Genomic DNA, 43,054 nt, shown 5'->3' with positions numbered 1-43,054 from the left:
TTGGTGGGGGGTGGTTTGGCGGGGTCCTCCCCCCCCCCCCCCCCCCAGGCCGCGGAGGCGCACGGGGTGCGGTTCTCCGGGGGCGCGGCCGGGTTCCATCGCACCGGTGCGGCGCTCGACCAGGCCCTCGCGTTGCATCGGCGCGGCACGCTGACCGTGCCGCTGCGTGAGCCGTTGCCGCTTGCCGAAGCGGCGCGGGCCCACGCAGTCGGCGAAGCCGGTGGCCTCGACGCCAAATTGGTGCTCACCACTGCTGGGTAGGGGGTGCCCCTGCCCGGCTCCCGCAGGCTGCGGCAGCGTCGTGGCTTGTCGCGCAGTTCCCCGCGCCCCTGACGGGGCGCGTCTCTCATGCGGCTTGAGCCCGGAGGTCAGGCAGCCTTGTGGGCGATGACCAGGGTGACGTCATGCCCAAGGGAGCGGTGTTCGACGGAGTCGAACCCCGCATCGCGCATCCACGCCGCACACTGCGCGAGGGTGTAGCCCTTTCCGTGCGGGGTCATCAATTGGAGGTTGAGGCTGCGCAGCAAGTTGCGGAGGTAGCTCTCCTCGTCGGGGACGATCACCGGGTCCCACACAAGGAAGGCGCCGCCGGGCCGCACTCCGGCGAAGGCGTTCTTGACCAACTGGGCGCGCTGGTCGTCGTTCCAGTCGACCAGCGCGTGCCCCAGCATCAGCACGTCGGCCTCGGGCAGCGGCCCGGCGAAGAAGTCGCCGCCGTGGAAGCCGAGCTTGCCGGTCATCCCCAGCGCGGCCATGTGCGCTTCGAAGTCGCCCTCCAGCTGCGGCAGGTCGAAGACCCGTGCGTCCAGGTGCGGATGGGCAGCCACCAGCCCGGCAAGTACGTTGCCCCGGCAGCCGCCGAGCTCCAGTACGGAGCCGTACGACGCCCAGTCGAAGACCTCGGTCAGCGCCGGGATCAGCGGCCGGCTGGCGTCCTCGGCCATACCGACCAGTCCGTCCTTCTTCTCCTCGCTGTCGTAGAGCTGGTCGAACATGTCCTCGCCGGAGTACGTCGCCGCCTGCGGCTCGCCGGTCCGCAGCCCCTCGGCCAGCCGCTCCCACGCCGGGTACATCACCCGGTCGGCGAGCTGCAGGAAGCCGCTGAGCGAGGCCGGGTCGCCGGGCACCAACAGCTGTGCCGAGACCGGCGAGTTGGCCCAGGCGCCGTCCGCAGCGCGCTCCAGGAAGCCGAGTTCGGCCAGCGCGGCGAGGAAGTGGTCGCAGCCGCGCGGGTGCAGACCCAGCAGCTCCCGCAGCCGCTCCTCGGACTGCGGGCCCTCGGCCAGCGTGGCGAAGAGGCCGAGCCGCACTCCGGCCAGCACCAGCTTCGCCGGCTGGAAGGCCATGGCCTGACCGAGTACCTGCCCGGCCCGGGCCGTCACATCGTCACCCACGAAGCCACCTCCCGGTCACGAGCCGGCCGTCGAGGGGGCCGCGGCCGAGGCGCGCGCCACCACGTCGTCGAGCACGGCGTCGGGGTCCGCGACGGACGAGGCGTCGGCCGCGGAGCGCCACGAGACGAACGCGTCGGGCCGCACCAGCACGGCGCCGCCGGCGCTCACCCCGTACGCCGTCGCCCAGTCCCGGTCCTGGGGCCGCAGCTCCTCGTCCGGACCGACCGCGTGGGTGCGCAGCGGTACGCCCAGCCGCTCGGCGGCCTTGACCGCCGCCTTCGCCCAGGCGCCGCCGTCGGGGCCGTGCAGCAGGACGAAGTCGTCCCAGAACAGGTCGATGGTGGAGATCGTCTCCGTACCCCCCTTGCCCGAACGGTTCAGCCATACGTGCGGGGCCCGGGTGCCCGGCTCGCCGGTCAGCTCCAGATCGGGGGTGAGGACCTTGGAGCCCTCGGCGCCGACGATGGAGGAGGAGCGGTAGCGGTAGCCGAGCGTGATGATCACGTCGTCGACGAAGTCCTGCCGGTCCTGCTCGGTGGCGTACCCGTGCCGGATCCGGTTGCGCACCAGCGCCTGCTCGGACATCGCGGTGCCCAGCGGACGGCGTTCCGCGTCGTAGGTGTCCAGCAGCGCGTCGGTGCCCCAGCCGGCCTGCACGGCGGCCAGCTTCCAGGACAGGTTGTGCGCGTCGTGGATACCGGTGTTGGCGCCGAAGCCGCCCGCGGGCGGGTGCACATGCGCGGCGTCGCCCGCGAGGAAGACCCGGCCGGCGCGGAACGTCTCGGAGACCAGCTGGGCGCCCTGCCACGGCACCTTGTCCATGATCTCGACGTCGATGTCCTTGCCCGCCGCGCGGCGGACGATCTCCACGCACCGCTCGTCGGTGTAGTCCTCGGGCGTCTCGCCCTTCTCCGGGTAGTAGATCGGCGCCGCCAGCCACGGGTCGCAGCCGTGCAGCCGGGAGAGCCCCATCAGCGAGCCGCCGGCCGAGGCGTAGCACAGGATGAACTTGCGGTCCTTGAGCAGCGTTTCCAGCTCGGGCGCGCGGAAGTAGATGCTCAGCGCGTTGAAGACGGTGCCGCGGCCCACCCTCTCGACGCCCAGCGCCTGCCGGATGCGGCTGCCCGCGCCGTCGGCACCCACCAGATAGTCGGCGCGGATGGTCAGCCGGTTGCCCGTCGCGGCCTCCTCGGCGATGGCGGTGACGCCCTCGTCGTCCGCCTCGAAGGAGATCAGCCGGGTGTTGAAGCGTACGTCGGCGCCGTACTCCTGGGCCTTGGCGACCAGCACCTTTTCGTAGCGGTCCTGGCCGCAGCCCATCACCCGCTCGGGGCTGACGGTGGGGCCGTCCAGCGACGGGGACTCCAGCAGTTCGGCGTTGTCGATGTCGGAGAAGGTGTCGACCTTGATGATCCCGCCCTCGAAGTAGGCGTGTGAGTTGCCCTTCTCCAGCGCGCGGATGTCCTTCCCGAGCCCCGCGGCGCGGAACAGCTCCATCGTGCGGGCCTGCAGGCCGGGGGCGCGGGGAAGCATGGAGGTGCTGTCCCGCTTCTCCAGCAGCATCGTGCGGACCCCACGCCGGCCGCTGAACAGCGCGGTGGAGAGTCCGACGGGACCACCGCCGACGATCAGCACCGGGATCTTCACGTCATACATGCATGTCCCCTCTGAACGGCTGGGCTTGGCCGGTTTCGGCACCCCTGATGAGTAGCCACGGCCCCTTGAGGGCTGCTGGAGATACGGCGGGGGCCGGGGCACCCGGAGCGGTCCGCAGCCGCCCCCACCGCCGTTCGAGGGGCGCTCAACTTCGCGGTGTGACCCTCCCGGGGCGGCCCTGGCGCCAGGCCATGTGCCGTTTCGGAAGGAGTCCTGCGCATGACGCACACCAGCCTGGATGTCAGCACCCCGGCCGGAATCATCCGGCTGAGCAACGCGTTCTGCGACGCGAAGGCGCTGCTGACCGCCGTCGAACTGGGCCTGTTCACCACCCTCGCCGAGAAGGGCCCCTCGACCCAGGAGGAGATCCGCAAGGAGCTGGGTCTGCACGGCCGCGGGCTGAGCGACTGGCTCAACCTGCTGGCGGCGCTGGGTCTGCTCACCCGCGAGGAGGGCGGCAGGTTCGGCAACGCCGAGGGGGCCGGCACCTATCTGGTGCGCGGCCGGAAGACCTACGTCGGCGGTTTCCTGGAGCGCTCCAACCGCAACCTCTACCCCGCCTGGGGAAAGCTGTCCGAGGCACTGCGTACCGGTCAGCAGCAGTCCGGCAGCGACTTCGAGGCAGTCACCAAGAACCCGCAGATCCTGCGGCAGTTCGTCGGCATGATGGACGCCCTCACCCACGTCGTCGGGCCCGAGCTGGTGGGCAAGTTCGACTGGAGCGGCCACAGTTCCGTCCTCGACATCGGCGGCGCCCGCGGCAATCTGTGCTCCCTCATCGTCAAGGCACAGCCGCATCTGCAGGGGCACGTCTTCGACCTGCCGCCCATGGAGCCGCTGTTCGACGAGAAGGTCGCCGAGTACGGGCTGACCGGAAAGGTCACCTTCCACGGCGGCAGCTTCTTCACCGACCCGCTGCCCAGCGCCGACGTCGTCACCCTCGGGCATGTGCTGCACGACTGGGACGAGAAGCAGCGCGGAGAGCTGGTCACCAAGGCGTTCGGTTCCGTCAACCCCGGCGGCGCGCTGCTGATCTACGACCGGATGCTGGACGACGAGCCCGACCACGTCGAGAACCTCGTCATCAGCCTGGACATGCTGCTGGTCACCGACGGTGGCTCCGAGTACCCGGTCTCCGAGGCCGTCGCACACGCCGAGCGCGCCGGGTTCGCCTCCACCGAGGTGCTGCCGCTGAGTGACTACGACACGCTCGTGATCTGCCGCAAGGCCGGCTGAGCGGGCCGCCCGAGGAGAGGAGTCCGTATCCCATGAGCGACCCCAAGGCCGACACTCAGCAGGCCCCCGAGCAGGTGCCGGTGCTCGTCGTCGGAGGCGCGGTGACCGGGCTGTCCACCGCGGTCTTCCTCGGCTGGCACGGCATCCGCTCCCTCGTCGTCGAACGCCACCCCGACACCCTCAGCCACCCGCGCTCGCGCGGCGTCAACCCGCGCACGGTGGAGCTGTACCGGCAGGTCGGGCTGGAGGGCCCGATCTGGTCCGAGGCGAGCCTGGCCACCGACTTCAGCAAGCTGCTGATGATCCGCGCCGAGACCCTCGCGGGCCCCGAGATGTTCAGCGGCCCCACCGACCAGCCCGACCCCACCGGCGGCGTCAGCCCCTGCGAGTGGGCACCGATCGACCAGGACCGGCTCGAACACCTGCTGCGCGGCCGCGCCACCGAGCTGGGCGCCGAGCTGGCCTTCGGTACCGAACTGGTCTCCTTCACCCAGGATGACGACGGAGTCACCGCCGTCCTCCGCAACGTCGCGAGCGGCCAGGAGCGCACCGTGCGCGCCGCGTACCTCGTCGCGGCCGACGGCAGCCGCAGCCCCATCCGTCAGGAGCTGGGCATCGTCGCGGACGGGCCCGGCGAGTTCGCCACCACCCTCTCGGTGCTCTTCGAGGCCGATCTGAGCCAGGCGGCGCGGGGCCGCGACGTCGGCGTCTGCTACCTCGACAAACCCGCGCCCTCCACCATCCTGTTCGCGCACGACGGCAAACAGCGGTGGATCTTCGCCACCGCCATGCCCGAGGGCGAGACGCTGGAGACCATCACCGAGGACGGGGCCGTCGGCCTGGTCCGCGCCGCCATCGGCCAGCCCGACCTGGACGTACGGATCGTTCCCCAGCTGCCCGCGGGCGGCGCCAAGTGGCTGAGCTTCATCATCGGCGCCCAGGTCGCCCGTGAGTACCGCAGGGGGCGGGTCTTCCTCGTCGGCGACGCGGCCCATCTGGTGCCGCCCACCGGCGGGTTCGGAGCCAGCCTCGGCATCCAGGACGCCAACAACCTCGCCTGGAAGCTGGCCGCCGTCCTCGACGGCGAGTCCGGGCCCGAACTGCTGGACACCTACCAGGCGGAGCGCCACCCGGTCGCCTGGATGACGCTCCAGCAGGCCCTCGGCATGATGCAGGAGCGCACCGGCCCCGACGGCGAAGGGGAAGGAGAGGGCCCCGACCCCGCGGAGGCGTACAGCACCACCGTCTTCGGCTACCGCTACGGCGACGGTCCGCCGGTCCCGCCGCACGCCCTGCGCGGCGAGCCGGGCACGCGGGCCCCGCACCTGGAGCTGGACCGCGCCGGCGAGCGGATCTCAGCGCTGGACCTGTACGGCCGCGCGCCCGTGCTCCTCACCGCGGAGGGCGGCGGGCCGTGGGCCGACGCCGCTGCAGCCGTCGCCGCGGAGACCGGAGTGCGGGTGGACGCCCACCGGGTGGGCGGTCCCGGCGCCACGCTGACGGCCTCCGGCGGCCGGACCGTCACCGAGGCGTACGGCATCGGTGCCGACGGCGCCGTCCTCGTCCGCCCGGACGGATTTGTCGCCTGGCGCTCCGAGGGCGCCGCCGCCGACCCGAAGGCGGCCCTGCGGGAGGCGGTGCGCTCGCTGTACCCGCGTACCTGAGCGCCCCCGGCCCGGTTGCGGACAGGGTCCGGCAGCATCCGCGATGCTGCCGGACCCGTTCGCGTGCGGTGAGGTGCGCCGCGGGCGAAGATGATCCCCATGGATATGGCCGAGCTCGTTCTCAAGTATGTCGAGGCCGTGATCTGGCCGTTGGTGACCCTCACGGTGGCCTGGTACCTGCGGGCGTATCTGCGGGAGGCATTCGCCCGTATGACGCGGATCGAAACCCCGGCGGGAGCCATCGAGTTCGAAGCGGAGGCACGGCAACTGCGCGAGCGGGCCGAGGAGATGGGCTCCACCGCCCCGTACGGCTGGACCCAGCAGCCCTGGCCGGCCCCGCCGCCCCAGCAGCAGCCCGTACCGCCCCCGACCGCCCCGGAGCCGACGCCGTTTCCTGGACAGGCCCAGCAGCCCGGACCGGCCCAGCAGCCCGTGCCGCCCCCGGCGACCACGCGGCCCCCGGCGCCCGCGCCGGCTCCCGAGGCCGAACCGGGGCCCGCCTTCGAGCTGGAGCCCGACTTCGACTCGGAGCCCGGGCAGCCGTGGTCGACAGTGGAGCGCGAACCCGGCACGGAGACGCAGCCGAACCCTCCGGCGCCCAAGCCCCTCGCGCCGGCGCCCGGGCCCTTCGCGGCTGCCGCGGTCTTCGGGGAGGCGTGGGAGATTGTCGACTCCTCACCCGTCGGGGCGCTGGCCACCGCATGGGCCACGCTGACGGAACGGCTGCACGCAGCCCTGCCGCCCCTGGCCGACCCGCGCCCCGGCAAGGAGGCACCGGTGCTGCGCCGACGGCTGCTGCTGATCGGCGCGCCGCCGGACACCGTCACCGTCTTCGACGGGCTGCGCCGCCTCCGCGAGACGGCGGTGCGGGACCGGACTCCCGTCACCGCGGGGGCGGCCAGGAACTACATCACCGGCTGCGAACGTCTGATCGAGAAGATCGCCGTCACCCACTAGGGTGTCCGCGTCAGTTGAATCTTCGTCGTACGCAGGGGGCCACCGCATGACCGTCACACCGAAGCCGGACAGCACCGACAAGGCAGCCGTACGGAGCCCGCGGCGCAAGCTGCGCTCCTCGACCGTCGTGCTCGGCAGCATGGGCGCCCTCGCAGTGGCGCTGTCCGGGTATTCGTCCGAGCCGGACCGGCGGTGCGTGGACCCCGACAGCTATGACGCGGTACGCGGTTACCGGGTCCTGCCGCCGAGCCAGTGCGAGACCGGCGGCGGCACCGGGGCCACGGCAGGGACCGCGGCCTTCCCCGCGGCTGCCACCGGGGCCCGTTCCAAGGACGCCCGGAGCGCCGAGGAGCAGGACAAGATCTGGTACTACGGCGGCCACGAGGCGAAGGGCAGGGCCAAGGGCGGCACGTTCATCCACACGGCGGCCGTCGAACGGGCCGGCTTCGGCTGCGACGACGATGACGACGGCGGCAGCAGCGGTGGCGGGTACGGCGGCTGAGGCGGCACGGCGGCGGACGAGAGGAAGAGGAAGCCCCGAGTGGAACGCCGGACCATCGCTCCCCGTCCCAACTGGCAGGAGATCGTCGAGGAGCAGGGCTGCATCTACCCGCTGACGCGGTACCCCGACGGTTCGCTGCGCCCGTACTGGGACGAGAGCGCCTACTACACCTTCACCCTTCCCGAGGTGGAAGCACTGGAAGAGGTCGTGGAGGAGCTGCATGGCATGTGTCTGCGGGCCGCCGCGCACATCGTGGAGGCGGGCCGGTTCGCGGACCTGGGCATCACCGACCCGGCCCTGGTGGACCGCGTCGCGGAGAGCTGGCGGCGGCGTGCCGAACTGCCCAGCCTCTACGGCAGGTTCGACCTGCGCTACGACGGGAGCGGCGGCCCGGCGAAGCTGCTGGAGTACAACGCGGACACTCCCACCTCGCTGGTGGAGGCGGCCTCCCCGCAGTGGTTCTGGATGGAAGAGTGCTTTCCCGGCGCCGACCAGTGGAACTCCCTGCACGAGCGGCTGGTCGACGTATGGAAGAAGCAGGCGGCGCTGCTGCCGCCGGGCGCGCCCGTGCACTTCGCCCACTCGGCGCGCGACGAGCTGGGCGAGGACCTGATGACCGTCGCCTACCTCCAGGAGACGGCCGAGCAGGCGGGTCTGGAGACCGTCGCCATACCGATGGAGCAGATCGGCTGGGACCGGCTGTCGGGCCGGTTCGTCGACCAGCGGCTGAAGTTCGTCCGCGCCTGCTTCAAGCTCTACCCGTGGGAGTGGCTGGCCTCGGACCGGTTCGGCCCTCACGTGCTGGAGACCCTCGACAACGGGGGCGGCACCGGCACCACGCTGTGGATAGAACCGGCGTGGAAGATGCTGCTGTCCAACAAGGCGCTGCTGGCCATCCTGTGGGAGCTGTTCCCCGGCCACCCCAACCTGCTGCCCGCCTATCTGGACGGGCCGCGCGAGCTGGCGCGGACGACCGGGTGGGCGGCCAAGCCGCTGCTGGGCCGCGAGGGCGCGGGCGTCACCCTGCACGAACCGGGCGCCGAGCCGGCGGTACGGGACGAGCCGTGCTGCTACCAGGCCCTGTGCCCGCTGCCGGACTTCGACGGCAACCGGACGGTGCTCGGCACCTGGGTCGTGGACGGTGAGGCGGCAGGGCTGGGCATCCGCGAGTCCGCGGGCCTCGTCACGGACGAGTACGCACGGTTCCTGCCGCACGTCATCTTGTAGCGGGCAACCCAAGCGAAACGAAACCGTTTCGCTTGGGGTATGCTCGCGAGTAGTACGAAACCGTTTCGTACCGCTGGGAGGTGCCAGAATGGTGTCTGTGGCAACGACGCGGCGTAGCAGAATCACACCCGAGCGCGAGGCGGAGCTCTACGAGACCGTGCTCCGGCTGCTGCGTGAGGTGGGCTACGACGCGCTGACGATGGACGCCGTCGCCGCCGGTACGCACTCCAGCAAAGCCACCCTCTACCGCCAGTGGGGCAGCAAGCCGGAGCTGGTCGCGCGGGCGCTCAAGCACAACAAGCCCGGGCCCGAGCCCGCCGTCGTCGACACCGGATCCCTGCGCGGCGATCTCATGGAGATCGTCGTGGGCGGGTTCGACGACTGCCGGATCGAGCAGGACACCGCGCTCATGCGCGGGATCGGCCGCGCGGCGCACGACAACCCCGATCTGCTCCGCGCCCTGCGGGAGTTGCTGATCGAGCCGGCCTTGGCAGATACGCGCATCCTGCTGGACCGTGCCGTGGAACGAGATGAGATCCGCGCGGACAACCCCGCGGTCGACTTCGTGCTGCACATGTTCCTCGGGGCGCTGATCACCGGCGAGCTGATCGAGGAGAAGCCGGTTACCCAGGCGTTCCTGGTCAACTACCTCGACGCTGTCGTGCTGCCCGCTCTGCGCGCCTGACACCGGCACCCTCTTCCGTCTCCACCTTCCACGGGACCCGTGCGTCCACTGGTGTGCGCCGGCGCCCGTCCGTGTTCCCTCACCACGACTGGAGTCCGACCTCGTGGCCACATACCTGTACAAGCTGGGCCGGTTCGCCTTCCGGCGGCGCGGCCTGGTCGCCCTGCTGTGGGTGGTGCTGCTCGGCATAGCCGGGGCGGCCGCCGCCGGCGCTCCGACGGCGACCGCCACCTCGTTCTCGATCCCCGGCACGGAGGCACAGAAGGCGTTCGACCTGCTGGAGGACCGCTTCCCCGGGGCGAAGGCCGACGGCGCCACCGCCCGGGTCGTCTTCAAGGCCCCGGGCAACGAGAAGATCACCGACCCGGAGAACAAGGCGGACATCAACCGGGTCGTCGGCGATCTCAAGTCCGGCTCGGATCAAGTGGCGCGCGTCGCCGACCCGTTCACCGCCAAGGCCGTCAGCAAGGACGGCTCGACCGCCTATGTGTCGGTCTCCTACGACGTCAGCTCGATGGAGCTGACCGACGACACCCGTACGGCGCTGGAGAAGACCGGTGAGAAGGCCCGCGACAGCGGGATGACGGTGGAGATCGGCGGCGATGCGCTGACCGCCGTCCCCAAGACCGGCTCCGGCGAGGTGATCGGCGTGGCCGTTGCCGCCGTCGTGCTGGTCATCACCTTCGGCTCGCTCGTCGCCGCGGGGCTGCCGCTGCTGACCGCGCTGATCGGGGTGGGCATCGGTGTCTCCGCCATCACCGCGCTCGCCAGTGTGCTGGACCTGGGCAGCACCACCTCCATCCTGGCGATGATGATCGGCCTGGCGGTCGGTATCGACTACGCCCTGTTCGTCCTCTCCCGCTACCGCGCCGAGCTTGCCGAGGGACGCGCGCGGGAGGAGGCCGCGGGCCGAGCCGTGGGCACGGCCGGCTCCGCCGTGGTCTTCGCCGGGCTGACCGTCATCATCGCGCTGGTCGGGCTGGCCGTCGTCAACATCCCGATGCTCACCAAGATGGGCGTCGCCGCGGCCGGGACCGTCGCGATCGCGGTGCTGGTCGCGCTCACCCTCGTCCCCGCGCTGATGGGTTTCGCGGGCAAGCGGGTGCTGGGCCGCAAGGCACGCAAGGCGGCGGCCGAAGAGAGCCCGGACGGCGGCGGCAAGGAGAACGCCGGAACCCGGTGGGCGCGGTTCGTGCAGCGGCGTCCGGTCGCGGTGCTGCTGGCGGGCGTGATCGGCCTCGGCGTCATCGCCGTCCCCGCCACCTCGCTCGAACTGGGCCTGCCCGACGACGGCTCGCAGCCCACGAGCACCACCCAGCGCAAGGCGTACGACCTCCTGTCGGACGGCTTCGGGCCCGGGTTCAACGGCCCGCTGATGCTCGCCGTCGACGCACAGGGCAGCGACGATCCGCAGTCCGCCGTGAACCGCACCGTGCGGGAGATCTCCCGGCTGGACGGTGTTGCAGCCAGCACGCCGCCGAAGTTCAACAAGGCGGGCGACACCGCCATGGTGACCGTCGTCCCGGACTCCGAGCCGTCCTCGGCGCGGACCGAGGAGCTGGTGCACTCCATCCGGGACACCGGCGCCGACCTGCGCACCGACACCGGAGCCCACGTCCTGGTCACCGGCACGACGGCGATGAACATCGACGTGTCGCAGAAGCTCAACGACGCGCTGCTGCCCTACCTCGCACTGGTCGTGGGCCTGGCGTTCCTGCTGCTGATGGTCGTCTTCCGCTCGGTGCTGGTGCCGCTGAAGGCTGCGCTCGGCTTCCTGCTGTCGGTCGTCGCGGCACTCGGCGCGGTGGTCGCGGTCTTCCAATGGGGCTGGCTCGGCGGCCCGTTCGGGGTCGAGGAGACCGGGCCCGTGATGTCGATGATGCCCATCTTCATGGTGGGCGTGGTCTTCGGCCTCGCCATGGACTACGAGGTCTTCCTCGTGACCCGGATGCGCGAGGCGTATGTCCACGGGGAGCCGGCGCGCGAGGCCGTCGTCACCGGGTTCCGGCACGGGGCACGCGTGGTCACCGCCGCCGCCGTCATCATGATAGCCGTCTTCGCCGGGTTCATCGGCTCCAGCGAGGCCATGGTCAAGATGATCGGGTTCGGCCTGGCCGTCGCCGTCGTCTTCGACGCCTTCGTGGTGCGGATGACCCTCGTGCCCGCCGTGCTCAGCCTGCTGGGCAAGCGCGCCTGGTGGCTGCCGCGATGGCTCGCCCGGGTCCTGCCCGACGTCGACATCGAGGGCGACAAGCTGCGCGACGCCGGGCCCGGGGCAGCCGTGCCGGCCCAGCTCGCGGAGCCCGACGCCGACCGGGACCCCCGGGTGACCACCGGAAGCTGACCCCGGGGGAGGGGGCCGAGGCCGCGGCCAGGTGGGCGGCAAGGCGTCCGGCCCTCTGGCCCGGACCGGTGCCGGGTCAGAGGGCCGGATCAGGGAGAACGACCGGCTAGCGGATGCTCGGCGTGCCCTTGAGCTCCTTGGTCATGGCGCCCTTCCCGTCATTGTTGATGTTGTAGGAGATGATTCCGTCGGTGGTCCAGCCGCCCTTGAAAGAGGAGGACGTGTTGAAGCCGGCCGAGGTCGTGTGGACCCGGCCGCCGTTCGGGATGTCCCACGGCTTCGTCCGGGACTTGACGGTCGAACCGTTCCGCTCCAGGTGGTAGATGATCTTGAAGGAGTCGAACCGCTTACCGCCCGATATGTGGACCCCTTCAAGCTGGACCTGGACCTTCGAGTTGAGGGTGGTCGAGTTGATGCGGCTCACGCACAGCTCGGCGTAGCCCTCCATGTCCGGGTTGCCGGGCAGGTTGAAGGAGAGGCTCGTCCGGTTGCACTCGGTGGACGCGGCCTGGGCCGTCCCGGACCCTGTCACCGTGACGAGCGCGGCAGCGACTGCCGCGATCGCGAGCGCGGACGTTCCCTTGCGCATGTGGATCTCCGTGTGGTCGAAAGAGGTGGTCGGTCAAAAGGTGAGACGCGGCCATACATGCGGAGTTGGTCTGGATCCCCCGTATATGCCGCTGGCGTATCTTCTTCGAGTGCCGTGCTCACTGGCGTTGTTCTGCGCAGACCGTTACCCACCTGCGATACTCGCGCCGTCGGCCCTGCCCCTGCACCAGCCGCGGCAATCCGGACCGCCGGGTAACCACCAGCTGACACGCGGGGCACCCGGGCACCACGAAAGGGCCCCCGTCCGGGGGCCCTTCATCGTCGCGGCCGGTCCGTGGGCGCGGGGAGGCGGACGACGGACCGGCCGTGGGCTACTCCTCCGTGACGCGGATGGACTTGGTGGGGCAGCCGCGCGCCGCGCGCCGAACCTCTTCGTGGAGCTCCCCCGAAGGGGTCTCGTCGAGGACGACGACCAACCCGTCCTCGTCCTGGTCGAAAACGCCGGGCAGCCGGTACACGCACAGGCTGCTGACCGCACAGGTCTCGGAGTTCGCCGTCACTCGGAGCATGTCACCACTCCACGGGGATCTCGGTGAAGCCTTCCATGAATCCGCCCAGCGCCCGCGGCAGTTCCTCGGCTGGCGCCGCCAGCCGGATGCCGGGGAAGCGCCGCAGCAGCGACTCCGTGGCCACCTGGAGCTCCATCCGGGCCAGCGCGGCGCCCACGCAGTAGTGGATGCCGGCGCCGAACGTCATGTGGTGGTTCTCCTGGCGGCGGATGTCCAGCTCGAAGGGCTCGTCGAAGACCTCGGGGTCCATGTTGGCCCCCTCCTCCGACAGCAGCACGCTGGTCCCCTTCTTGATGACCGAGCCGTCGGAGAGGGGGATGTCCTCGACGGCGTACCGCATGGTGCCGACCGAGGAACCCATGATCTGGGTGCGCAGCAGCTCCTCCACCGTGGAGGGCACCAGCGACCAGTCCGCCTGGATCTCCCGCACCAGCTCCGGGTGGTGCAGCAGCACAGCGGTGCCGGTGCCGATCTGGCTGGCGGTGGTCACATAGCCGGCGATGAGCAGCCCCTGGCACCAGAAGTGCAGCTCGTGGTCGTTGAGCCGGTTGTCCTCCTCGTCGCGGACCCGGATCAGCTCGCTGACCAGGTCGTCACCGGGCTCGGCCCGCTTGGCGTCGATCAGGTCGCCCAGGTACTTCCACAGGTTCTGCCGGCACTGTCCGACCTCCTCGGGCTGCAGCTTGGTGACGGACAGGAACCCGTCCACATAGGTGCGGAACTGGTCCCGGTCCTCTGCCGGGACGCCCAGCAGCTTGCAGATCACCTTGATCGGCAGCGGGAAGGCCAGCGCCTCGTTCAGCTCCACCGGCTGCGGCCCGGCCGCCATCTCGTCCAGCAGCTCGTCGGCGACCTGCTGAACGTACGGCCGCAGGGCCTCGATCCGGCGGGCGGTGAACGCCTTGGTCACCAGCGAGCGCACCTGGGTGTGCTTGGGCGGGTCCGGGTCGATCTCCGGGTCCATGAACAGGTCGTTGTCCTTGGAGATCCGCGCGCAGTCGGGCCGCGCGATGTTCCGGGACAGACGCTTGTCGGCGAACAGGGCGCGCACGTCCTTGTAACGGGTCACGAGCGTCGCCACGTCCCCGCTCGGCAGCGTCACCTCCATCGCGGAGCTGCCGTGCACGTGCCGCAGCGCTTCGGGCACCTGCATGGGCGGGGTCCAGGCGAACGGATACCTGGGCGGGGTCTGAGTGCTCACGGTTGTCCCTTCGGGTTGCGGTGATCAGGTGCGGGAGACGGGCGTGCTGTACGGGGCGAGCCGCAGGGAGCGCGTCATACGGGCCACTCCGGGCGCTCCCAGGCCGCTTCGGCGAACGCCCACTCGTGCCGGATGCCGATACGGAAGTGCTCGACCAGCCGCGCTTCTTCGGCCGGTGACGCGGTCTTGCCCAGCTCGTCGGCCAGCCCCATGAAGGCCCGCACCGCGTAGCCGTAGCCCTCGCCCGGGTGGTAGACCTCGATCCACTTCGCGTACCGGGAGCCTGCCGAGCGGCGCTCCAGCAGATCGTTGGAGACCTGGAAGTTGAACCACACCATCGGCAGCAGCGCCCCGACGCCCGCGGCGTACGAGGCCGCGCTGGAGGCGTTGAAGAACGCACAGTGCGCATGGGTGACCGGGCCCGCGGGCGGCATCCCGCCGGCCGGCGCCGGCAGCCCCAGCCCGTCCGCCAGTTCCGCGTACTTCTCCCGCAGCCGGTCGCGGGCCTCCAGCGTGCCGGTGATCGAGCGGCCCAGCAGCGCTGTGTGCGCGTCCCGTTCGGCAGCTGCCGCCGTACGGGCCAGCGCCCGCGCGTACGCGGGCAGCAGATGCCCCGTGTCCTGTTCCACGAAGTACGTCAGTGACTCGCCCGGCAGGGAGCCGTCCCGCAGCCCCGACCAGAACGGGTGGGCCAGCACCTTCTCCAGCACCGGCGCGGCCAGCTCCTTCAGCTGATCACTCAGCGGCATCGATCTCGCCCCTCTCCGTTCGCTCTCACAGATCCAGCCGGACGCGGTAGTGGCGCAGCCACGCGTCGAGCTGGAGGACCATCTCGACGTTGCGGCGCTCTCCCCACCCGTCCACGGCGATCGGCCGGTCCTCGGCGGCCAGCTCGGCGCAGGCGGGCCCGTCCAGCAGCGGCCGTACGGGGCTGGCCGGATCGGCGACGACCGCGTTGAAGCGCCGCCGCAGCACCTGCCCGTAGTGCGGGTCCTGGGTGATCGGGAAGGGGCTCTTACGGCGCTGGGTCACCGACTCGGGCAGCAGGTCGGCAACGGCCGAGCGCAGCACGCTCTTCTCGCGGCCGTCCGCCGTCTTCATCGCCCAGGGGATGTTGTAGACGTACTCCACCAGCCGGTGGTCGCAGTAGGGCACCCGCAGCTCCAGTCCGACGGCCATGCTCAGCCGGTCGTCGCGGGAGAGCAGCAGCGGCAGCCAGCGCGTCAGATGCGCGTGGCCGACCCGCCGCATGACCCGCTCGGTCCCCGACTCGCCGGGCACGTCGGGCACTTCGGCAACCGTCTCCGACCAGCGCTGTGCCGAGTAGCCGGGAACGTCGATCTTGCGCAGCAGCCCCGGGTCCAGCAGCCCGGTGCTCATCCCGTGCGGTGCCACCCGCAGCCCCATCGTCACCCAGGGGAAGTTGGCGGTGTCCACCAGCGTCGGGTCGCGGAAGGACTGGTAGCCGCCGAAGAGTTCGTCGGCGACCTCGCCCATCAGCGCCACCGTGGAGCGCTGCCGTACCGCGCGCAGCAGCAGATACAGCGAGCGGTCCATGTCGGGGATCGGCCGGGGCAGATCCTGGGCGCGCAGCGCTGCCGCGTCCACCACATCGTCGGCCAGATCGGCGGTACGCAGTACGACAGGCTCGTGGTCGGTGCCCACATGCCGGGCGACCTCGGCCGCGTACGGGGCGTCCGGGTCCTCGTGCCAGAAGTCCTTGCGGAACCGCTCCGTGTGCCCCTCGAAGTCCACGGCGAAGGTACGCGGCCGTCCGGCGCCCGCGCTGGCCGCGAAGGCGGCCAGCGCGCTGGAGTCGACACCGCCCGACAGCAGCGTGCACAGCGGTACGTCGGCGACCAGGTGATCGCTGACCGACTCCTGGAGCAGCCCACGCACCGTCTCGACAGTGCGCTCCAGCGTGTCCGGGTGCTCGTGGTCGGGCAGCGACCAGTACCGCGACTCGCTCAGCACCGCACCGCCGGCACCCTCCCTGAGCACCGCCGTATGCCCGGCCGGCAGCTCCCGGATGCCGCGGTAGACGGCATGCCCCGGGGTGGCGATGTAGGCCAGCAGCTCGGCCAGCCCCTCCGCGTCGACCACGCACTCCAGCCACGGGTGTGCCAGCAGCGCCTTGGGCTCGGAGCCGAAGAGGAGACCGTGCGCCGTGCGCGCGTAGTACAGCGGCTTGATGCCGAGCCGGTCGCGGGCCAGCAGCAGGCGGCGGGCGCGCGGGTCCCAGACGGCGAACGCGAACATACCATCCAGTCGGTCTGCGCACCCCTCCCCCCACTCCAGATAGGCCCGCAGCACCACTTCGGTGTCCCCGGCGGTGCGGAACCGGTGCCCGAGAGCCATCAACCGGTCCCGCACCTCGCGGTAGTTGTAGATCTCACCGTTGTGCACCAGTACCGCGAGGGTGCGCCCGTCGTGCTCTGCGGTCATCGGCTGGGTGGAGTCGTCGACGTCGATGACGGCGAGCCTGCGGTGCCCCAGCGCGGCGTCCGCGTCCGTCCACACCGCCTCGTCGTCCGGGCCGCGGTTGGCGAGGGTGCCCGCCATCGCCCGTACGGTGCTGCCCTCCTCGCTCATCTCCCGCGCGAAGTCGATCCAGCCCGCTATGCCGCACATGCGACCACCCGCTCCGCCAACTCGCCGACGACCGTGGCGGGTGCGGGCTGCTCCAGCATTCCGTCGCGCAGCGTCCGCGCCGCCTCGCGCCGCCCGGCGCCCTGTTCGCGGTCCAGCAGCCCGGCCGCCTCCGCGCGGAGCCGCTCGGCGCTCGCCTCGTCCCTGGTGAGCACCTCACCCGCGCCGGTCGCCAGCACCCGCGCCGCGTGCCCGGCGTGGTCCGGCAACTGGGGTACGAGCAGCAGCGGCAGGCCCGCGCGCAGCGCGGTGAGCACGGTGCCGGCGCCGCCGTGCGCGACCACCAGATCCGCGCTGCCCAGCAGCGTGTGCAGCGGCGCGTCGAGCACCACCCGTACCCCGTCGGGCACCTCGCCCAGCAGTGGCCGCTGCGCCGCGGTGACGGCCAGTACGACCTCCGTGCCCGGCAGTGCGGCCAGCGCCCGCGCGGCGTGCCCGGCCAGGAACAGCGCGGGATCCAGCCGCGCCATCGTGTGCCCCCAGGTGATCACGACCCTGCGGTGGCCGCTGCGCGGCAGGGGCAGCGGCGGATCGGGCGGGGTGCCGGGCCCGTTGAACGGCACGTACCGCATGGGCACCCGGGGGTGCTCCGCCGGGGCGGGGGCCTGGAACCCCGGCGGGCAAGGGTCGATGGTGAAGTCCCCGAACGGGTGGTAGCCCTCCGGGTCCACGCCCACCCGCTCGGCCAGCGGCGCCAGCGCGCCCGGCAGCAGCGGGCGGGCCCGCGCCATCAGATCGGCGCCGTACAGCAGCCGCACGGCCGGAATCCCCGCGGCGGCGGCAGCCAGCGGGCCCGCCAGCGCCGTCGGCTCGGACACCACCACATCGGCGCCCCACCCACGGGCCGTCTCCGTCACCCCGTCGACCATGGAGTCGGCGTGCGCGGTGAACATCTGCAGCGCCCGCGGCCCCTTGCCGCCACGCGGCGCCCGCTGGTCGCCGGTGGGGTCGTCCTTGCTGGGCAGCACATAGCCGCGCACCATGCCGACCCCGTCGACGTCCTTGCCGACGGCGGTGCCCGGCAGCCCGGTCCGCTCGATGAGGGGCAGCAGTTCCGGCTGGCTGACGACCAGCACCTCGTGCCCCGCACTGCGGCAGGCCCACGCCAGCGGCACCAGTGCGTACAGATGAGAGGGCCAGGCCCAGGTGGTGAAAAGTACCCGCATCGCAGCCCCAAACCCTTCCGCCGCCGACTCCTGACGATCCAGACGGTGACCCAGCGCCCTAGGGGAGGGGTCGGCGCTCGCTAGAGCCCGCGGTGCTCTTCTTGCGGAGCAGTGCCCTCTTCGCGGAGCAGTGCTCTCATCCCGGAGCGGGGCTCGATCGGATGTCGAGCGCCGATGGCGACCGTGGAGCACGTACGCGGCCCGCGCTGCGGGCCCCACGCGTTTTGGAGGCGGGCACCATGGAAGCTGACTCCCGGCCACCGTTCCGCGTCATGCTGCGGATGGAGATCCACCCGGGCAGGCGGCAGGAGTTCGAGCGCACCTGGCGACAGGTGGCGGCCGGCATCGCGCGCGAGCCCGCCAACCGGGGCCAGACGCTGGTGCGTTCGGCGGAGGACGAGAACGTCTACTACGTCCTCACCGACTGGGCCGACGAGCTCTCCTTCCGTACGTTCGAGCTGAGCGAGGCCCACGTCGAGAACCGGCGCAGGCTGCAGCCGTTCCGCAGTGGCGGCGAGATGGTCGTCACCGAGACGGTGTACGAGGTACCGCCGGCGCCCGCCGCCTCCCGGGACGAGGCGCCCACCGCCGCCGCTCCCGGCGACGACGCCGCAGCCGCCCCCGCCACCGAGCCGCTGGCCTTCGTCGGCCTGGGCAACATGGGCGGGGGCATGGCGCACCGGCTCCTGGAGGCGGGACACGCGCTCACCGTCCACAACCGCACGGCCGCCAAGGCCGCACCGCTGGCCGAAGCGGGCGCCACCGTCGCCGCGAGCCTCGCCGAGGCCGCCAAGGGCCGCTCGGTCGTGCTGCTCAGCCTGGCCGACGAGGCGGCGGTCGAGGAGGTGCTGTTCGGTCAGGTGGCCGACGTGCTGGCGCCGGGCGCGGTCGTCATCGACACCTCCACCGTCTCGCCCGCGTACGCCCGCGAGTGCGCCGCTCGGCTCGCCGGGCGCGGGCTGCGCCGGGTGGAGGCGTGCGTCGTCGGCAACCCCTTCCAGGCCCGCGAGGGCAAGCTCCGCGTCTACACCAGCGGCGACGAGGGGGACATCGCCCGGGTCGGCGGCATCCTGGACACCCTCGGGGCGCAGGTCGTCCACCTCGGAGCGCCCGGCACGGCCGCCACCCTCAAGCTCATCTTCAACCTGCTGCTCGGCGCGCAGGTGGCCTCTCTCGCCGAGGCGGTGGCCTACGGCGTCGCCGCCGGGCTGGACCGCGACCGGCTGCTGACCTCCGTCGCGGAGAGCGGCTTCAGCTCGGTGGTGCTGCGCTTCCGCGCCGAACTGATGCGCAAGGGCGCCTACGAGCCCGCGTTCTTCCGCTCGACGCTGATGGAGAAGGACCTCCGCCTCGCCCTCGGCGACGCGGCGGTGGCCGGAGTGCCGCTGCCCGTCCTCGACTCCGTACGCGAGCGCTTCGCCGGCGTCAACGAGGCGGGGGACGGCGACAAGGACGCGTCCGTACTGCTCGAACACACGGTGCACAGCGGCCGTTCGGAGGCGGCGTCGTGACCGCGCCGGAAGCGATGTTCCACCAGCTGCGCAACATCGCCCGCTCCAGCGCGGCCGCCACCCCCTCGCCGCCGCCCGACGAGGTGGAGGCGCTGCTGGACCTGGTCTTCGAGTGGTTCCGTACCCGGTTCAGCCCGGAGCGCGCCGCACGCGCGTCCGGTGTCTTCCACTACGAGATCGACACCCCGCTCGGCGTCCGCCACCGGTACGTCGCCGTCGGCGAGGGCGCCTGCACCACGTCCGCCACGCTGGACGGCGCGCCCGACGCCACCATCGGCCTGGCGCTGCCCGACCTGGTGGCGCTGGCGGTGGGGGAGTTGAAGGGCACCGACGCGTTCGTCGGCGGCCGGCTGAAGATCTCGGGCGATGTGTTCTTCGCGATGAACTGGATCGAGTGGTTCGGCGCCCGCAGCGGCCATCCGCCCGGCTCCGGCACGGACACGGCCTGATCCCCTTCCGCAGTGCTCCCATCCGAGCAAGGAGAATTCCCGTGCGCATAGCCGTGACAGGTTCGATCGCCACGGACCATCTGATGACGTTCCCCGGCCGCTTCAGCGACCAACTCCTGCCCGACAGCCTGCATACGGTCTCGCTCTCCTTCCTGGTCGAGGAGCTGGAGATCCGGCGCGGCGGGGTCGCGGCCAACATCGCCTTCGGCCTCGGCGGGCTCGGACTGACCCCCGTGCTGGTCGGCGCCGCGGGCAGCGACTGGGCGGACTATCAGCTGTGGCTCAAGGAACACGGCGTCGACACCGACTCCGTGCACGTCAGCACCAGCCGGCACACCGCCCGCTTCGTGTGCACCACCGACGCGGACCACAACCAGATCGGCTCCTTCTACCCGGGCGCCATGAGCGAGGCCCGCGACATCTCGCTGCGCGAGGTGGCCCGGCGTACCGGCGGGCTCGATCTGGTCGTGGTCGCCCCCGACGACCCGGAGGCGATGCTGCGTCACACCCGCGAATGCGCCGAGATGGGCATCCCGTTCGCCGCCGACATCTCCCAGCAGCTGGCCGTGCTGGACCGGGAGGGCGTACGGGCGCTGCTGGCCGGGCCCGCCTATCTGTTCACCAACGCCTACGAGGCGGTGCTGCTCCAGGAGCGCACCGGCTGGACCGAGCAGCAGATCCTCGGCCGCGTCGGCACGTGGGTCACCACGCGCGGCGCCGAGGGGGTGCACATCGAACAGGCAGGCGTCTGCCCCGTCGACGTACCCGCCGTGCCCCTCCGGCCGTCCGCCACCGTCGATCCCACCGGCGCCGGTGACGCCTTCCGCGCGGGCTTCCTGGCCGGCCTCGCCCGGCATCTCGGCCACGCACGCGCGGCCCAGTTGGGCAGCGCCCTGGCCACCACAGCGCTGGAGGTGACCGGCACCCAGACCTACACCCTGTCCCGGATCCCGTTCCTGGCGCGGCTGCGCGACGCCTACGGCGTTGAGGCCGCGCAAGAGTTGGCCCCGCATCTCACGGCGCTGGGCAAGCCCTAGACGGGGGTCAGGAGGCCAGCCGGGACGGGAAGCCGCCGGTGGCGATGGGGCCCCAGCGGCGCGGGGTGACCCGGATCAGCGACTTGCCCTGCTTCAGCATGGCCGCCCGGTACTCGTCCCAGTCCGGGTGTTCGCCGGAGATGACCCGGTAGTACTCGACCAGCGGCTCCACCGCCTCGGGCACGTCCAGCACCTCGGCCGCCCCGTCGATCTGCACCCAGGGCCCGTTCCACTCGTCGGACAGCACCAGCACGCTCACCTCGGCCTCGCGGCGCGCGTTGTGCGTCTTGGCGCGCTCCGGATAGGTCGAGATGACGATCCGGCCGGCGGAGTCGACCCCGCATGTCAGCGGCGACGCCTGCGGCGTGCCGTCCTCCCGCCGCGTCAGCAGGATGGCCCGGTGCCGGGGCCGTACGAACTCCAGCAGTTCATCGAGTCCGACCCGGGTGTTGGTAGCGATCGAAGGAGCCATGCCGTCGAACCTACGCCATGACCTCCCTCCGCTGCCCCGTACTACGTGTCGCACGGCCAAATCGATCCGCACAGCCCGCACCGCGCCCGCACATGACCCCGCACAGGCACCCGTACCCGCACCCGGCAGGTGGGGCACGGGAACGACACCCGCAGCCCCGCCCCGTCACCGGGCTCGAAGGCATACGCGGCGCCGCCGGGACCGGCACCGTGCCGCCGGTCCCGCGCATAGCGGCGCCGCTCCAGCCACGGCGCCCCGGCCAGCGGCGGCACCTCCTCGTCCCGGGCGGCCATCTCGCGGCCCCGCACATACGCCTCGTACGCCTGCGGGCTGGTGAACCAGATCGCCGGGTCCTCCCCGAAGAGGCGGGCGCGCTTGGCCAGTACGTAGCCGAACTCCTCCGGGGTGAGGTAGCCGAGCTTCTGCGAGGTGAGCGCGTCCTGCCGGAACGCGTCCAGCAACAGCCAGCCGGCGCCGAGGTAGGTGCTGGCGGTGTCGGTGAGGATCTCGTTGGCCGGGGTGCCGTCGAAGGCCAGCCCGAGGCGGTGCAGCCACACATGGGTCACCTCGTGGGCGAGCGCTGCGCCGATGTCGTTGCGGTGCTCCTTGAAGCGGGCGTTCAGCTCGACGAAATACTCGGGGCCCGCCGTCAGTTCGACGTTCGCCGCGTGTGTCATCTCGCGGAAGCTGACGATGACCCGCGCCTCCGGAAGCCGCAGGTGCCGCACCATCACTCCCGCGACGCGCTGGGCACCCAGATACAGATCGTCGGCGTCCGCGAAGGCGATGTCGCCGGGGGCGACGCTGGTGTCGAAGCCGCGCACGGACTCCGCCGACATCCGCCGGTAGAGCGCTGTGATCGCCTCGCGCACCGTCTCCAGGTGCGGAAAGCCCCGCTCCACGGGGTCAGCAACCGAACCACCCATCCCACACCCCCAGCGCACGGCCTACCGCCACGATAACGCCGCCCCGGGCGCCTGCCGGGAAAGCTGCGGCCGGTGGGGTTTGCGGCCGGTGCTGCCGGTAATACGAAACGCCAGGTGCTTGGGAGGACAGGCACATCCGCGGGAGGCGACCGCGCACGGTCACCCCGGGTGTCACCCGAGCCGCCTCTCGCGGTTGTCGGCACAGATGAAACCGGGAGGAGCGAGTTCCTATGTGCGCCGCACGGTACCGTCACGTTCGCGACCGCGCCCTGGACGTACACACGTCCCACCAGGTGCGGGAACTGCGTGAGAAGGTGCGCGCCGCTGTCCGAGAACTGAGCAGTACCACCCGATCCCACTCCGCACCTCCCACCGTCGAGCTGATCGCCCAGCACACCGGGCTGGCCGGGGACGAGGTTCGGACAGGGCTGGAAGCGACGGAGAACTGCTGCACAATGGGTCGGCGCCGTGCTGCCGAGCCCGGGCACCGCACCGTCCGCCCGCACGCGACGGGGCGCGTGCTCACCGTCTGACGGCCATGGCCGCGGGGCACGAGTCCCGCGGCCCCCGTGCGTCCGCGGGCCCTACGGCCTACGGTTGCCCGGGCAGGGAGGGGAGGAGTGGTCGTCGGTGGGAGGTTCGGCGTGCGCGTGGGGGTTCTGGATATCGGCTCGAACACCGTGCGGCTGGAGATAGCGGACGCCGACGGGGCGGTTCCGCTCCCCGTGCACACCGTCAAGTACCGGCTGCGGCTGGCCGACGACGTGGACAGCGAGGGCCGGCTGCCCGAGTACGCGGTGGAGCGGCTGGCCGAGGCGGCAGCGGCGGCCGACGAGGAGGCCCGGTCCTGGGGAGTGGTCCGGCTGACGGCCTTCGCGACGGCGATCGTACGGGAGGCACCCAACCGCAGCCAGATCGTGGAAGCCGTACGCAAGCGGGCCGGGCTGGAGCTGCGGATCATGTCCGGGCGCCGGGAGGCCGAGCTGACGTTCCTCGCCGCGCGGCGCTGGATGGGCTGGCGGGCCGGGCCGATGGTGCTGCTCGACATCGGCGGCGGCTCCGTGGAAGTGGCCTTCGGTCGCTCCGGAGTGCCCGACCTCGCGGTTTCGGTCCCGCTGGGAGCGGGCCGGCTCACCCGGGAGCACTTCGGCCCCCAGGACCCGCCCCCGCCCGAGCAACTGCGCGCTGTGCGCCGTCAGATACGGCATCAGCTGCGCGATGTCACCGCCCGCATCCGCTGGGAGAGGCCGCACACCGCGGTGGCCACCTCCCGCACGCTGCACCAGCTCGCCCGGCTGTGCGGGGCTGCGCCGGGTCGGGAGGGCCCGTTCACGCCCCGGTACTTGGAGCGCGGCCGGCTGCGCACGGAGCTGACCAGGCTGGCGCGGCTCCCGGCGGCCGAACGCGCCGAGCTGCCCGGTATCTCGCCGGCCCGGGCAGGCCAGGCACTGGCCGGGGCCCTCGTCGCGCACACCACCATGACGCTGCTGGACGTGACGTCGCTGGAGCTGTGCCCCTGGGCGCTGCGCGAAGGGGTGCTGATCCACGAGCTCGAACAGAAGGCCCCGGGCGCGTCCGGAAGTCCAACAGCCCCGCACACTTGTCCATAGGCAGCCGCCTACCCCCTCGCGAAGGCTGGGCGTCCAACCGAAGGGCGACGGCCGAGCGGAGGCGGACATGGCGAGCGGCGAGGCGGGCGACGACCGGACGAGCGCGGACGCGGCCCGGACCGCCACCCGTGGCGTGACCCGCAGATCGGTGGTGGCGGCAGGCGCAGCGGCGGGGGCCGGCACCGTACTCACCCCCCTCGCTTTTCCGGCGCCGGCGAGCGCAGCACCCCGCACCCACACCCTGCGCACCCCGGCCCTCGACGTCACCGTCGATACGGCCTTCCCCCGCATCGTCGGCTACACCGACCGCGAGACGGGCAAGACCCTGCACGCCCAGCAGGACCCGGTCCGCACCCTCCGCGTCGACGGCGAGGAACACACCCCCGAGGTCAGCAGCGTGCCGGGCGGCGACAGCCGCAGCATCACCTACACCCTCACCCTCGGCACCGGCACCGAACTCACCGTCGAGATCGAGGCCGAGGACCACCAGGTGCACTGGCGCGTCACCCGTATCAAGGAGAGCGCCTCCGGCCGGGTCGGCACCCTTCAGCTCCCCGGACTGGCCTTCCTCTCCGTCCGCTCCGACCAGCGGCCCGAGCCCGTGCTGTACGCCGCCCGCGTGGAGCTGGACAAGGACAGCAGCGGCGACACCCTGCTCGAGCTCACCGACAGCACCGAGCCCGATCCCGAACCGGTCGGCTGCGCATACGCGGTCGTCGCCACCGGCGAGCTCGCCGCGGCGATCGAGACCAACACCAGCTACGACAAGCCCGCCGGAACCAAGGGCGCCGCCTGGGACAACGGCCGGCTGTGGCGGCAGACCGTGACCGCGGGCGACGGGGCCCGCTCCGCGCGGCTGACCTGCGGCCAGTGGACCTACCGCGCCGCCACCGCCGGACCGGACCAGACCGAGCCGCTGCCCTACGTCACGGTCGTCATCACCCGGGACCGCAACGGGGACGGGACCGCTGACTGGCAGGACGCGGCGACAGCGATGCGCGACATCATGGTCGACCCGCACGGCGCCGACGAGCAGCATCTGCGGGTGGTGCCGCACATCCCGTTCAACTTCGCCAGCCAGGCCACCAACCCGTTCCTGACCACCCTCGACCAGGTCAAGCGCATTCACCTGGCGACCGACGGACTGCGCCAGTTCACCCTGCTCAAGGGCTACCAGTCCGAGGGCCACGACTCCGCGCACCCCGACTACGCGGGCAACTACAACGCGCGCGCCGGCGGCCTCGCCGACCTCAACACCCTGCTGGCCCAGGGCAAGCAGTGGAACTCCGACTTCGCGGTGCACATCAACGCCACCGAGTCGTACCCGGTCGCCAACGCCTTCTCCGAGACCCTCGTGGACAAGACGAACGAGCAGTGGGACTGGCTCGACCAGTCCTACCGCATCGACCAGCGCCGCGACCTGGTCTCCGGCGACATCGTCGAACGCCTGAAGAACCTGCGCCACGACACCGATGAGGGACTGAACTCCCTCTACATCGACGTCTTCCGTGAGTCCGGCTGGACCTCCGACCGCCTCCAGCGCACCCTCCGCGAACAGGGCTGGCAGGTCACCACCGAGTGGGGCCACGGCTTGGAGCGGTCGGCGCTGTGGGCGCACTGGGCGACCGAGACCGACTACGGTCCCGACACCTCGCGCGGCATCAACTCCCGCCTCATCCGCTTCATCCGCAACCACCAGAAGGACGTCTTCGCCGACAAGTGGCCCACCCTGCTGGGCATCCCGCGGACGGGCAACTACGAGGGCTGGCGCGGCAAGACCGACTGGCACGCCTTCTTCCGGCTGATCTGGACCCACAGCCTGCCCGCCAAGTACCTCCAGGCCAGGCCCATCCGCAGCTGGAGAGAGCACGAGATCACCTTCGAGGGCGCCGAGGCCACCTCCGTCACCGACACCGACGGCAAGCGCCGCATCACCACCGACGGCAGACGGGTCTACGACGACGGCACCTATCTGCTGCCCTGGGAGCCCCGCAAGGCCACCGACCCGGAGAAGCTCTACCACTTCAATCCGCGCGGCGGACGCACCACCTGGCAGCTGCCCGCCGGCTGGACGGGCACCCGCACGGTGTACGTCTACCCGCTGACCGGCCAGGGCCGCGGGAAGCCCCGGCAGGTGGCCGTCTCGGGCGGCAAGGTCACGCTGACCGCCGAGCCCGAGCAGCCCTACGTCCTCTACCGCACTCCCGCACCGGCGCCACGCGACCCCCGCTGGGGCGAGGGCACCCCGCTGGCCGACCCCGGCTTCCACGCGGGCGACCTCGCGGCGTGGACCGTCAAGGGCGCAGCGAGCGTCAAGGTGAGCGAGCGCGGCGACAACGAACTGGTCCTCGCCCCCGGCGGTGCCGCCTCCGTCAGCCAGCGGCTGGCCCGCCTGAAGCCCGGCAGCTACGCCGCCTCCGTACAAGTGCAGGTCGGCACCGAGGCGGCCCACCGGCGCCGCGCCGCGCTCTCCGTCCGCACCGCCGACGGCGTCACCGCGGAGAACTGGACGGAGACCTCCACCGCCGTCAACCACGTGGCGGCCGACCTCAAGCAGGGCACCCGGTTCCAGCGGATGACGACCTGGTTCACCGTGCCCGAAGGCGGCGGACCGGTCACCCTCGCTCTGACGGCGGGGAAGGGCGAGGTGCCGGTTCGCTTCGACCATGTACGGGTGGTCCCAGGGCGCCGCGCCGGCCGCCGCGGCACGCTGGTGCACGAGGACTTCGAGCACGTGCCGCAGGGCTGGGGGCCGTTCGTCAAGGGCGACGCGGGCGGCTCCACCGACCCGCGCACCCATATCGCCCAGCGGCACGCGCCCTACACCCAGCGCGGCTGGAACGGCAAGGCCGTCGACGACGTGATCGACGGCAGCCAGTCCCTCAAATCCCGCGGCGAGAACACCGGACTCGTCTACCGCACCGTTCCGCACACCGTCCGCTTCGCGCCGGGGAAGACCTACCGGGTCTCGTTCCGGTACGAGAACGAGAAGGCCGGCCAATACGCCTGGATCACCGGCGTGGACGAGCCCGATGCGCGCGAGCTGGACCGCACCGCACTGCCGGTGGCGACCGAACCTGCCACCCACAGCTACGAGTTCACCGCACCGGAGAACGGCGAGGCATGGGTCGGCCTGCGCAAGGCCGGCGACGACGGCAAGGCCGAGTTCGTGCTGGACACCTTCACGGTGACCGAGGTGCCGGAACAGTAGGCATCAACCGGCGATCGACCCGGTGACCCGCCCGGGGCGATCACCGTACGCTGCTGCCCTGAACGAGTGAGGGGAGCGCGCGCGGTGGCCGAGCACCGGTACCAGTCCTGGATGCGGTACTTCACCCCGGGCCCCGTACACCACCGGCTCGGCCTGGTCTGCCTCGGCGTCGGTATGCAGCACGGTGCGCTGCCCCCGGTCGGCCCGCGCACCCTCGATCACCACGTCGCCATCGTCATCAGCGGGGGCCGCGGCTGGTACACGGACCCCGGCGACCCGGAAGGCCGCCGCCGGGAGGTGGTGGCCCCCGCGCTGCTGTGGCTCACCCCGGGCGTACGGCACCACTTCGGCGCCGACCCCGGTGTGGGCTGGGACGAGAGCTTCGTCGACTTCACCGGCTCCGCTGTGACCGCCTACACCGAACTGGGCTGCATCGAACCGGAGCGTCCCCTCGTCCCCCTCAGCGACGCGGGCCCGGCGCGTGCCGCGATCGCCCGGATCGCCCGCTCGGCGCGCCCCGGGAACCCGCTGCTGGAGGTGGAGGCCGCTGCCGCCGTCCACGAGCTCCTCGTCGCCCTGCGCCGGGCCCGCGCCGACACCACGGCGGGCGGCGCACCCGTCCTCCAGGCCCTGGCCCGCGACGCCTTCCTCCCGCTCTCCGTCGCCGACCACGCGGCGCGGCACGGTATGACCCCCGCCGAACTGCGCGCCGCGGTACGCCGCAGCGCCGGCTGCAGCCCGAAGGACTATCTGCTGGGCATCCGCCTCGGCCGCGCCAAGGAGCTGCTGGCCGGCACCGATCTGCCCGTCTCCACGGTCGCCCGCCGCGTCGGCTACGACGATCCGGCCTACTTCTCCCGCCTCTTCACCCGCCGTGTGGGCACCCCGCCCGTCCACTTCCGCGCGGCCCAGTCCCGCAAGGTCCCCGGCGGCTACGCCAGCCGCGTCCCCGACCCGGACCACCCGCCGACCATCCCGAGCAGCCGGCTCAGCGGATAGGGTCGGGCGATGACCAGCAGCAACATCCAGCAGCCCGACGAGTCCGTACGCGCGGAGCTGTCCGCGCTGCGCGACAGCATCGACAACATCGATGCCGCCGTGGTGCACATGCTCGCCGAGCGCTTCAAGTGCACCCAGCGCGTAGGCCGCCTCAAGGCCGACCACCACCTGCCCCCGGCCGACCCGGCCCGCGAGGCCCGGCAGATCGCCCGCCTGCGCGAGCTGGCCAAGGACGCCAAGCTGGACCCGGCCTTCGCCGAGAAGCTGCTGAACTTCATTATTGCCGAGGTGATCCGCCACCACGAGCAGATCGCCGGGGGCGGCCGGCAGCACAACAGCTGACCCGGGCCGCCACCAGGCAGCCCGGGTCACACCGGTCCGTCAGTCCCGTCCGTCAGTCCCGTCCGTGAGTCCTGTCCGTCAGGAGATCTCGCCGCCGCTCAGGAGTCCTCCTCGCCCAGCCGGTGCACCCGCACCAGGTTGGTCGAGCCGGGGACGCCGGGCGGCGAGCCCGCGGTGATGATGACCAGGTCGCCGCGGTCGCAGCGGCCCAGCTTCAGCAGCATCTCGTCGACCTGGTCCACCATCTCGTCCGTGGTCTGCACCATCGGCCCGAGGAAGGCCTCCACGCCCCAGGTGAGGTTGAGCTGCGAGCGGGTCGCCGGGTCCGGGGTGAAGGCCAGCACGGGGATGGGGGAGCGGTAGCGGGACAGCCTGCGGACGGTGTCCCCGGACTGGGTGAAGGCCACCAAATACTTGGCGCCGAGGAAGTCGCCCATCTCGGCGGCGGCACGGGCCACCGCACCGCCCTGGGTACGCGGCTTGCTGCTCTGCGTCAGCGGCGGCAGCCCCTTGGCGAGCATGTCCTCCTCGGCCGCCTCGACGATCCGGCTCATCGTCCGCACCGTCTCGATCGGGTACTTCCCGACGCTGGTCTCGCCGGAGAGCATCACCGCGTCGGTACCGTCCATCACCGCGTTGGCCACGTCGCTGGCCTCCGCGCGCGTGGGGCGGGAGGCGTCGATCATCGAGTCCAGCATCTGCGTCGCCACGATCACCGGCTTGGCGTTCCGGCGGCACAGCTTGATGGCCCGCTTCTGCACCAGCGGCACCTGCTCCAGCGGCATCTCCACACCCAGATCACCGCGGGCGACCATGATGCCGTCGAACGCGTCCACGATGGACTCCAGGTTCGCCACCGCCTGGGGCTTCTCCAGCTTGGCGAGGACGGGCAGCCGCCGGCCCTCCTCCGCCATCACGCGGTGGACCTCCTTGATGTCGTGCCCGCTGCGTACGAAGGAGAGAGCGATCAGGTCGGCGCCCATGCGCAGCGCCCAGCGCAGGTCCTCGATGTCCTTGTCCGAGAGCGCGGGCACGGAGACCGCGACCCCCGGCAGGTTGAGCCCCTTGTGGTCGGAGACCATGCCGCCCTCGATGACCATCGTGTGCACCACGGAGCCCTCGACGCGGGTGACCTCCAGCGTCACCCGGCCGTCATCCACCAGGATCCGCTCACCGGCCGTGACATCGGCGGCCAGGCCCGGGTAGGTGGTGCCGCACATCGAGCGGTCACCCTCCATGTCCTCGACGGTGATCGCGAACTCGTCGCCCCGTTCAAGGAGTACAGGCCCTTCCTGGAAGCGGCCCAGCCGGATCTTCGGGCCTTGAAGGTCCGCGAGCACCCCCACGTTCCGCTGCGTCTCCTCCGAGGCGGCGCGCACCCGGTGGTAGCGCTCCTCGTGCTCGGCGTGCGTTCCGTGGCTCATGTTGAACCGGGCAACATCCATTCCCGCCTCTACGAGCGTCTTGATCTGCTCGTACGAGTCGGTGGACGGGCCCAGGGTGCTGACGATTTTTGCTCGGCGCATAGCCCGAGCCTAAGACTTACCGGCGCGTAAAGAACGGCCACCGGACAATTGTCCAACCGCCTTTTACCGAAAAGCCATTCAATCCCGAGGACAACTATTAAAGTGGGCGCCCAATTGCTCTGATGAGCGCCCACCGGGCTGTTCCGTCTCGACAGCCGAGACGGAACAGCCGAGCGCCCCTCGCGCCCTGCTCGCGGATCAGTCCAGCTGCGGCGGACTCATCACGAAGCGCGCGTTGACCTGCGCCGACACCGTCTGCCGCTGCGGCTCCAGATCCAGCGCCGGCGGCGGCCCGGCCGCCCTGCCGTACCCGGCCACCCCTCCGGGAGCCGCCGGATAAGGCGGCGGAGCGCTGTTCTCCGCACCCAGATCCGCCAGCTCGACCAGCGCCACCAGCCGGGCCCCGAGCGCCTCCGCGTACTCCCGGGCCCGCGTCACCGCCTCCCGTACCGCCTGCTGCCGTGCCGCCCCGTGCGCCGGCGAGTTCCGCCACAGCCCCCACCACGGGCCCTGGACCTGCGTCAGCTCCAGATCGGCCAGCCGCGTCGTCAGCTCCCCCAGCACCGTGAAATCCGTGACGGTGGCATTCAGCCGCACCCGCCCGTCATAGGCGTGCACCCGCTCCCGCTTACCGTCCCGCATCTGGGGCTGCACACTGAACGTCCCCGTCGACAGCTTCTCCACCGCATCGCCGTAGCTCTTGACCAACTCCAGCGCACGCGCGTTGCGCTGCGTCAGATCCTCCAGCGCCGCACGCCGGTCGGTACCACGTGCGGACACCGAGATACCGATCCGCGCATACTCCGGGTCGAACTCCAGACTCGCCTCCCCGCGCACCGCCACCCGCGGCGCATCAGGCGTGCCGTAGGGCACGGCGCCGAAACCGCCGCCCGGACCGGCATCCAGGCCGGGGTCCGAGTCGCCACCGTGCAGCGGCGGGGGAGGAGGTGGTGGAGTTCCTGGTATCTGTGTCATACGCCAACTGTGGCAGACCTCCCCGCAGCACCGGCGCCCGACCGGTCGGCCCCGAGCCCGAACCGGGTGAAGGCCGTACGCTGCGGCAGCGGGTAACTCTCCCGGCCCGTCACCGCGTTGAGGATCACCGCACTACGGTGCGCGGCCAGCCCCAGATCCGGCGCCCCCACCCCGTGCGTGTGCCGCTCCGCGTTCTGCACGAAGACCGAACCGGTGACCACGGGGTCCAGCACCAGCCGGTACTCCTGGTCCACCAGCGGACGATCCGAGCCGTCCCGCCGCAGATAAGGATCCAGCGCCGCCAGCATCCCGTCCGCCGGGCGTTCGGTGTACCCCGTGGCCAGCACCACCGCGTCCGTCGTCAGTACGCTCCGCTCCTGCTGCTCCGCGTGTTCCAGATGCAGCTCCAGCCGCGAGCCGCCGCCCCGCCCGGCCGTCCGCACCCGCACCCCCGGCGTGAGCACCGCGTCCGGCCAGCCGCCGCCGTCACCGCCTTGACCGGTGTCCCCGCCGGCGGCCCCGCCGCTGTCCAGCAGCAGCGTCCTGCGGTACAACTCGTCGTGCACCGCCGCCAGCGTCTCGGCGTCCACCGCCTTGTGCAGCTGCCACTGCCGGGGCAACAGCCCGTCGCGCACCCGCTCGGGCAGGCCGTGGAAGTAACGGGTGTAGTCCGGGGTGAAGTGCTCCAGACCCAGCTTGCTGTACTCCATCGGCGCGAACGCCGCGCTGCGCGTCAACCAGTGCAGCCGCTCCCGCCCCAACGGGCGCCGGCGCAGCAGATCCAGGAACACCTCGGCGCCCGACTGGCCCGACCCGACCACCGTCACATGCCCGGCCCCCAACAACTCCTCCCGGTGCTCCAGATACGCCGAGGAGTGGTACACCGGCACCGACGGCGCCTCCGCCAGCGGTCGCAGCACCCGCGGCACATGCGGGGCCGTACCGATCCCCAGCACCACGTTCCGCGCGTACGACCTGCCCAGCGCCTCCGCCTCGCCGTACGCATCCAGCTGCGTGAAGTCCACCTGGAACACGCCCAGTTCGGCATTCCAGCGCACCGCGTCCACCTGGTGCCCGAAGTGCAGCCCGGGCACGCCCTCGCTCACCCACCGGCAGTACGCGTCGTACTCGGCCCGCTCGATGTGGAACCGCTCCGCGAAGTAGAACGGGAACAGCCGCTGCCGCTCCCGCAGGAACCGCAGGAACGACCAAGGGCTCGCCGGATCCGCCAGCGTCACCAGATCCGCCAGGAACGGCACCTGAAGCGTCGCCCCCTCGATCAGCAGCCCCGGATGCCAGCGGAACGCGGCCCGCTGCTCGTAGAAGGCGCACCGCAGCCCCGGCAGCCCGTCGCCCAACGCCGCCAGCGAGAGGTTGAACGGACCGACACCGACTCCCGCCAGATCCAGCGGCTCCCCCGCATCCTCGGCCGCCGCCGGCCCCTGCTCGACATCCCTCACGCGTCCGCTCCCTCGCATGCCGATCCCGCCGGCTCCTCCGCCGCTGCCTCAGCCCCTGCCTCCGCAACGAGCTTGAGCAGCGCGGCCAGATCGCTGCCCCCCACCGCCGGGTTCAGCAGCGTCACCTTCCACCACAGCCGGCCGTCCAGCGCGGCCCGGCCCAGCACCACCTGCCCGCGCTCCAGCAGCCGCCGCCGCACCCGTGCCACCAGCGCGTCGTCCCCGCCCACCGGGCGGAACACCACCGTGGAGATCGCCGGGCGCGCATACAGCTCGAACCGCTCGTCCCGCACCACCCGCTCCGCCAGCTCCACCGCCGCCGCACAGGTGCTCTCCACCAGCCGGGCCATCCCCGCCCGACCCAGCGCCCGCAGCGTCACCGCCACCTTCAGCACGTCCGGCCGCCGCGTCGTGCGCAGCGACCGGCCCAGCAGATCGGGCAGGCCCGCCTCGGTGTCGTCGTCGGCGTTGAGATAGTCCGCGCGGTGGTCCAGAACCCGCAGCACGGTCCTGTCCGGTACGGCCAGAAAACCGGCGGCCACCGGCTGCCAGCCCAGCTTGTGCAGATCGAACGTCACACTGTCCGCCAGCTCCAGCCCCGCGAGCCGTCCCCCCAGCCCCGCACTGAACAGCAGCGGGCCGCCGTACGCCGCATCCACATGCAGCCGGGCCCCGTGACGGTGCGCCACCTCGGCGATCCGCGGCAACGGGTCGATGGCACCCGTATCCGTCGTTCCCGCCGTCGCCACCACCAGCGGCGGTGCGGCCGTTGCCGAACCGCCCCGCGCCAGGTCGCCCAGCGCCGTCTCCAGCGCCGAGGGATCCAGCACCCCGCGCGGTGTCGGCACCACCAGCGGCGGCTCCATCCCCAGCAACCACGCCGAACGGTGCACACTGTGGTGCGCGTTCGCGCCGCACACCAACCGCGCCGGGCCGCCACCACCGTCCGTACGAGACCGCTCGCGGGCCAGCAGCAGCCCGAGCTGGTTCGCCTCCGTGCCGCCGGTCGTCACCAGCGCCTCCGGCACCGCCGCAGCACCGGCCTCGGGGAACACCAGCCGCGCCAGCGCGCGGCACACCAGCGCCTCCAGCTCCGAGGCGGCAGGCGCCTGGTCCCACGAGTCCAGCGACGGGTTCAGCGCACTGGCCGCCACATCGGCGGCAGCCGCCACCGCCAGCGGGGGACAGTGCAGATGCGCCGCACACAGCGGCTCCGCCGGATCGGCCGCCCCCCGCGCCACCTCGCCGACCAGCACATCCAACGCCTCGGCGGCACCCACGCCATGCTCCGGCAGCGCCGCGCCCACAGCAGCCCGCACCCGCGCGGCGACCGCCTCGGGGCCGCCCTCGGGCAGCGGCCCCCCTCGCTCCACCGCGCCCCGCGACAGCGCCCCCAACACCGTGCCGAGCAGCGGACGCAACGCGGCCGGACCGGCCGGCCCGCCCGCGAGCAGGCCGACCCCCGGTACGGATTCCGGACCCGGGACCGTTCTCCCGTCCGGGATGGTGAATGCAGACGCAGGCGCAGACATGGCGGCTCTCTCGTACACGGCGGCCGAACGCGAACGCGACCGCGACCACGATTGGTTAGGGCGACCTAACTTAGGTGCCGTGCACTGTGCCGCCCGACGATCTCCGCGCTACTTCGCCCGAAGGAGGTAGATCGGCCCGGACCGGCGCGCCGGATCTGGTAAGAGGCCCAACACCCTCACCCCACCGCTGCCCGCACTCCCAACGCCCGCCGCAGATCGTCCAACTGGTCCTCCAGACGCCGCCGAAGCTCCGGCACCGGAGCGCCCGAGGTCAGGCACTCCTCGCCGCAGGTCAGCGTCTCCTCATCGACGAACGCCTCGGGGAAGGCGTACCGCCCGGCCGCCTCCGCCAACGCCGGACCGCGCCGAGCCGCCAACGGCACCACATCGGCGAAATACCGCCCCACATAGCCACGCAGCAACTCCCACTGCTCCGGCTGCCAGAAGCCCTGAGCAGTAGCCGTGAACAAGTAGTTCGACAACGCGTCCGCAGGACCGAACATGGCCTCCCACGCCGCCTCCTTGGCCACCGCACTCGGCAGAGCCGCCCGGCACCGCGCCGCCGCCTCCTCACCCCGCGCACTCGGATCACCCGCACGGGCCTCGTCGATATCCGCCGCGCCCACCGCACCCAGCACCGACAGCCGCAGCAGCAGCCGCCACCGCAACTCCACATCCAGCGCCGGACCACCACCCGGCACCTGGCCGGCCGCCCGCCACGCCAGCAGATCCTCCGGGCCCGTCGCACAGTCGATGAAATACCGCGCCGCCGTCAGCCGCACCCCCGACCCACCAGCAGCCGCACCACTCCCGTCACCGCTCTCCAGCAGCTCACGGCACACCTCGCCCAGCAACCCCAACGCCTCAGTACGCTCCGCACCCACCAGATAACGGTCGGCCGCATGACCCCGCGCGAACGCCAGCACCCCCTGCACCACTGCGTTGTCCGTCTCGTACGGCAGATGAGCCCGCACCGCACGCACGAACTCCAACGGCCCCAGCTCCGCCTCCCGCACCATGTCCCGCGCCGCATTCCACACCACCGCACGCGACAACTGCCCCGGCAGCCCCGACAGCGACGAACGCACCGTGCCCCACGACACCGGATCCAGCCGCACCTTCGCATACGTCCAGTCCAGGTCGTTGACCAGAACCAGATCAGGACGCGGCCCGTCCAACGTCACCGTCAGCCGGCCGCCGCCCGGCGGCACATCCCGCTCCAGCCGCTCCCGCAGCACCAGCCGCGACTCGTCCGCCGGAGCCCGGTCGTACAGCCCCACCGCCAGCCGGTGCGGCCGGTCGCCGCGATGCTCCACATCCACGTACCACTGCCGGGCCTCCGACTCGCCCACCCGCGGCACCAGCGTGTCCACACCCGTCGTCCGCAGCCAACTCTCCGCCCAGCCGCGCACATCCCGGTCCGAAGCCCGGGCCAACGAGTCGAGGAAATCCGCAAGCGTCGCATTACCGAACCGATGCCGCGCGAAATGCCCGTTGATACCCGCCAGGAAGCTCTTCTCACCTAGCCACACCACCAACTGCCGCAGCGCCGAAGCACCCTTCGCATACGAGATCCCGTCAAAATTGCCCCGCGCCGCCGCCACGTCAGGCACCGCGTCCGCATCCGGCGCCACCGGATGCGTCGAGGGCCGCTCGTCCGCGTCGTACCCCCAGCACTTCCGCTCCACCGCGAAATCCGTCCAGGTGTCCGTGAAGTGCGTCGCCTCACTCAGCACCTGATACCCCATGTACTCCGCGAACGACTCGTTCAACCAGATATCGTCCCACCAGCACAGCGTCACCAGATCGCCGAACCACATATGCGCCATCTCATGCGCGATCACCATCGCCCGCGTCTGCCGCTCCGTGTCGGTGACCGCGGAACGGAACACGAACTCGTCCCGGAACGTCACCAGACCCGGGTTCTCCATCGCCCCCGAATTGAACTCCGGCACGAACGCCTGGTCGTAGGAGTCGAACGGATACGGCTCGTCGAAGATCTCGTGAAAACGGTCGAAACAGCGCCGCGTCACCTCCAGCAGCTCCGCCGCGTCCGCCTCCAGATACGCCCCCAGCGACCTGCGCACATGCAGCCCGAACGGCAACCCCGCGTGCTCCGTACGCACCGAATGGAACGGGCCCGCAGCCACCGCCATCAAATACGTACTGATCGGCGGCGTCGGCGCACACTCCCACCGCCCACCCGCCCCACTGCGCGCGGCAACCCCGTTGCCCAGCACCGTCCACTCCTCCGGCGCCGTCACCGACACCCGGAACTCCGCCTTCAGATCCGGCTGGTCGAAACACGCGAACACCAACGGCGCATCAGCCACACAGCACTGCGTGTACACATACGCACAGCCGTCCTCCGGGTCCGTGAAACGGTGCATGCCCTCACCCAGCCGCGAGTACGGCATCAGCGCCTCGACCCGCAGCTCGTGCTCCCCGGCCGCCAGCCCCCGCAGCGGCAGCCGTCCCTCGCACAGCTCCCCCGGATCGATCCCCACCCCGTCCAGCTCGACCCGCACCAGCCGGCTCGGCCGCACCTCCACGAAGGTGTCCACACCCGCCTCCAGCGCGGCGAACCGCACCACGGTCGTGGACCCGAACACATCCTCCCCCCGCGTCAGATCAAGATCCACGGCATACTGCCGCACCGCCACAACCCGAGCCCGCCCCTGCGCTTCCGCACGCGTCAACACGACCATGCGCGCCATAGTGCCGCACCCGCGCACCCCACGCACCGGTATCCGCCCACGGCTTGCCATCCCGGAGCAACTCCCGGCCATGTGGCTGGCGTTGCGCCCTGCGGCGCTGTCTCCCCACCTCACCACTTCGCCCCGACATGCACATCCATCAGCGCCACGGAAGCACGCCGGGCGACGGAGATGTTGTACGGCACCGTGCCGCGCTTGGTGACCTTCCACTCGACGCCGACCTGGTCGAGGGTGCGGCAGTAGAGCTCGCGGATATCGTCGGACTTGTTGGTGAAGAGGTAGCGCGGATACTCGTACCGCTTCCGCTGCCCGCCGACCATGCGCGTGGTCCAGTTGGTGATCCGGCAGCCGTCGGAATGCACCAGCCCACGGATGAGCTCCCAGGGGTACGCGTCGACGATTTTTTGCTGCCAGGAAGCCAAGGCGATTCGGCGCTCGTGCTTCCTCCCCGGCCCGTGCTGGGGGAAGAGGCACCAAAGGTGCTGGGAGTACACCTTTACGTTGTGGCAGCCCTTCTTTGCAGCCCTGGAGACAGAGTTGTGCGGTAACACCCGCCGCATCGCTGTCTCACACTCGTCCGTCAGGCCGGGCCAGGCGTCGGCGCAGGTCACCATGAGGCTGGGCACCCGGTGCTCGGAGTACTGGATGATGTGGCCGTCGCCGAGGTAGAGACCGAGCAGGTACGCGTACGCCTGTCGGTCGAAGGCGCGGCCCTCGCAGCGCGGGCACTCCCGCCGCCGCCAGTCCCGGCCGCGGTGCAGTGCGCCTCCCGCCCGGCGCACCCGCTCCCTGTGTAACCAGTAGCCGACCGTGCCGTATGGGACCTGGAGGCGTTGCGACACCTCGCGGTTGGATGCTCCTCGCTCGTGCAGAGCGATTGCCTGTGCCCGTTTCGAAGGCTCGTGCTGTTTCATGTGGGGAGCATCACGCCGTCCGCTCCGACCAGGGGAAAGAACAGCACCCCGTTCACTCGTAGGAGTGAACGGGGTGCTTCAATGTGTGCCCGGTGTGGGATTCGAACCCACAAGCCCCAAAGGGCACGGTGGTTTGAGCACCGCGCGTATCCCTGTTCCGCCAACCGGGCTGGCAACGCAAAGCCTACCGTGTGCAGCGCCCGGCGCGCTCCTAGGTAGGCTCGAAGCTCCCACCTGTGCGGAAACGAGGAGCCAAGTGAGCGCGGCGGACTTCCCCGAGCCTGAGAGTGCCCAGAGTGCAGAGCCCGTCGAGGCGGAGACGTCGACGGGCGGGGGTGCGCATGTCCCTCCGGCGACGACCCGGGTCGTGATCGCGGAGGACGAGGCGCTGATCCGGATGGATCTCAAGGAGATGCTGGAGGAGGAGGGCTACACCGTCGTCGGTGAGGCCGGCGACGGCCGGCGGGCGGTGGAGCTGGCCCGCGAGCACCGCCCTGACCTGTGCATTCTCGATGTGAAGATGCCGGTGCTGGACGGTATCTCCGCGGCGGAGAAGATCGCCGAGGAGAGCATCGCCCCGGTGCTGATGCTTACCGCGTTCTCCCAGCGGGAGCTGGTCGAGCGGGCCCGGGACGCCGGGGCCATGGCCTATCTGGTGAAGCCGTTCAGCAAGACCGATGTGGTGCCGGCCATCGAGATGGCGGTCTCCCGGTTCACGGAGCTGAAGGCGCTGGAGAAGGAGGTCGCCGATCTCTCCCAGCGGCTGGAGACGCGGAAGCTGGTGGACCGGGCGAAGAGTGTGCTGCAGACGCAGTACGGGCTGACGGAGCCGGCTGCGTTCCGGTGGATCCAGAAGACGTCGATGGACCGTCGGCTGTCGATGCAGCAGGTGGCGGAGGCGGTCATCGCCGACGCCGAGGAGCGTAGGAAGCAGCAGTAGCCGACGGGAGGTGAGGGGGCGCCCACGATGGGGCGCCCCCTTTGTGCTCAGTCCTCGCCGAGGTACGCCTTGCGTACCGACTCGTCGTGCATGAGCTCTTCGCCGGTGCCCGACAGGGTGATGCTGCCGGTTTCCATCACATGGCCGTGGTCGGCGAGGGAGAGCGCTGCCTGGGCGTTCTGTTCGACGAGCAGGATCGTCGTTCCTTGGTCCTTCAGCTCGCTGATGGTGGACATGATCTTCTGCATCATGATCGGTGAGAGTCCCATGGAGGGTTCGTCGAGCATGAGCAGTTTGGGGCGGGACATCAGTGCGCGGGCCATGGCGAGCATCTGCTGTTCCCCGCCGGAGAGGGTGCCGGCGGCCTGGCGGCGGCGTTCTCCGAGGATGGGGAAGCGCTCGTAGGCGTTGTCGATGTCTTTGGCGATGCCTTCGGTGTCCTTGCGGAGGAAGGCGCCGAGCTGGAGGTTCTCCTCGATGCTGAGCCGGGGGAAGATGCGGCGGCCTTCGGGGGAGTGGGCGAGGCCCATGGAGACGATCTTGTGGGCGCCGACTCCGTTGAGTATCTGTCCTTCGAAGGTGATCTTTCCGGTGGCGGGTTTGAGCAGTCCGGAGAGGGTGCGCAGGGTGGTGGTCTTCCCTGCGCCGTTGGTGCCGATGAGGGTGACGACTTCGCCGGCGTCGACGGTGAACGAGATGCCTTTGACGGCTTCGATCTTGCCGTAGGCGACGCGCAGGTCCTCGACTTCGAGCAGGGCCATCAGTCCGTCTTCCCTTCCTGCTTCCCGTCCCGCGGGGCAGCCGCTGCTTCGTCCGGCGGGGCAGTGGCTTTCTTGTCCCGCGGAGTGGCGGTGCCGGCCTCTTCCGCTGCTTGTATCTCGGCTGCTTCGGCTTCGCCGGGTTCGCCTTCGAAGGGGGTGCCGAGGTAGGCGGCGATGACGCGTTCGTCGCGTTGCACGGTTTCGGGGGTGCCTTCGACGAGTTTCTCGCCTTGGACGAGGACGGCGACCCGGTCGCAGAGGTTGAAGATGAACCGCATGTCGTGCTCGATGACGAGGACGGCGGTGCCTTGGTCGCGGATGGCGAGGACGAGTTCGCGGGTGGCGGTGGTTTCGCCGGCGGTCATGCCCGCGGTGGGTTCGTCCAGGAGCAGCAGTCCGGGTTCGCTGGCGAGGGCGCGGGCGATCTCCAGCTTGCGTTGTTCGCCGTAGGGGAGGTTGCGGGCGAGGTGTTCGCGTTTGTCTTCGAGGCCGGTGAAGCGCAGCAGTTCCATGGCGCGTTCTTCGGATTCTTCTTCGGCTCTGCGGAAGCGGGGGCCGCGGATGAGGGCGGAGAAGAGGCCTTCGTGGGTGCGGGTGTGGCGGCCGACGAGGACGTTTTCCAGGACGGTCATGTTGGCGAAGAGCCGGATGTTCTGGAAGGTGCGGGCGATGCCTGCCTGGGTGACCAGGTGGGAGCGGTGGGGTAGGACGGTGCCTTTGTAGCGCACTGTTCCTTCGGTGGGGATGTAGAGGCCGGTGAGGCAGTTGAAGAAGGTGGTTTTGCCGGCGCCGTTGGGTCCGATGAGGCCGACGATCTCTCCGGCGTGCACATCGAGGTTCACGTTCCGTACGGCGGTGAGGCCGCCGAAGCGCATGGTGACGCCGGAGGCGTCGAGTACGACGTCGCCCGGGGCCGGGCCGGGGCCGGGGGTGGGCGTGTCGGCGGGTGTGGTGGTGGTCGTCATCTCGTCTCACGCCTCCGTCTTGCTGAGGCCGGGGGTCGCTGCCGTGGGGACGTCGAGTTGCCCCGTCTCGTGGAACTCGAGCTGCTTGCGGCGGTCGGCGATGAGGCCCTCGGGCCTGAAGCGCATGAGCAGGATGAGGGCGATGCCGAAGAGCAGCAGCTGGTAGTCGGCCATGAACTGGAGTTTGGCCGGGATGAGGTAGAGCAGTGCGGCGCCGATGAGGGGGCCGCTGACGGTGCCCATGCCGCCGAGGATGACGGCGATCAGGAGGAAGGCGGAGTTGGGTGGTGCGGTGTGTACGAACTTGTACGACTCGGGGGTGACGGAGAATTCGACGTGGGCGAGGACGGTGCCCGCCATGCCGGCGAGGGTGGCGCCGAGGGCGAAGGCCATCAGCTTGAGCCTGAAGGCGTTGACGCCCATGGCGCGGGCTGCGACCTCGTCCTCGCGGATGGCGATCCAGGCGCGGCCGATTCGGGAGTTGTCGGAGCGCTGGAAGACGGTGACGACGATGGCGGTGAATACGAGCATCAGCAGGTAGTAGTTGGCGAACCGGCCGAGTTCGAAGCCGAGGATGGTGTGGGGTTCGCCGAGGTTGAAGCCGAAGATTTCCAGGTCGGGGATGTTGGGGATGCCGTTGGGCCCGTTGGTGACGTTGGGGCCGGAGTCGCCGTCGAGGTTCTGTACGGAGATCCGGAAGATCTCTCCGAAGCCGAGGGTGACGATGGCGAGGTAGTCGCCGTGCAGCCGTAGTGAGGGGAAGCCGATGACCAGGCCGAAGACGAGGGCGACGGCGGCGCCGATGAGCACGGCGGCCCAGAACGGCACGTGGATGCCGATCGAGGAGGTCTCGGCTCCGGAGACGAGCGCTGCGGTGTAGGCGCCGACGCCGAGGAAGGCGACGTATCCCAGGTCGAGGATGCCGGCGAGGCCGACGACCATGTTGAGGCCGAGCGCGACGGTCGCGAAGATCAGCACGCTGACTGCGATGTTGGTGTACGCCTCGTTGCTCTGGGTGATCGGGAAGAGCAGCGCGGCGACGAAGGCGGCGGCCAGGGTGGTGGTGCGGTTTTTCCCGGCCAGTACGGACAGCCGCCGTGGGAGTCCGGCCCTGCCGAGTGCGGGGAAGGCGAATGCGGCCAGTACGAGGAATCCGATGAAGGGTGGTCCGTCCTCGGCCTCGATGCCGTAGGCGAAGACGTACAGCCCGATGGCGCAGGCGGCGCAGATCACCAGGATCTCGGCCCAGCCGGGGATGGGTGCTGCCTTTTCGGGTGCGGGTGCCTTGAGTGCGTGGATGAGCCGTTTCCAGGCTCCGGGCGGCTGTTCGCCGGTTCCGGGGTCGGGAGGGAGGTCGGTGGGCAGGGCGAGGGCGCCGACGACGGCCAGCAGGGTGCCTGCGATGCCGACCCACATGCCGGGTTCGAAGTTGACGAGGCCGCCGAGTTCGACGGCGATGGCCGCGGCCGTGTACCAGGTGACGCCGAGGTTGCCGAGGGTCAGCAGCAGCAGTGCGCTGTGTTTGCCGCCGGGGGTGAGCCAGCGCAGTCCGGGGACGCCTGCGGTGGCGAGCAGCATGGCCGCGGTGAGGACGGCGGCGGTGAGGGTGAGGAGCTGGAGTCCGGCCGGGTACATGGCGATGGTCAGGTCGCCGGGGAACTCGGAGGTCCAGGTCCAGGGGAGCATGGTGCTCACGAAGGCGACGACGGCCCCTGCGCCGATGAGGATCCGCCCCAGTTTGCGGCTGGCCGACGGGTCGGCGCCGAGTGGGAGCGGCGGGGGTCCTGCGGGGGTGTGCGGTCCGGTGGTGGCCGCTTCGTCGCTGTCCTTGGTGGCGGTGGTGTGCTGTGTCGTCATGGGTATCACGCCCGATCCGCGAGGCGTTCGCCGAGGATTCCTTGGGGCCGTACGAGGAGGACGAGGATGAGCAGGATGAACGCCCATACGTCCTTCCAGGAGCCGCCGCCGAACTGTTCGAGCCCTGGGATGTCGCCGATGTAGGCGGTGGCCATGGCTTCGGCGACGCCGAGGACGAGGCCGCCGACCATGGCGCCGTAGATGTTGCCGATGCCGCCGAGCACGGCGGCGGTGAATGCTTTGAGCCCGGCGATGAATCCCATCCGGAAGTTGACCTCGCCGGTCTTGAAGCCCTGGGCGATGGCGGCGATGGCGGCGAAGGCGGCACCGATGGCGAAGGCCATCACGATGATGCGGTCGGTGTTGACGCCCATGAGTTTGGCGGTGTCGGGGTCCTGCGAGGTGGCCTGCATGGCGCGCCCTGTGCGGGTCTTGGCGACGAACAGGCCGAGGGCGAGCATGCACACCGGCGCCGAGACGAAGATGAACAGGTCCTCGCGGGAGAGGGTGACGAAGCCGAGGTCGAAGTCGCTGCCGCCGATCTGCGGGAAGGGCCGGGCCTTCTTCGCGTCGGGGTAGAAGGCCCAGATGGCCTGCTGGAGGGCGAGGGACAGTCCGATCGCGGTGATCAGGGGGGAGAGCCTGGGCCCGCCGCGCAGCGGCCGGTAGGCGAAGCGTTCGGCGCCGATGGCGACGAGTACGGCGGATACGACGCCGAGCAGGATCATCAGGGGGAGGGCGACGGCCAGGCCGGTGCCGTCGGGCAGCCACAGGTAGGCGGTCAGCGCGCCGAAGCCGCCGATCATGAATATCTCGCCGTGGGCGAAGTTGATGAGCTGGACGATGCCGTAGACCATGGTGTACCCGATCGCGATGAGGCCGTACAACGCGCCGAGTGCGAGTCCGTTCGCCAGCTGATCCGGCAGATCTTGCACCGGGACTCCTTGGGGTGTGTCAGATACGACGGCGCGGGGGCGCTTTTGGCGACCCCGCGCCGCTGAGGTTCCATTCTGGGTGTGGGTCCGGATCCGCGTTCCCTGAAGGTGCCGGT

At 71.1% G+C, this 43,054-nt stretch carries 37 protein-coding genes and 1 tRNA gene; 17 read left to right on the top strand and 21 right to left on the bottom strand.

Annotated elements, in window-relative coordinates:
• The first annotated feature begins 66 nt into the window (after positions 1-66).
• Positions 67-261 (top strand): hypothetical protein, encoded by a 195-nt coding sequence (locus ACTWQF_RS35200; protein ID WP_443283834.1) that lies wholly within the window; start codon positions 67-69, stop codon positions 259-261.
• A 107-nt stretch (positions 262-368) separates the two neighbouring features.
• Here the strand turns inward: ACTWQF_RS35200 and ACTWQF_RS35195 are convergent, their stop codons facing one another.
• Positions 369-1,394, bottom strand: a complete 1,026-nt coding sequence (locus tag ACTWQF_RS35195; protein ID WP_443283833.1) for a methyltransferase — start codon at positions 1,392-1,394, stop codon at positions 369-371.
• A 15-nt stretch (positions 1,395-1,409) separates the two neighbouring features.
• Positions 1,410-3,050 carry an FAD-dependent monooxygenase gene (locus ACTWQF_RS35190; protein WP_443283832.1) on the bottom strand — a complete coding sequence of 547 codons (1,641 nt, stop codon included), beginning with the start codon at positions 3,048-3,050 and terminating at the stop codon, positions 1,410-1,412.
• 219 nt (positions 3,051-3,269) lie between these two features.
• Here ACTWQF_RS35190 and ACTWQF_RS35185 point away from each other — a divergent pair, with 219 nt between their 5' ends.
• From ACTWQF_RS35185 to ACTWQF_RS35155, 7 genes are all read left to right on the top strand, one after another.
• On the top strand, positions 3,270-4,286 hold the full coding sequence (locus ACTWQF_RS35185) for a methyltransferase (RefSeq protein WP_443283831.1): 1,017 nt from the start codon (positions 3,270-3,272) through the stop codon (positions 4,284-4,286).
• A 32-nt stretch (positions 4,287-4,318) separates the two neighbouring features.
• The gene (locus ACTWQF_RS35180) at positions 4,319-5,950 is read left to right on the top strand and encodes an FAD-dependent monooxygenase (protein WP_443283830.1); all 1,632 of its coding nucleotides are present in this window, start codon (positions 4,319-4,321) and stop codon (positions 5,948-5,950) included.
• Positions 5,951-6,040: 90 nt separating this feature from the next.
• Positions 6,041-6,907: a hypothetical protein gene (locus ACTWQF_RS35175; protein WP_443283829.1), complete on the top strand. Its 867-nt coding sequence runs from the start codon at positions 6,041-6,043 to the stop codon at positions 6,905-6,907.
• Between the two features lie 46 nt (positions 6,908-6,953).
• A complete protein-coding gene (locus tag ACTWQF_RS35170; RefSeq protein ID WP_443283828.1) occupies positions 6,954-7,409 on the top strand; it encodes a hypothetical protein in 456 nt (151 codons plus the stop codon).
• Positions 7,410-7,448: 39 nt separating this feature from the next.
• Complete coding sequence (locus tag ACTWQF_RS35165; RefSeq protein ID WP_443283827.1) at positions 7,449-8,636, top strand: glutathionylspermidine synthase family protein; 1,188 nt, start codon at positions 7,449-7,451, stop codon at positions 8,634-8,636.
• Positions 8,637-8,724: 88 nt separating this feature from the next.
• Positions 8,725-9,321, top strand: coding sequence for a TetR/AcrR family transcriptional regulator (locus ACTWQF_RS35160; protein WP_443283826.1), 597 nt, complete (start codon positions 8,725-8,727; stop codon positions 9,319-9,321).
• 103 nt (positions 9,322-9,424) lie between these two features.
• Positions 9,425-11,665, top strand: a complete 2,241-nt coding sequence (locus tag ACTWQF_RS35155) for an MMPL family transporter (RefSeq protein ID WP_443283825.1) — start codon at positions 9,425-9,427, stop codon at positions 11,663-11,665.
• A 106-nt stretch (positions 11,666-11,771) separates the two neighbouring features.
• Here ACTWQF_RS35155 and ACTWQF_RS35150 read toward each other — a convergent pair whose 3' ends face one another.
• From ACTWQF_RS35150 to ACTWQF_RS35125, 6 genes are all read right to left on the bottom strand, one after another.
• Positions 11,772-12,254 carry a hypothetical protein gene (locus ACTWQF_RS35150; protein ID WP_443283824.1) on the bottom strand — a complete coding sequence of 161 codons (483 nt, stop codon included), beginning with the start codon at positions 12,252-12,254 and terminating at the stop codon, positions 11,772-11,774.
• Between the two features lie 331 nt (positions 12,255-12,585).
• A complete protein-coding gene (locus tag ACTWQF_RS35145; protein WP_443283823.1) occupies positions 12,586-12,783 on the bottom strand; it encodes a ferredoxin in 198 nt (65 codons plus the stop codon).
• A 1-nt stretch (position 12,784) separates the two neighbouring features.
• Positions 12,785-13,984: a cytochrome P450 gene (locus ACTWQF_RS35140; protein WP_443283822.1), complete on the bottom strand. Its 1,200-nt coding sequence runs from the start codon at positions 13,982-13,984 to the stop codon at positions 12,785-12,787.
• Between the two features lie 74 nt (positions 13,985-14,058).
• A complete protein-coding gene (locus tag ACTWQF_RS35135) occupies positions 14,059-14,733 on the bottom strand; it encodes a TenA family protein (protein WP_443283821.1) in 675 nt (224 codons plus the stop codon).
• Positions 14,734-14,758: 25 nt separating this feature from the next.
• On the bottom strand, positions 14,759-16,615 hold the full coding sequence (gene asnB, locus ACTWQF_RS35130) for an asparagine synthase (glutamine-hydrolyzing) (protein ID WP_443283820.1): 1,857 nt from the start codon (positions 16,613-16,615) through the stop codon (positions 14,759-14,761).
• Complete coding sequence (locus ACTWQF_RS35125) at positions 16,603-17,799, bottom strand: nucleotide disphospho-sugar-binding domain-containing protein (RefSeq protein ID WP_443283819.1); 1,197 nt, start codon at positions 17,797-17,799, stop codon at positions 16,603-16,605. The genes asnB and ACTWQF_RS35125 overlap by 13 nt, the downstream gene beginning before the upstream one ends.
• A gap of 239 nt (positions 17,800-18,038) precedes the next feature.
• On the opposite strand from ACTWQF_RS35125, the gene ACTWQF_RS35120 reads away from it, so the two are divergent.
• Genes ACTWQF_RS35120 through ACTWQF_RS35110 form a run of 3 tightly spaced genes read left to right on the top strand, consistent with a single transcriptional unit; the run spans position 18,039 to position 20,796 of the window.
• Positions 18,039-19,310 (top strand): NAD(P)-binding domain-containing protein, encoded by a 1,272-nt coding sequence (locus ACTWQF_RS35120; RefSeq protein WP_443283818.1) that lies wholly within the window; start codon positions 18,039-18,041, stop codon positions 19,308-19,310.
• Positions 19,307-19,759: an SCP2 sterol-binding domain-containing protein gene (locus ACTWQF_RS35115; RefSeq protein WP_443283817.1), complete on the top strand. Its 453-nt coding sequence runs from the start codon at positions 19,307-19,309 to the stop codon at positions 19,757-19,759. The genes ACTWQF_RS35120 and ACTWQF_RS35115 overlap by 4 nt, the downstream gene beginning before the upstream one ends.
• 41 nt (positions 19,760-19,800) lie before the next feature.
• Positions 19,801-20,796 carry a carbohydrate kinase family protein gene (locus tag ACTWQF_RS35110; RefSeq protein WP_443283816.1) on the top strand — a complete coding sequence of 332 codons (996 nt, stop codon included), beginning with the start codon at positions 19,801-19,803 and terminating at the stop codon, positions 20,794-20,796.
• A 7-nt stretch (positions 20,797-20,803) separates the two neighbouring features.
• Here ACTWQF_RS35110 and ACTWQF_RS35105 read toward each other — a convergent pair whose 3' ends face one another.
• Together ACTWQF_RS35105 and ACTWQF_RS35100 are read right to left on the bottom strand one after the other, a co-directional pair.
• Positions 20,804-21,268, bottom strand: a complete 465-nt coding sequence (locus ACTWQF_RS35105) for a PPOX class F420-dependent oxidoreductase (RefSeq protein WP_443283815.1) — start codon at positions 21,266-21,268, stop codon at positions 20,804-20,806.
• A gap of 41 nt (positions 21,269-21,309) precedes the next feature.
• Positions 21,310-22,194 (bottom strand): hypothetical protein, encoded by an 885-nt coding sequence (locus ACTWQF_RS35100; protein WP_443283814.1) that lies wholly within the window; start codon positions 22,192-22,194, stop codon positions 21,310-21,312.
• Positions 22,195-22,424: 230 nt separating this feature from the next.
• Here ACTWQF_RS35100 and ACTWQF_RS35095 point away from each other — a divergent pair, with 230 nt between their 5' ends.
• The 5 genes from ACTWQF_RS35095 (at position 22,425) to ACTWQF_RS35075 (ending at position 28,356) form a co-directional block, all read left to right on the top strand.
• The gene (locus ACTWQF_RS35095; protein WP_443283813.1) at positions 22,425-22,727 is read left to right on the top strand and encodes a hypothetical protein; all 303 of its coding nucleotides are present in this window, start codon (positions 22,425-22,427) and stop codon (positions 22,725-22,727) included.
• A 111-nt stretch (positions 22,728-22,838) separates the two neighbouring features.
• On the top strand, positions 22,839-23,804 hold the full coding sequence (locus tag ACTWQF_RS35090) for a Ppx/GppA phosphatase family protein (RefSeq protein WP_443283812.1): 966 nt from the start codon (positions 22,839-22,841) through the stop codon (positions 23,802-23,804).
• 67 nt (positions 23,805-23,871) lie between these two features.
• Positions 23,872-27,015: an endo-alpha-N-acetylgalactosaminidase family protein gene (locus ACTWQF_RS35085; RefSeq protein WP_443283811.1), complete on the top strand. Its 3,144-nt coding sequence runs from the start codon at positions 23,872-23,874 to the stop codon at positions 27,013-27,015.
• Between the two features lie 111 nt (positions 27,016-27,126).
• Positions 27,127-28,014 carry a helix-turn-helix domain-containing protein gene (locus tag ACTWQF_RS35080; protein WP_443283836.1) on the top strand — a complete coding sequence of 296 codons (888 nt, stop codon included), beginning with the start codon at positions 27,127-27,129 and terminating at the stop codon, positions 28,012-28,014.
• A gap of 9 nt (positions 28,015-28,023) precedes the next feature.
• Positions 28,024-28,356 carry a chorismate mutase gene (locus ACTWQF_RS35075; protein ID WP_443283810.1) on the top strand — a complete coding sequence of 111 codons (333 nt, stop codon included), beginning with the start codon at positions 28,024-28,026 and terminating at the stop codon, positions 28,354-28,356.
• Between the two features lie 98 nt (positions 28,357-28,454).
• On the opposite strand, the gene pyk is transcribed toward ACTWQF_RS35075, so the two are convergent.
• From pyk to ACTWQF_RS35040, 7 genes are all read right to left on the bottom strand, one after another.
• Positions 28,455-29,882, bottom strand: a complete 1,428-nt coding sequence (pyk, locus tag ACTWQF_RS35070) for a pyruvate kinase (protein ID WP_443283809.1) — start codon at positions 29,880-29,882, stop codon at positions 28,455-28,457.
• Between the two features lie 198 nt (positions 29,883-30,080).
• Positions 30,081-30,857 (bottom strand): SIMPL domain-containing protein, encoded by a 777-nt coding sequence (locus tag ACTWQF_RS35065; protein ID WP_443283808.1) that lies wholly within the window; start codon positions 30,855-30,857, stop codon positions 30,081-30,083.
• Positions 30,854-32,335, bottom strand: a complete 1,482-nt coding sequence (locus ACTWQF_RS35060; RefSeq protein WP_443283807.1) for a lysine N(6)-hydroxylase/L-ornithine N(5)-oxygenase family protein — start codon at positions 32,333-32,335, stop codon at positions 30,854-30,856. Before ACTWQF_RS35060 ends, ACTWQF_RS35065 begins: the two co-directional genes overlap by 4 nt.
• Positions 32,314-33,849: a pyridoxal phosphate-dependent decarboxylase family protein gene (locus tag ACTWQF_RS35055; protein WP_443283806.1), complete on the bottom strand. Its 1,536-nt coding sequence runs from the start codon at positions 33,847-33,849 to the stop codon at positions 32,314-32,316. Before ACTWQF_RS35055 ends, ACTWQF_RS35060 begins: the two co-directional genes overlap by 22 nt.
• A gap of 176 nt (positions 33,850-34,025) precedes the next feature.
• Positions 34,026-36,557 (bottom strand): aminopeptidase N, encoded by a 2,532-nt coding sequence (gene pepN, locus ACTWQF_RS35050; RefSeq protein ID WP_443283805.1) that lies wholly within the window; start codon positions 36,555-36,557, stop codon positions 34,026-34,028.
• Between the two features lie 119 nt (positions 36,558-36,676).
• Positions 36,677-37,480: a helix-turn-helix domain-containing protein gene (locus ACTWQF_RS35045; protein ID WP_443283804.1), complete on the bottom strand. Its 804-nt coding sequence runs from the start codon at positions 37,478-37,480 to the stop codon at positions 36,677-36,679.
• A gap of 86 nt (positions 37,481-37,566) precedes the next feature.
• Positions 37,567-37,650, bottom strand: a tRNA-Leu gene (locus tag ACTWQF_RS35040).
• Positions 37,651-37,736: 86 nt separating this feature from the next.
• On the opposite strand from ACTWQF_RS35040, the gene ACTWQF_RS35035 reads away from it, so the two are divergent.
• The gene (locus ACTWQF_RS35035; RefSeq protein ID WP_443283803.1) at positions 37,737-38,420 is read left to right on the top strand and encodes an ANTAR domain-containing response regulator; all 684 of its coding nucleotides are present in this window, start codon (positions 37,737-37,739) and stop codon (positions 38,418-38,420) included.
• A 47-nt stretch (positions 38,421-38,467) separates the two neighbouring features.
• On the opposite strand, the gene ACTWQF_RS35030 is transcribed toward ACTWQF_RS35035, so the two are convergent.
• Genes ACTWQF_RS35030 through ACTWQF_RS35015 form a run of 4 tightly spaced genes read right to left on the bottom strand, consistent with a single transcriptional unit; the run spans position 38,468 to position 42,938 of the window.
• A complete protein-coding gene (locus tag ACTWQF_RS35030) occupies positions 38,468-39,184 on the bottom strand; it encodes an ABC transporter ATP-binding protein (protein WP_443283835.1) in 717 nt (238 codons plus the stop codon).
• Positions 39,181-40,146, bottom strand: a complete 966-nt coding sequence (locus tag ACTWQF_RS35025; protein WP_443283802.1) for an ABC transporter ATP-binding protein — start codon at positions 40,144-40,146, stop codon at positions 39,181-39,183. Before ACTWQF_RS35025 ends, ACTWQF_RS35030 begins: the two co-directional genes overlap by 4 nt.
• A 6-nt stretch (positions 40,147-40,152) precedes the next feature.
• Complete coding sequence (locus ACTWQF_RS35020; protein ID WP_443283801.1) at positions 40,153-42,003, bottom strand: branched-chain amino acid ABC transporter permease; 1,851 nt, start codon at positions 42,001-42,003, stop codon at positions 40,153-40,155.
• A gap of 5 nt (positions 42,004-42,008) precedes the next feature.
• The gene (locus ACTWQF_RS35015) at positions 42,009-42,938 is read right to left on the bottom strand and encodes a branched-chain amino acid ABC transporter permease (RefSeq protein WP_443283800.1); all 930 of its coding nucleotides are present in this window, start codon (positions 42,936-42,938) and stop codon (positions 42,009-42,011) included.
• Positions 42,939-43,054 lie beyond the last annotated feature (116 nt).

This window comes from Streptomyces sp. 8N114, assembly GCF_052245835.1.
Taxonomy (GTDB): domain Bacteria; phylum Actinomycetota; class Actinomycetes; order Streptomycetales; family Streptomycetaceae; genus Streptomyces.
This window is presented reverse-complemented; position numbering and strand designations above follow the sequence as displayed.

Excerpts from the sequence above, each read along its gene's own strand:
- ACTWQF_RS35055 (WP_443283806.1), bottom strand. The coding sequence starts at position 33,849 with ATGTCTGCGCCTGCGTCTGCATTCACCATCCCGGACGGGAGAACGGTC.
- ACTWQF_RS35180 (WP_443283830.1), top strand. The coding sequence starts at position 4,319 with ATGAGCGACCCCAAGGCCGACACTCAGCAGGCCCCCGAGCAGGTGCCG.
- ACTWQF_RS35190 (WP_443283832.1), bottom strand. The coding sequence starts at position 3,050 with ATGTATGACGTGAAGATCCCGGTGCTGATCGTCGGCGGTGGTCCCGTC.
- ACTWQF_RS35185 (WP_443283831.1), top strand. The coding sequence starts at position 3,270 with ATGACGCACACCAGCCTGGATGTCAGCACCCCGGCCGGAATCATCCGG.
- ACTWQF_RS35150 (WP_443283824.1), bottom strand. The coding sequence starts at position 12,254 with ATGCGCAAGGGAACGTCCGCGCTCGCGATCGCGGCAGTCGCTGCCGCG.
- ACTWQF_RS35025 (WP_443283802.1), bottom strand. The coding sequence starts at position 40,146 with ATGACGACCACCACCACACCCGCCGACACGCCCACCCCCGGCCCCGGC.
- ACTWQF_RS35105 (WP_443283815.1), bottom strand. The coding sequence starts at position 21,268 with ATGGCTCCTTCGATCGCTACCAACACCCGGGTCGGACTCGATGAACTG.
- ACTWQF_RS35075 (WP_443283810.1), top strand. The coding sequence starts at position 28,024 with ATGACCAGCAGCAACATCCAGCAGCCCGACGAGTCCGTACGCGCGGAG.
- ACTWQF_RS35125 (WP_443283819.1), bottom strand. The coding sequence starts at position 17,799 with ATGCGGGTACTTTTCACCACCTGGGCCTGGCCCTCTCATCTGTACGCA.
- ACTWQF_RS35100 (WP_443283814.1), bottom strand. The coding sequence starts at position 22,194 with ATGGGTGGTTCGGTTGCTGACCCCGTGGAGCGGGGCTTTCCGCACCTG.
- ACTWQF_RS35020 (WP_443283801.1), bottom strand. The coding sequence starts at position 42,003 with ATGACGACACAGCACACCACCGCCACCAAGGACAGCGACGAAGCGGCC.
- ACTWQF_RS35120 (WP_443283818.1), top strand. The coding sequence starts at position 18,039 with ATGGAAGCTGACTCCCGGCCACCGTTCCGCGTCATGCTGCGGATGGAG.
- ACTWQF_RS35085 (WP_443283811.1), top strand. The coding sequence starts at position 23,872 with ATGGCGAGCGGCGAGGCGGGCGACGACCGGACGAGCGCGGACGCGGCC.
- pepN (WP_443283805.1), bottom strand. The coding sequence starts at position 36,557 with ATGGTCGTGTTGACGCGTGCGGAAGCGCAGGGGCGGGCTCGGGTTGTG.
- ACTWQF_RS35170 (WP_443283828.1), top strand. The coding sequence starts at position 6,954 with ATGACCGTCACACCGAAGCCGGACAGCACCGACAAGGCAGCCGTACGG.
- ACTWQF_RS35145 (WP_443283823.1), bottom strand. The coding sequence starts at position 12,783 with ATGCTCCGAGTGACGGCGAACTCCGAGACCTGTGCGGTCAGCAGCCTG.
- pyk (WP_443283809.1), bottom strand. The coding sequence starts at position 29,882 with ATGCGCCGAGCAAAAATCGTCAGCACCCTGGGCCCGTCCACCGACTCG.
- ACTWQF_RS35160 (WP_443283826.1), top strand. The coding sequence starts at position 8,725 with ATGGTGTCTGTGGCAACGACGCGGCGTAGCAGAATCACACCCGAGCGC.
- ACTWQF_RS35135 (WP_443283821.1), bottom strand. The coding sequence starts at position 14,733 with ATGCCGCTGAGTGATCAGCTGAAGGAGCTGGCCGCGCCGGTGCTGGAG.
- ACTWQF_RS35175 (WP_443283829.1), top strand. The coding sequence starts at position 6,041 with ATGATCCCCATGGATATGGCCGAGCTCGTTCTCAAGTATGTCGAGGCC.
- ACTWQF_RS35065 (WP_443283808.1), bottom strand. The coding sequence starts at position 30,857 with ATGACACAGATACCAGGAACTCCACCACCTCCTCCCCCGCCGCTGCAC.
- ACTWQF_RS35095 (WP_443283813.1), top strand. The coding sequence starts at position 22,425 with ATGTGCGCCGCACGGTACCGTCACGTTCGCGACCGCGCCCTGGACGTA.
- asnB (WP_443283820.1), bottom strand. The coding sequence starts at position 16,615 with ATGTGCGGCATAGCGGGCTGGATCGACTTCGCGCGGGAGATGAGCGAG.
- ACTWQF_RS35045 (WP_443283804.1), bottom strand. The coding sequence starts at position 37,480 with ATGAAACAGCACGAGCCTTCGAAACGGGCACAGGCAATCGCTCTGCAC.
- ACTWQF_RS35080 (WP_443283836.1), top strand. The coding sequence starts at position 27,127 with ATGCGGTACTTCACCCCGGGCCCCGTACACCACCGGCTCGGCCTGGTC.
- ACTWQF_RS35060 (WP_443283807.1), bottom strand. The coding sequence starts at position 32,335 with ATGCGAGGGAGCGGACGCGTGAGGGATGTCGAGCAGGGGCCGGCGGCG.